The organism is Microbacterium sp. BH-3-3-3 (assembly GCF_001792815.1).
Taxonomy (GTDB): Bacteria; Actinomycetota; Actinomycetes; order Actinomycetales; family Microbacteriaceae; genus Microbacterium.
This window is the reverse complement of the sequence record NZ_CP017674.1, coordinates 2,281,569-2,338,813: the sequence shown is the minus strand read 5'-3', so window position 1 is coordinate 2,338,813 and position 57,245 is coordinate 2,281,569. Positions and strand designations below refer to the sequence as shown.

The 57,245-nt window shown below is 72.9% G+C and carries 49 protein-coding genes (2 of these 49 cut by a window edge); 19 read left to right on the top strand and 30 right to left on the bottom strand.

Annotated elements, in window-relative coordinates:
• A protein-coding gene (locus BJP65_RS10795; RefSeq protein WP_055832852.1) for a carbamoyl phosphate synthase large subunit crosses the window boundary here: on the top strand, positions 1-368 show its 3' end. It extends 856 nt beyond the left edge of the window; only the last 368 of its 1,224 coding nucleotides appear in the window; its start codon lies off the left edge, out of view; the stop codon is at positions 366-368.
• A 79-nt stretch (positions 369-447) separates the two neighbouring features.
• Here BJP65_RS10795 and BJP65_RS10790 read toward each other — a convergent pair whose 3' ends face one another.
• The 6 genes from BJP65_RS10790 to BJP65_RS10765 all read right to left on the bottom strand — a co-directional run bounded on the left by BJP65_RS10790 (position 448) and on the right by BJP65_RS10765 (position 6,986).
• Complete coding sequence (locus tag BJP65_RS10790) at positions 448-1,629, bottom strand: zinc-dependent alcohol dehydrogenase (RefSeq protein WP_070409144.1); 1,182 nt, start codon at positions 1,627-1,629, stop codon at positions 448-450.
• Between the two features lie 90 nt (positions 1,630-1,719).
• Positions 1,720-2,439 (bottom strand): glycosyltransferase family 2 protein, encoded by a 720-nt coding sequence (locus tag BJP65_RS10785; RefSeq protein WP_070409143.1) that lies wholly within the window; start codon positions 2,437-2,439, stop codon positions 1,720-1,722.
• Positions 2,436-3,818 carry a PIG-L family deacetylase gene (locus BJP65_RS10780; protein WP_083285815.1) on the bottom strand — a complete coding sequence of 461 codons (1,383 nt, stop codon included), beginning with the start codon at positions 3,816-3,818 and terminating at the stop codon, positions 2,436-2,438. Before BJP65_RS10780 ends, BJP65_RS10785 begins: the two co-directional genes overlap by 4 nt.
• The gene (locus tag BJP65_RS10775) at positions 3,812-4,861 is read right to left on the bottom strand and encodes an acyl-CoA dehydrogenase (RefSeq protein ID WP_258027462.1); all 1,050 of its coding nucleotides are present in this window, start codon (positions 4,859-4,861) and stop codon (positions 3,812-3,814) included. Before BJP65_RS10775 ends, BJP65_RS10780 begins: the two co-directional genes overlap by 7 nt.
• An 84-nt stretch (positions 4,862-4,945) precedes the next feature.
• The gene (locus tag BJP65_RS10770; RefSeq protein ID WP_070409142.1) at positions 4,946-6,112 is read right to left on the bottom strand and encodes an alpha/beta fold hydrolase; all 1,167 of its coding nucleotides are present in this window, start codon (positions 6,110-6,112) and stop codon (positions 4,946-4,948) included.
• A gap of 34 nt (positions 6,113-6,146) precedes the next feature.
• A complete protein-coding gene (locus BJP65_RS10765; RefSeq protein WP_070409141.1) occupies positions 6,147-6,986 on the bottom strand; it encodes a helix-turn-helix transcriptional regulator in 840 nt (279 codons plus the stop codon).
• 160 nt (positions 6,987-7,146) lie between these two features.
• On the opposite strand from BJP65_RS10765, the gene BJP65_RS10760 reads away from it, so the two are divergent.
• Entirely contained in the window at positions 7,147-8,088 is a 942-nt protein-coding gene (locus BJP65_RS10760; RefSeq protein ID WP_070409140.1) for an SDR family oxidoreductase, read from the top strand.
• Positions 8,089-8,239: 151 nt separating this feature from the next.
• Positions 8,240-9,808: a molybdopterin-dependent oxidoreductase gene (locus BJP65_RS10755; RefSeq protein WP_070409139.1), complete on the top strand. Its 1,569-nt coding sequence runs from the start codon at positions 8,240-8,242 to the stop codon at positions 9,806-9,808.
• A gap of 80 nt (positions 9,809-9,888) precedes the next feature.
• Here BJP65_RS10755 and rocD read toward each other — a convergent pair whose 3' ends face one another.
• The 3 genes from rocD to BJP65_RS10740 form a co-directional block, all read right to left on the bottom strand.
• The gene (gene rocD, locus BJP65_RS10750) at positions 9,889-11,103 is read right to left on the bottom strand and encodes an ornithine--oxo-acid transaminase (RefSeq protein ID WP_070409138.1); all 1,215 of its coding nucleotides are present in this window, start codon (positions 11,101-11,103) and stop codon (positions 9,889-9,891) included.
• Complete coding sequence (gene ddaH, locus BJP65_RS10745) at positions 11,100-11,996, bottom strand: dimethylargininase (RefSeq protein WP_181015918.1); 897 nt, start codon at positions 11,994-11,996, stop codon at positions 11,100-11,102. Before ddaH ends, rocD begins: the two co-directional genes overlap by 4 nt.
• Positions 11,997-12,266: 270 nt before the next feature.
• Positions 12,267-13,241 (bottom strand): carbohydrate kinase family protein, encoded by a 975-nt coding sequence (locus BJP65_RS10740; RefSeq protein ID WP_070409137.1) that lies wholly within the window; start codon positions 13,239-13,241, stop codon positions 12,267-12,269.
• Positions 13,242-13,445: 204 nt separating this feature from the next.
• On the opposite strand from BJP65_RS10740, the gene BJP65_RS10735 reads away from it, so the two are divergent.
• From BJP65_RS10735 to BJP65_RS10695, 9 genes are read left to right on the top strand one after another with little or no spacing between them, the layout of a single operon-like run.
• Entirely contained in the window at positions 13,446-14,459 is a 1,014-nt protein-coding gene (locus BJP65_RS10735) for a sugar ABC transporter substrate-binding protein (RefSeq protein ID WP_198424671.1), read from the top strand.
• A complete protein-coding gene (locus tag BJP65_RS10730; protein ID WP_219811344.1) occupies positions 14,456-16,000 on the top strand; it encodes a sugar ABC transporter ATP-binding protein in 1,545 nt (514 codons plus the stop codon). The genes BJP65_RS10735 and BJP65_RS10730 overlap by 4 nt, the downstream gene beginning before the upstream one ends.
• Complete coding sequence (locus BJP65_RS10725) at positions 15,997-16,998, top strand: ABC transporter permease (protein ID WP_070409136.1); 1,002 nt, start codon at positions 15,997-15,999, stop codon at positions 16,996-16,998. The genes BJP65_RS10730 and BJP65_RS10725 overlap by 4 nt, the downstream gene beginning before the upstream one ends.
• Positions 16,995-18,104 (top strand): ABC transporter permease, encoded by a 1,110-nt coding sequence (locus BJP65_RS10720; RefSeq protein WP_070409135.1) that lies wholly within the window; start codon positions 16,995-16,997, stop codon positions 18,102-18,104. Before BJP65_RS10725 ends, BJP65_RS10720 begins: the two co-directional genes overlap by 4 nt.
• The gene (locus BJP65_RS10715) at positions 18,101-19,756 is read left to right on the top strand and encodes an FGGY-family carbohydrate kinase (protein WP_070409134.1); all 1,656 of its coding nucleotides are present in this window, start codon (positions 18,101-18,103) and stop codon (positions 19,754-19,756) included. The genes BJP65_RS10720 and BJP65_RS10715 overlap by 4 nt, the downstream gene beginning before the upstream one ends.
• On the top strand, positions 19,753-20,721 hold the full coding sequence (locus tag BJP65_RS10710) for an NAD(P)-dependent oxidoreductase (protein WP_070409133.1): 969 nt from the start codon (positions 19,753-19,755) through the stop codon (positions 20,719-20,721). The genes BJP65_RS10715 and BJP65_RS10710 overlap by 4 nt, the downstream gene beginning before the upstream one ends.
• Positions 20,718-21,422, top strand: a complete 705-nt coding sequence (gene mtnC / locus BJP65_RS10705) for an acireductone synthase (protein ID WP_055832842.1) — start codon at positions 20,718-20,720, stop codon at positions 21,420-21,422. The genes BJP65_RS10710 and mtnC overlap by 4 nt, the downstream gene beginning before the upstream one ends.
• On the top strand, positions 21,419-22,051 hold the full coding sequence (gene mtnB / locus BJP65_RS10700; protein ID WP_070409132.1) for a methylthioribulose 1-phosphate dehydratase: 633 nt from the start codon (positions 21,419-21,421) through the stop codon (positions 22,049-22,051). Before mtnC ends, mtnB begins: the two co-directional genes overlap by 4 nt.
• 43 nt (positions 22,052-22,094) lie before the next feature.
• Positions 22,095-22,676, top strand: a complete 582-nt coding sequence (locus tag BJP65_RS10695; RefSeq protein ID WP_070409131.1) for an acireductone dioxygenase — start codon at positions 22,095-22,097, stop codon at positions 22,674-22,676.
• A 145-nt stretch (positions 22,677-22,821) separates the two neighbouring features.
• Here BJP65_RS10695 and BJP65_RS10690 read toward each other — a convergent pair whose 3' ends face one another.
• Positions 22,822-24,336, bottom strand: a complete 1,515-nt coding sequence (locus BJP65_RS10690) for an alpha-N-arabinofuranosidase (RefSeq protein WP_070409130.1) — start codon at positions 24,334-24,336, stop codon at positions 22,822-22,824.
• A gap of 528 nt (positions 24,337-24,864) precedes the next feature.
• Positions 24,865-28,686 carry a proline dehydrogenase family protein gene (locus tag BJP65_RS10685; RefSeq protein WP_070409129.1) on the bottom strand — a complete coding sequence of 1,274 codons (3,822 nt, stop codon included), beginning with the start codon at positions 28,684-28,686 and terminating at the stop codon, positions 24,865-24,867.
• A gap of 189 nt (positions 28,687-28,875) precedes the next feature.
• Here BJP65_RS10685 and BJP65_RS10680 point away from each other — a divergent pair, with 189 nt between their 5' ends.
• A complete protein-coding gene (locus BJP65_RS10680) occupies positions 28,876-29,853 on the top strand; it encodes an acetylxylan esterase (RefSeq protein ID WP_070409128.1) in 978 nt (325 codons plus the stop codon).
• A 41-nt stretch (positions 29,854-29,894) separates the two neighbouring features.
• On the opposite strand, the gene BJP65_RS10675 is transcribed toward BJP65_RS10680, so the two are convergent.
• Positions 29,895-30,455: an acyl-CoA thioesterase gene (locus BJP65_RS10675; RefSeq protein WP_070409127.1), complete on the bottom strand. Its 561-nt coding sequence runs from the start codon at positions 30,453-30,455 to the stop codon at positions 29,895-29,897.
• Positions 30,456-30,596: 141 nt separating this feature from the next.
• Here BJP65_RS10675 and BJP65_RS10670 point away from each other — a divergent pair, with 141 nt between their 5' ends.
• Positions 30,597-31,103, top strand: coding sequence for a GNAT family N-acetyltransferase (locus tag BJP65_RS10670; protein ID WP_070409126.1), 507 nt, complete (start codon positions 30,597-30,599; stop codon positions 31,101-31,103).
• A 1-nt stretch (position 31,104) separates the two neighbouring features.
• Entirely contained in the window at positions 31,105-31,881 is a 777-nt protein-coding gene (gene cofE, locus BJP65_RS10665) for a coenzyme F420-0:L-glutamate ligase (protein ID WP_070409125.1), read from the top strand.
• A 159-nt stretch (positions 31,882-32,040) separates the two neighbouring features.
• Here the strand turns inward: cofE and BJP65_RS10660 are convergent, their stop codons facing one another.
• The 3 genes from BJP65_RS10660 to BJP65_RS10650 are packed head-to-tail and all read right to left on the bottom strand — an operon-like array spanning position 32,041 to position 35,606.
• Positions 32,041-33,837 (bottom strand): cytochrome b/b6 domain-containing protein, encoded by a 1,797-nt coding sequence (locus tag BJP65_RS10660; RefSeq protein ID WP_083285813.1) that lies wholly within the window; start codon positions 33,835-33,837, stop codon positions 32,041-32,043.
• Positions 33,838-33,864: 27 nt separating this feature from the next.
• On the bottom strand, positions 33,865-34,830 hold the full coding sequence (locus BJP65_RS10655; protein WP_070409124.1) for an electron transfer flavoprotein subunit alpha/FixB family protein: 966 nt from the start codon (positions 34,828-34,830) through the stop codon (positions 33,865-33,867).
• Positions 34,830-35,606, bottom strand: a complete 777-nt coding sequence (locus BJP65_RS10650) for an electron transfer flavoprotein subunit beta/FixA family protein (RefSeq protein ID WP_070409123.1) — start codon at positions 35,604-35,606, stop codon at positions 34,830-34,832. Before BJP65_RS10650 ends, BJP65_RS10655 begins: the two co-directional genes overlap by 1 nt.
• Before the next feature lie 174 nt (positions 35,607-35,780).
• Between BJP65_RS10650 and BJP65_RS10645 the strand changes: the two genes are divergently transcribed.
• The gene (locus BJP65_RS10645; RefSeq protein WP_070409122.1) at positions 35,781-36,308 is read left to right on the top strand and encodes a MarR family winged helix-turn-helix transcriptional regulator; all 528 of its coding nucleotides are present in this window, start codon (positions 35,781-35,783) and stop codon (positions 36,306-36,308) included.
• Positions 36,309-36,396: 88 nt separating this feature from the next.
• On the opposite strand, the gene BJP65_RS10640 is transcribed toward BJP65_RS10645, so the two are convergent.
• The 3 genes from BJP65_RS10640 to BJP65_RS10630 form a co-directional block, all read right to left on the bottom strand.
• A complete protein-coding gene (locus BJP65_RS10640) occupies positions 36,397-37,185 on the bottom strand; it encodes an enoyl-CoA hydratase-related protein (protein WP_055940711.1) in 789 nt (262 codons plus the stop codon).
• A gap of 80 nt (positions 37,186-37,265) precedes the next feature.
• Complete coding sequence (locus BJP65_RS10635) at positions 37,266-38,444, bottom strand: acyl-CoA dehydrogenase family protein (protein ID WP_070409121.1); 1,179 nt, start codon at positions 38,442-38,444, stop codon at positions 37,266-37,268.
• Between the two features lie 81 nt (positions 38,445-38,525).
• A complete protein-coding gene (locus BJP65_RS10630; protein WP_070409120.1) occupies positions 38,526-39,245 on the bottom strand; it encodes a VIT family protein in 720 nt (239 codons plus the stop codon).
• 164 nt (positions 39,246-39,409) lie between these two features.
• Between BJP65_RS10630 and BJP65_RS10625 the strand changes: the two genes are divergently transcribed.
• Positions 39,410-42,907 carry a choice-of-anchor I family protein gene (locus tag BJP65_RS10625; protein ID WP_070409119.1) on the top strand — a complete coding sequence of 1,166 codons (3,498 nt, stop codon included), beginning with the start codon at positions 39,410-39,412 and terminating at the stop codon, positions 42,905-42,907.
• A 106-nt stretch (positions 42,908-43,013) separates the two neighbouring features.
• Here the strand turns inward: BJP65_RS10625 and BJP65_RS10620 are convergent, their stop codons facing one another.
• The 6 genes from BJP65_RS10620 to BJP65_RS10595 all read right to left on the bottom strand — a co-directional run bounded on the left by BJP65_RS10620 (position 43,014) and on the right by BJP65_RS10595 (position 49,563).
• The gene (locus tag BJP65_RS10620) at positions 43,014-43,730 is read right to left on the bottom strand and encodes a Type 1 glutamine amidotransferase-like domain-containing protein (protein WP_083285812.1); all 717 of its coding nucleotides are present in this window, start codon (positions 43,728-43,730) and stop codon (positions 43,014-43,016) included.
• A gap of 132 nt (positions 43,731-43,862) precedes the next feature.
• Entirely contained in the window at positions 43,863-45,041 is a 1,179-nt protein-coding gene (locus BJP65_RS10615; protein WP_070409118.1) for a thiolase family protein, read from the bottom strand.
• Positions 45,041-46,225, bottom strand: a complete 1,185-nt coding sequence (locus BJP65_RS10610; protein WP_070409117.1) for a bifunctional 2-methylcitrate synthase/citrate synthase — start codon at positions 46,223-46,225, stop codon at positions 45,041-45,043. Before BJP65_RS10610 ends, BJP65_RS10615 begins: the two co-directional genes overlap by 1 nt.
• A 209-nt stretch (positions 46,226-46,434) precedes the next feature.
• On the bottom strand, positions 46,435-47,334 hold the full coding sequence (gene prpB / locus BJP65_RS10605; protein WP_070409116.1) for a methylisocitrate lyase: 900 nt from the start codon (positions 47,332-47,334) through the stop codon (positions 46,435-46,437).
• A gap of 76 nt (positions 47,335-47,410) precedes the next feature.
• Positions 47,411-48,937 carry an MmgE/PrpD family protein gene (locus BJP65_RS10600; RefSeq protein WP_070409115.1) on the bottom strand — a complete coding sequence of 509 codons (1,527 nt, stop codon included), beginning with the start codon at positions 48,935-48,937 and terminating at the stop codon, positions 47,411-47,413.
• The gene (locus tag BJP65_RS10595; protein WP_070409114.1) at positions 48,934-49,563 is read right to left on the bottom strand and encodes a GntR family transcriptional regulator; all 630 of its coding nucleotides are present in this window, start codon (positions 49,561-49,563) and stop codon (positions 48,934-48,936) included. The genes BJP65_RS10600 and BJP65_RS10595 overlap by 4 nt, the downstream gene beginning before the upstream one ends.
• 213 nt (positions 49,564-49,776) lie before the next feature.
• Here BJP65_RS10595 and BJP65_RS10590 point away from each other — a divergent pair, with 213 nt between their 5' ends.
• Entirely contained in the window at positions 49,777-50,091 is a 315-nt protein-coding gene (locus tag BJP65_RS10590; protein WP_055832815.1) for a YbjQ family protein, read from the top strand.
• A gap of 85 nt (positions 50,092-50,176) precedes the next feature.
• Here the strand turns inward: BJP65_RS10590 and BJP65_RS10585 are convergent, their stop codons facing one another.
• The gene (locus BJP65_RS10585; RefSeq protein WP_055832814.1) at positions 50,177-50,764 is read right to left on the bottom strand and encodes a TetR/AcrR family transcriptional regulator; all 588 of its coding nucleotides are present in this window, start codon (positions 50,762-50,764) and stop codon (positions 50,177-50,179) included.
• A gap of 100 nt (positions 50,765-50,864) precedes the next feature.
• Here BJP65_RS10585 and BJP65_RS10580 point away from each other — a divergent pair, with 100 nt between their 5' ends.
• Positions 50,865-51,839, top strand: a complete 975-nt coding sequence (locus tag BJP65_RS10580; protein WP_070409113.1) for a zinc-binding dehydrogenase — start codon at positions 50,865-50,867, stop codon at positions 51,837-51,839.
• A gap of 510 nt (positions 51,840-52,349) precedes the next feature.
• Here BJP65_RS10580 and BJP65_RS10575 read toward each other — a convergent pair.
• From BJP65_RS10575 to BJP65_RS10555, 5 genes are all read right to left on the bottom strand, one after another.
• A complete protein-coding gene (locus tag BJP65_RS10575) occupies positions 52,350-52,829 on the bottom strand; it encodes an NUDIX domain-containing protein (RefSeq protein ID WP_070409112.1) in 480 nt (159 codons plus the stop codon).
• Complete coding sequence (locus BJP65_RS10570; RefSeq protein WP_070409111.1) at positions 52,829-54,541, bottom strand: DUF4407 domain-containing protein; 1,713 nt, start codon at positions 54,539-54,541, stop codon at positions 52,829-52,831. Before BJP65_RS10570 ends, BJP65_RS10575 begins: the two co-directional genes overlap by 1 nt.
• A gap of 113 nt (positions 54,542-54,654) precedes the next feature.
• Positions 54,655-55,668, bottom strand: coding sequence for an aldo/keto reductase family protein (locus BJP65_RS10565; protein WP_070409110.1), 1,014 nt, complete (start codon positions 55,666-55,668; stop codon positions 54,655-54,657).
• 74 nt (positions 55,669-55,742) lie between these two features.
• Positions 55,743-56,375, bottom strand: a complete 633-nt coding sequence (locus BJP65_RS10560) for a response regulator transcription factor (protein WP_258027461.1) — start codon at positions 56,373-56,375, stop codon at positions 55,743-55,745.
• On the bottom strand, positions 56,372-57,245 hold the 3' portion of the coding sequence (locus BJP65_RS10555; RefSeq protein ID WP_181015917.1) for a sensor histidine kinase. 377 nt of this gene lie beyond the right edge of the window; 874 of the gene's 1,251 nt are visible here — the last part of the coding sequence; its start codon lies off the right edge, out of view; it ends in the stop codon at positions 56,372-56,374. Before BJP65_RS10555 ends, BJP65_RS10560 begins: the two co-directional genes overlap by 4 nt.

The following is a 57,245-nucleotide window of genomic DNA, read 5'->3' as shown; positions in this document are numbered from 1 at the left end:
TCGAGGCCGCCGACGTGTCGAAGGCGATCGAGGGCCGGCTCGACGAGCCCGTCGTCGCCATCGCCGGCACCGAGCGGCAGATCACCCTCGCGGTTCTCGCCGACGCCTTCACCGAGCCGCTGTCGCACCTATCGAAGACGCTGCACGACCTGCTGCACGTGCGCGACGTGGGCGCGGGCTGGTGGGACGGTGCCGCGATGCTGTGGAGCCCCGCGACCATCGTGCACGGCGCGAAGATCTCGCACGGCGACCGCAAAGAGATCCTCGCCGCCCTCGGCGACGACATCGTGTGGAACGGCGAGCCGATCGAGGGCATGTCCGACGCCGACGCCTCGGCCCTCGAGGCCGTGCACGCCGGCCGCGCCTGACGCGCGTGAGTCGCCGAGGTTCGTCGCTTCCGGCATCCGCCGGGCGACGAACCTCGGCGACTCACGCCACGGGTGCGGGTCAGGAGCCGGGGCGCAGGACGACTTTGATGCAGCCGTCTTCCTTCTTCTGGAACGTCTCGTACAGGCCGGGGGCGTCTTCGAGCGGCGCGTGGTGCGTCACCAGGTCCATCACGCCGAGCGGGTCGGCGGAGTCCTCGACCAGGGGCAGCAGGTCGTCGATCCACCGCTTGACGTTGCACTGGCCCATGCGGAAGGTGATCTGCTTGTCGAACATCGTCTTCATCGGCAGCACGTCGGCCTCACCGGCGTACACGCCGCTGAGTGAGACGGTGCCGCCGCGACGCACGAGGTCGATCGAGGCGTAGACCGCGGCGAGACGATCGAGACCCGCCTTGTCCATGAGCGTGCGCGCCAGGGGGTCCGGCAGCAGGCCGATGGCGCTCTGCGCCAGCTTGATGCCGCCGTTGCCATGGGCCTCCATGCCCACGGCATCCACGACACCGTCGACTCCGCGCCCCTCGGTGAGGTCGACGAGCTCGTCGACCACCGTGTCGGTGAGGTCGTAGGTGAGCACGCCGTGGCGTTCGGCCATGGCGCGGCGGTCGGCCTCGGGCTCGATCGCGAGCACGCGGTAGCCGAGGTGCACGCCGATGCGGGCGGCGAACTGGCCGACGGGGCCGAGGCCCATCACCGCGAGCGTGCCCCCCTCGGGGACGTCGGCGTACTTCACACCCTGCCAGGCGGTGGGCACGATGTCGCTGAGGAAGAGGTAGCGGTCGTCGGGCAGGTCGTCGCCGACGCGGATGTGGTTGTAGTCGGCGAGCGGCACGCGCAGGTACTCGGCCTGTCCGCCCGGCACCTGGCCGTAGAGCTTGGTGTAGCCGAAGAGCGCGGCACCGCTGCCGTACTCGCGCACCTGGGTGGTCTCGCACTGCGACTGCAGTCCGCGGCGGCACATGAAGCAGTGCCCGCACGAGATGTTGAACGGCACGACGATGCGGTCGCCGACGGCGAGGTTCGTCACGGCCGACCCCACCTCGACCACGACGCCCATCGGCTCGTGTCCGAGCACGTCGCCCTTGTCGATGAACGGTCCGAAGAGCTCGTACAGGTGCAGGTCGGAGCCGCAGATCGCCGTCGAGGTGATCTTCACGATCGCGTCGGTGGGTTCGAGGATCTGCGGGTCGGGGACCTCCTCGACGCTCACGCTGCGCTTGCCCTGCCAGGTCAGTGCCTTCATCGTTGTGCCTTCCGTCGATTCCGGGGGACGCCCAGTCTGCGGCCTCGTGTCTCGCGCGACCGAGGTGGTTGACGAACCCCGGCGGATGGGTCACGCGCCCGGTGCCGCCAGCGGTGGAGCGTCGACCCACGCGTGCACCCGCCGCAGGAACGCGGCGTATCCCGCGGGCGTGCGACCGGTGAAGCGACCCGAGGTCTCGACCTCGTGGGCGTCGCTCACCCGCACGACCGCACCCACGGCCCGCGCCGCCTGCACGAACGCCACGTCTTCGTGCTCGACGAGATCGCGGATGCCGCCCGCCGCGGCGTACACGCTCGCCCGCACCCCGAGATTGGCCCCGTGGACGTTGCCCGCGGGCTCGCCCCGGCGATGGGTCGAGCGCCAGTACGCCGCGTGTCGGGCGCTGAGGTCGGCGAAGTCGGGGCGCACCGTTCCCAGCACCAGGTCGGCGCCGTCGCGCATCAGATCGAGCTGGTGGGTGATCCATTCGCGCGGCACGACGGTGTCTGCATCGGTCATCGCGATCCAGGTGTCGTCGGCGCGCACGTCGACGGAGGCCACCGCGTGCGCCGCGCCCACCCGGCGCGCGGTGCCGACGCTGCGCGCGTCGATCGCGATCGTGTCGACCGCCCATCGCCGCACCTGCAGGGCGGTGGTGTCGCGGCACGCGTCGAGCACCACGACGACCCTCGCGACCAGGTCGGTCTCGCGATCCCGCGCGTGCGCCACCGCCCGGGCCACCGACGCGAGGCAGCGTCCGATCAGCGCCTCCTCGTCGTGCGCGGGGATGACCACCGTCACCGCTCTCACGACACGAGTCCCGCCTCGGTCGCCACCGACGACGCCCCCGGGCGTCCGAATACCTCGAGCACGAAGTCCTCCTCCTCGTGCCGCACGAGACGGACGAGGTCGGACCGGGCGGCGAGCGCGTCGTGCACGCTGTCTCCGCTGCGCGGGTACTCGGCGACCGGATGCCGCCAATGGCAGACGACGAGGTGGCCGTCGGCGGTCAGCGAGGCGACGCTCGCCGTGAGCCCGCGGTCGAGGTCGCCGGCACCCCAGTAGTACGCCACCTCCGACAGCACGACGAGGTCGAACCGACCCTCGGGCCATTCGGCGGGGAGCTTCGCCCGACGCAGTTCGACGTCGTCGCGCGGACCGAGTCGTTCTCGCGCCCGGTCGAGGGCGGCCGGGGCGAGGTCGACCGCGAGGACGTGGTCGCACCGGTCGGCGAGCGCGGCCGTCAGCGCGCCCGTGGAGCAGCCGGCCTCGAACGCCGAGCGGTACCGGCGGCGCGGCAGCGCGGCGAGCAGCACGGAGCGCTTGCGCTCCTCGTACCAGCGCGAGTCGAAGCCCCACGGGTCGTCGTGCCGGGCGTACATGTCGTCGAAGTATTCCTGGCCGACGGTGGCCGCGGTGGGGTGCGGGTCGAGCGTTCCCGCGTCGGGTGCGACGAACACCTCCACCTCTCGCGCGAAGTGCGCGCGCATGCGGTCGTGCACCATCGGCTCATCGCCGGGAGCGGCCGACAGCGGGAGCAGCTGACTGGCGTGGGCGTCGACGGCGCGGGTCTTGGCATCCCGAGCCGCGGCGTCGAGGTCCAGACGCTCCGCGCGCGGCCAGGGCACGTCTCCCGGGCCGCCCCAGTGCCAGAGCCAGATCGGAAAGGCGCGCGAGCGCACGCCCCGAGCCGCCGAGACCTGCTCGACGATCTCTCCGACGACGCGGTGGTCGCGGTGCCCGTCGCCGCGCCACGGGGACAGCACCAGCACGCGCTCATCGCCCGCGCGGTCGAGGGCGTCGTGCAGCGCGGCGGCGATGACCTCCCGGTGTTCGTCGGTGCCGCCGTCGGGAAGACCGAGGAAGAGCGGGTCGGTCGAGAGACCGACGATGTCCGACGCCTCGAGCAGCTCCCGGCGGCGGCGCAGCGCGAGGGTGGCCGGGGTGTGCGTGGGCGATTCGGGATGGGAGCCCTCTCCGTCGGTCACGACGACGAGGTCGATCGCGATGCCGCGGGCGGCGGCCGTGGCGAGCAGGCCTGCGGCACCGAGGCTCTCGTCGTCGGGGTGCGCGGCCATCACGATCACCCGGTCCACGTCGAGGTCGAGCGGGGCGAGGCGGCGCTCGGCGAGCGCCGCGGTCCAGACGCTCTCGGCGGTGCCGGGGTCGCGGTGGTCGAAGCTCACCATCGCCCGCCCTCCGTCGCCACGTCGCCGCCGATCCGGGCGAGGTCGCGCTCGGCGTGGTGTTGACGCACGTAGACCTGCAGGTCGGCGACGCGCCGCGCGTGTCTCTCGTCGGCGACGAGCGGCGACGGGCCCAGCGCGTGCGCGGCCTCGGTGAGGGTCACCTCGACCGCGTCGGCGACCACGGCTCGCGCGCGGGCGGCCCGCAGACCCTCGGATGCCGAGCCCCCCGCGCCGAAGACCGTCGCCGTCTCCACCAGCACGGCGCGCGCCGCCCACAGGGCCACGTCGGCCCGGCCGAGGTGCGCGCGGGCGAGCTGATCGGCACGCTCGCCGCGGGCGGCCGCGGCGAGCGCCGTGCGCAGCGGCATCGCCCCACCCCACCAGCAGGCGGCGACCCCGACGCCGCCGTGCGCGAAGCCGGGGCGACGCAGGTACCACCCGGGCTCCCCTACCGGCACGGCGACCGCGGCGTCGACGTCGATCGGGGCGCTGACCACCCGGTCGAGCCCGCGCGCGTGCCAGGGTCCCGGTCGCGCGGTCACGGCCGAGTCGCGCAGGTCGAGGGCGAACAGCTGGCGACGTTCGTCGTCGACCCAGGCCGTGACGAGCGCGTGGTCGAGGTCGGCGGCGAGCGAGCACCAGGGCTTGGTCCCGTGCAGCGTCCAGGTACCGTCATCCTGCCGCGCCTCGAGCCGGGCCCCCGGCCCTTCGGCGGCGAACACGCCCCACGAGCCGCTCGCGTCGAGATCGAGGGCGATGCCGGCCGCGGCCGCTTCGTCGAGGATGCCGAGCGCATCGAGGTGCGGCTCCAGCACGCGCGCCGCGGCGATGTCGCGCGCGGCGACCGAGGCGAGCAGCTCCCACGACGCGGCGAGCGACCGCGGCCGCGGCACGGCGACGACCCAGGCGAGCGTTGCGGCGAGGTCGGTGCCGAGGTCGTCCACGGCATCCGCGCCCCGCAGCGCGGAGCGCACGTCGTCGAGGTCGGTGGAGTCCTCGGGAACCAGCAGGGGGAAGGGGGGATGGTCGCCGTCGTCGGTCACCCTGACAGCATTCGTCCGGGAGCGACATTCGGGCAGATCCTTGACACCGCGTCTCGTCCCGGGCAGTGCACGGGGCGCCGCGGATCAGCGCTTCAGCACCCGCCGGCGCACCAGCGCATCGAAGCGGGCCAGTCCCACGAGCATCCCGGGGAACGACGCCGACAGTCCCTTTCGCGGCAGGCGATCCAGGGCCGCCTCGTCTCCGGGAAGGCGGTCCTGCTGCCCGCGCACCAGCCGACGCGTCGCGTTGAGAAGCGCCAGGGGGTGGGTGTCGAGGGCGCTGTGCCCGTTGTGGATGCGCACGAGCACGGCATCCGGAGCCGACGCGACCACGCGCTCGGCGATGGGCGGCGGGGTGCGCAGGTCGCGGTCGCCCGAGAGCACCACGAGGGGCCAGTCGAAGGTGCGCACCGCCTCGACCAGGTCGTAGGGCTCCCCCGCGAAGGCCGGGTAGCGGTGCGCGAGGGGCAGGTACGTCAGAGCCGGGTCGAGCGGGTGCCCGTCGGGGGTGCCGGCGTAGTGCAGCTCCCGGAAGGCGATGGTGCCCACGAGGTCGAAGTCGTAGATGCCGGGGATCCGCGCGATCGAGCGACCGCGGGTGGCGTAGGCGCCCAGCGCCCGCCAGGCGAACCCCGGTTCGTGGCGCACGAGCGGGTGCACGAGATCGGTGCCGCCGAGTTCGTACGCCGCGCGCACGATGTCGAGCACAACCCGCTCGTCGACACCGTCGGCCACGAGGCGTTTCACACCGCGGGCCATGTCGTCGTCGGCGTCCCAGAACAGCTCTCGCAGGCGCGCGCGCTCGAGGCCGATGTCGTGTGTCGACTGCAGGGCCGAGTCGAGCAGCATCGAGGCCACGCGCTGCGGATGCCGCGCCCCGAACGTCATCGCCAGATAACTGCCGTACGAGGAGCCGACGATCGCGGCCCGGTCGATGCCCTCGGCGTCGAGGACCGCGGCCAGATCGTCGAGCACGGCGGTCACGCGCATCGCCTCGGGCGGAAGGGGGCGCCCGTCGAGATCGCTGCGCGAGCGGCCGATTCCGCGGTGCTCGACCATGATCAGGTCGAGCCCGCCGCGGGCGGCCCAGCGCCGCAGCCCCGCGTACGGCAGCACCGACGCGAGGCCCGGTCCCCCCGGGACGACGACGACGGGCGTGGCACCGCGCGGACCGGAGCGGACGTAGGTCAGGTCGAACGCCGGCGCCTCGTCGGTGGCGGGGCGCCGGAGGGATCGCACACTCTCGCGCATGCCTGCACGCTACCCGCGCTCGCGACGGCGCGCGTCAGGCGGGGACCGCGGGTCCGAGCACCGCGAGCAGACGGAGCTTGTCGGCGCTCTCGCTGCCGGGGACGGCCGTGTAGACCAGCAGCGAGTGCCCCGTCTCGGGGTCGAGCAGCGTCTGGCAGTGCAGGTCGAGGGCGCCGACGCGGGGGTGGACGAAATGTTTGGTCTGCGCCGGACGCACCCCCACCTCGTGCGCCGCCCACAGCGTGCGGAATTCCGCGCTGCGCGCGAGCAGGTCGTCGCAGAGCTCGGCGGCGCGCGACTGCGGACCGCGACGGCCGATCACCTCGCGCAGCCCCGCCGCGAAGACGCGCCCGAGAAAGGCGTGGTCCTCGGGCGCGTACAGCTCTCGGGTCGAGGGGTCGGTGAACCAGCGGTAGCCGATGCTGCGCTCGCGCCCCCGGCGCAGCGCGGCGTCGCCCATCACGGCGGCCCCCAGCGGGGATTGGCGCAGGGTCTCGCCCAGCTCGGTGACGATATCGGCGGGGGTGTCGTCGAGGCGATCCAGGATGCGGAGCATGCCGGGGCTGACGTGCTCGCCGACGCCACTGCGGTCGCCGGGCGCATGCCCGGCGAGATGGAAGAGGTGGTCGCGCTCGAGGCGAGTGAGGTGCAGTCCCTGGGCGATCGAGGCGAGCATTTGCGGCGACGGCTGCGGGCCGCGTTCGCGCTCGAGGCGCGCGTAGTAGTCGGTGGACATGTGACTGAGCGCCGCCGCCTCCTCGCGGCGGAGCCCAGGGGTACGCCGCCGTTGACCCCGCGGCAGACCGACGTCTTCGGGTTGGAGGGCCTCGCGACGCGTGCGGAGGAAATCGGCGAGCGCCGAGCGGTCCATCATGTCGACCTGTCTACCGCGCCCGCGGCGCCGGAGCCAGGCACCGCCGGTCCCCCTCTCACCGGGGCGGCGACGGGTGGCCGCGCGATCAGGGGATCGACGGGCCCTGGATACGTCGCGGCGGCGGCGAGACGCTGGAGACCCCTTCGAACGAGGAGACACCATGCCCCGCACCGACATCGACATCCCGCTGCCCTCGCTGACCGGGCGACGCGCGATCCTCACCGGCGGCAGCGACGGGATGGGCATCGTCATCGCCGAACGCCTCACCGCCGCGGGTGCCGAGGTGGTGCTGCCCGTGCGCAACCGCGCGAAGGGCGAGCGTGCCGTCGAGACGATCCGCGACCGTGTACCCGGGGCCCGCCTCGAGCTGCGCGACCTCGACCTCTCGTCGCTGACGAGCGTGGCCGCTCTCGGCGACGAGCTGAACGCCGAGGGGCGGCCCGTTCACCTGCTGATCAACAACGCCGGGGTGATGACACCGCCCGCGCGGCAGAGCACCGCCGACGGCTTCGAGCTGCAGTGGGGCACGAACCACCTGGGGCACGTCGCCCTCATCGGCCGGCTGCTTCCCCTGCTGCGCGCGGGCCGCGCTCGGGTCGTGACCCAGGTGAGCATCGCCGCGGCGCGCGGCCGGATCCACTGGGACGACCTGAACAGCGCACAGCGCTACGACGGGCAGCGTGCCTACGCGCAGTCCAAGATCGCCGCGGGACTGTTCGCCCTCGAGCTCGATCGCCGGAGCCGCCGCGAGGGCTGGGGAGTGCGCAGCGTGCTCGCGCACCCCGGGGTCGCCCCCACCAATCTGCTCGCCGCGCGCCCCGAGCTCGGGCGCGCCACCGACACTCCCCCGGTCCGTGTCATCCGGTGGCTCTCCGCCCGCGGGGTGCTCCTCGGCACCGTCCGGTCGGCGGCGCAACCGGCTCTGCTCGCCGCCACGACCCCGGAGCCGCCGCTCGACGCGCTGTACGGCCCCCGCGGACCGGGCCACCTGGGCGGGGCGCCCGCGGCCCACGCCCTCTACCGTCCGCTGCGCGACGCCGCCGAGGCCGCGCGCGTCTGGGACGCGTCGCTCCCGCTGGCCGGGGTGACGCTCGAGGGGTGAAGTCTCGTCGCCACCTCGGCGTCGTTCCCGCTGGCCGGGGTGACGCTCGGGGGCGAGATCTCGGCGCCGACCCCATCGGGACGGATGCCGGTTGGCTGTGAGTTCGGGCGACGACGGCGCCGCGGTCGTCCACGCTCCTTAAGCTCCGTTCGTGACCCCCACGCGCTCTCGAGCCCAGGATGTCCCGGCCGCCGTCGCCGGGATCTCGGCCGCCGTCCTCGGTGCCGGGCTCGGCGAGCTCGCTGCCGCCGTCATCGCCCCCGCGGCGAGCCCGTTCGCGGTGATCGGCGGCGGAATGATCGACATCGCACCCTCGTGGGCGAAAGACCTGGCCATCAGCCTGTTCGGCACGGGCGACAAGCTGGCGCTGCTCGTCGGCATCGCGGTGCTGCTGCTCGTGGTCGCCGGCGCCGCGGGGGTCGTGGAGCACCGCAAGGCGCCCTGGGGCCGGGTCGTGTTCGGGGCGCTCGGCGTCGTGGGCGCGATCGTGGCGATGACGCGCGCCGACGCGGGGACGCTCTCGCCGGTGCCGTCGCTCGTCGCCGGGGCGGCGGCCGCGGTGGTCGCCGCCCTGCTCGTCGCCCGCCTGCGCCGGCCCCCGGTCGCCGCCGCTCCGGCGACCGGGGAGGCCCCCGCCGCCGCGCCTGCGGACGGCCCCACCCGCCGGGGCGTCCTCGCCCTCTCGGGCGTCGCCGTCCTGGCCGGCGCCCTCGCCGCCCTCGGCTCCGTCGCCCTGAGCGGCGGCGCACGGGCCGTGACCGCCGTACGCAGCGCGCTGCGCCTTCCGACACCCGTGACCACCACCGCAGTGCCCGCCGCCGCGGAACTCGGTATCGACGGGCTCGCTCCCGTCCTCACCCCCTCGGCCGACTTCTACCGCATCGACACCGCCCTCGTCGTCCCCCAGGTCGATCCCGCGACCTGGTCGCTGCGCGTCCACGGTCTCGTCGAGCAAGAGGTCGTGCTGCGGTGGGACGACCTGGTCGCGCTCCCCCAGAAAGAGACCGTCGCCACCCTCGTCTGCGTATCGAACGGAGTGGGCGGCTCGCTCATCGGCACGGCGCGGTGGCTGGGTGTCCCGCTTCGCGACATCCTCGCGCGGGCTCGGCCCACCGCCGAGGCCGACATGGTGCTCTCGCGCTCCATCGACGGGTTCACGGCATCCTCTCCGATCGAAGCGCTAACCGACGAGCGCGACGCTCTGCTGGCCATCGGCATGAACGGCGAACCGTTGCCCATCGAGCACGGTTTCCCGGTGCGCATGGTGGTGCCCGGCCTGTACGGCTACGTGTCGGCGACCAAGTGGGTCACCGAGCTCGAGGTCACGCGATACGCCGACGACGAGGGGTATTGGACCTCGCGCGGCTGGTCGGCGCGCGGCCCGGTGAAGCTCGCGTCGCGCATCGACGTGCCGCGGGCCGGGGCGCGCGTCCCGGTGGGCGACGCCGTCATCGCCGGTGTCGCCTGGCAGACGCACGTCGGCGTCGCGGGCGTCGAGGTGCAGATCGATGACGGCGCCTGGCAGCCGGCGACACTGGCGACGGCCATCTCGTCCGACACCTGGGTGCAGTGGAGCCTGCCGTGGAACGCCACCGGCGGCGATCACACCGTGCGGTGCCGCGCCATCTCGGCCGACGGGCAGACGCAGACCCCAAACGTCGCCGCCCCGGCCCCCGACGGCGCGACCGGCTGGGACGAGCTCACGGTCTCGGTCACCTGACCCCCTCTCGACCGCGTGAGTCGCCAGGATGCGCCGCTCCCGGGTGGGCCCGGGCGACGAATCCCGGCGACTCGCGCGTGTTACGAGAGAACGTGCCGGAGCTGTTCGACCGCCCAGTCGAGCTCGGTCGCGCGGATCGTCAGCGGCGGAGCGATGCGGATCGTCTGCCCGTGCGTGTCCTTCACGAGCACACCACGGGCGAGCAGCTTCTCGGCGATCTCGCGCCCGGTGCCCGCGGCGGGGTCGATGTCGACACCGGCCCAAAGGCCCGCGATGCGGACGTCCGTCACGCCGTGGCCGACGAGCGTGTCGAGGCGACCGGCGAGGTGCTCGCCGAGCGCCGCCGCGCGCGTCTGGAACTCACCGGATGCCAGGATCTCGACGACACGCAGTCCCACGGCCGCGGCCAGCGGGTTGCCGCCGAACGTCGATCCGTGCTCGCCGGCGCGGATGACACCGAGCACGTCCCCGTTCGCGACGACCGCCGACAGGGGCAGGATGCCGCCGCCGAGCGCCTTGCCGAGCAGGTAGACGTCGGGTACGACGCCCTCGCGGTCGCACGCGAAGGTCGTCCCCACCCGGCCGAGACCCGACTGGATCTCATCGGCGATGAAGAGCACATCGTTCGCGGTGCAGATCTCGCGCACCCGTCGCAGGAACCCCTCGGGCGGGATGACGACGCCGGCCTCGCCCTGGATGGGCTCGAGGAGGACCGCCGCGGTGTTCTCGTCGATCGCCGCCGCGATGGCCTCCGCGTCGCCGTACGGCACGTGCACGAAGCCCGGCGCATAGGGACCGAAGTCGTCGTGCGCCGTGGGGTCGTCGCTGAAGCCGACGATCGTGGTCGTGCGGCCGTGGAAATTGCCGTTCGCGACGATGATCGTCGCGGCATCCGGTGCGATGCCCTTGGTGCGGTAGCCCCAGGCGCGCGCGACCTTGATGCCGGTCTCGACGGCCTCGGCCCCGGTGTTCATCGGCAGCACGAGGTCTTTGCCGCAGAGCTGCGCGAGCGCCGTGGCGAAGGGACCCAGACGGTCGTTGTGGTACGCGCGACTGGTCAGGGTGAGACGTTCGAGCTGCTCGCGCGCCGCCGCGAGGATCGCGGGGTGACCGTGGCCGAAGTTCAGAGCCGAGTAGGCCGAGAGCAGGTCGAGGTAGCGCTTGCCCTCGACGTCGGTGACCCACACGCCCTCGGCGCGCGAGACGACGACGGGGAGCGGGTGGTAGTTGTGCGCGAGGTGCGCGCCCTCTTCGGCGATCAGGTGCGCGCCGAGGTCGTCGACGGCGGTGCTCATCGGGATCCGCCTCGCAGCTCCAGCGTGCAGCACTTGATGCCGCCACCACCGAGCAGCAGCTCGGAGAGGTCGACCTTCACGGGCGTGTAGCCGCGCTCGCGCAGCTGGGCCTCGAAGCCCACGGCGCGGGGCGAGATGATGACGTTCTTGCCGTCGCTGGCCGAGTTGAGGCCGAACACCGAGCCGTCGGCATCCGAGACCCGGATCGCGTCGGGGTAGCGCTCGCGCAGGATCGCCTGGCTCTTCTCGTCGAAGGCGTTCGGCAGGTAGGCGATGTTGGCCTTCTCGGCGCCCCCCGGTCCTTCCACGGGGTCCAGCACCGCGATCGCGGTGTCGAGGTGGTAGAACCGCGGGTCGGTGAGCGTCAGCGACACGACCTCGCGCGAGAACACCTCGCCCACCTCGCGGTGGCTGTCACCGGTCGAGCGGAAGCCCGTCCCGGCGAGGATGGTGTCGCCCACGAGCAGGAAGTCGCCCTCGCCCTCGTTGACCTCGACGGGCTCGGCGACCTCGAAGCCGTTCGCGGCGAACCAGTCGATGAAGGCGGGGGCCTCGGCGGCGCGCTCGCGGAAGCGGAACTTGGGGCCGTAGGCGACGCCGTCGATGACGAAGCCGCCGTTGGCGGTGTAGACCATGTCGGGCAGTCCCTCGACGGGGTCGATCAGCTCGATCTCGTGCCCGAGCGACACGTAGGTGTCGTACAGCGCCTGCCACTGCGTCAGGGCCAGGTTGGTGTCTGTGGGCCGCGAGGGCTCCATCCACGGGTTGATGCTGTAGCTCACCGTGAAGTGCTCGGGCCGGCACATCAGATAGCGACGGCGCTGCTGCACGCGCTCGGTTCCGGCCGCGGAGGCGGCGGTCGAGTCGGTGGCGGCGGTGGGGGTAGCGGACATCTCTGCTCCTCGGAGAAAAGGTGCGGCGGACGCTGTCCTGGGGCCTGGTGGCCCTTCAACTCGACGACGCCGGGGCGCCGTGCGGGGAAAGGTCGATCCGAGCACGCCGCGGCCATTCTCGCACGCGGGCGCGTAAGGGCGCGAGCGGCGCTGCGCGGGGGCGTGGCCACACGCTCCGCGATGTGCAGAACCTCCGCGGCATCCGACGCCGGACGACGGAGGTTGCGCGCATCGCGGAGGACGCGCCCCCGCGAACACCTCGGATGCCGCCTACACCGCGCCGCGTACACCCTCGGCCCGCAGCCGCGCGACGTCGGTCACGGAGTGCAGGCCCGCGTCGGACCCGAGGCCCGTCGCCACCAGGCTGCCGCACGCCAGCCCTCGCTCGGCGGCCTCGACGACGTCGGCGCCGTCGACCAGCCCCCAGATGAACCCCGCGCTGAACGCATCGCCGCAGCCCGTCGTGTCGACCACGTCGACCGCGTATGCCGCGAGACGCATATCGCGCCGCTCGCGCGTGCTGATGCTGACCCCCGCGGCGCCGCGCGTGATCACGACGGTGGTGACACCGGCATCCAGGTAGAACGAGATCGCCTCGTCGAGCGTCGTCGCTCCCGCGAACGACAGCGCGTCCTCTTCGCTGGGGAAGAGGTAGTCGACGAACGGCAGACACGGCAGCACGGCGTCCCGATCGGCGGGAGCGCCGGTGGGGATGAAGTCCATCGTCGTCACGACACCGGCCGCACGCGCACGGCGGAGCAGCTCGACGCTCGGCGCCCCATCGATGCCGGGCAGCAGGCACGTGCCGCCCAGGTGCAGCACGGCGACCTCGTCGAGGTCGACTGCCGCCAGGTCGTCGGCGCGGATCGCGGCGTTCGACCCGATGACGTGCAGCGCCGGTCGGCTGCCGTCGCGGCGGATCGGCAGCATCGTCGCCGAGGTGGGGTGCGCGGACCGCACCGCCAGGGCGTCGACGTCGACGCCCTCGGCGGCCATCGTCGAACGCAGGAACACGCCCAGCGCGTCGTCGCCGACCGCCCCCACCGTGGCCACGGGCACGCCCAGGCGCGCGAGGTCGACGGCGGTCGCGGCGGCGGTGCCCGCCACGGTGAGGCGGATCTCGTCGAGCAGGGCGAGTCCCTGACCGGCAGGGATGGCGTCGACGTAGCGACCGAGCACGTCGGCGACGTGGAGGCCCACGGTCAGGACGCGACGGCCGCCGAGCGCACGGGTGGACTGCGACATGGGTCTCCTCGGTGTCGGGAACGGCCGAAGCCTACTGACGCGGTCACCGGTGACGACTTCATTTCACCGTGTGACGCCCGAGTCGAACGTTGTCTCGCCCCCTCCCTACGCTTCGAGAGTCCGCTCCCCGGCGGCACCCCCACACAGCATCAGCGGCGACGCGCACCCCGACGCGAGCGCCCTCCGGCCCACAGGAGCCCCACCGTGAGAAAGTCCCTCCTCGCCCTTCCGGCGCTCGTCGTCGCGGCGGGCATCGCCCTCAGCGGCTGTTCGACCGTCTCGTCCGACGGCGCGGCCCCCAACGGCGAGGGCGTCGACGCCAGCCAGCCGCTCGCGGGCAAGACCATCGGCATCGCGGTCGTCGGAACGCAGCACTTCTGGGACCGTGAGGCCTTCCAGGGCGCGGTCGACGAGGTCACCAAGCTCGGCGGCACGCCGCTGACCACCGACGGCAACCGCGACAACACCCTGCACGCGCAGAACCACGACATCTTCCTCGCGCAGAACGTCGACGCGGTCATCACGATCCTCGGCGACGCCTCGGTCGACCCGAAGCTGCAGCAGCTGCACGACGCCGGCATCCCCGTCTTCGGGGTGGACCACGCCTCGGAGTACGCCGTCAACAACGCGCAGTCCGACAACCAGGTCGGCGGCGAGGCCCTCGGCAAGATCACCGGCGACGCACTCGGCGGCCAGGGCAACGTCGCCGTGTTCAACGCGTTCGGCCAGAGCCTGTCGTTCTGCGGCGAGCGCTACGACGCGTGGAAGAACGAGCTCTCGACGGACTACCCCGGCGTCAAGCTCATCGAGCCCGAGCTCGCCGAGCAGTTCGCCAACGCGCCCGACGACGCGCGTCAGCAGACGCTCGCGCTTCTCGAGAAGTACCCGGTCGGAACGATCCAGGGCATCCACGTGGCGTGCTGGGACCAGCCCGCCATCGGCGTGGTGCAGGCCATCGAGGACTCCGGCCGTACCGACGTGAAGGTCACGGCCTTCGACGCCGGCCCCGACACCCTCGAGATCATGAGCGAGCCGAACAGCCCGTTCGTCGGCAACATCGCACAGCTTCCGCGAAAGATCGCCACGATCTCGGCCGACAACGTCGGCAAGTACTTCCTGGGCGAGACGGTCGACAAGGTCAGCTACGTCGACACGATCCCCGTCGCCGGTCCCGACGAGGCGAAGAAGGTCTCGAAGGAGCTGGGCTACACCCAGTGATCGAAAGCTCCTCCCCCCTCGTGACGCCGGTGCTCCGCATGACCGGCGTCACGAAGGCGTTCGCGGGCGTCCCGGCTCTCCGGGGCGCCTCGATCGACGTGCGCCCGGGCGAGGTGCACGGCCTCGTCGGCGAGAACGGCGCGGGCAAGTCCACGCTCATCAAGATCCTCGCGGGGCTGTACGAGCGCGACGGTGGCACCGTCGTCATCGACGGCACCGAGACCGAGCGGCTCACCCCCTCCGACGCGCACGCCGCCGGCATCCGGTTCGTGCACCAGGAGCTGCAGCTCGTCCCCGACATGACGGTGGCCGAGAACGTGTGGCTCGGCAACGAGCGGAGCGCGGGCGGGGTGCTCCGCGGCCGCGCGATGCGGGCGCGGGTGACCGAGGTGCTGCACGACGTGCTCGGCATCGACCTCTCCCCCACCCGGCTCGTGCGCGACCTCGGGCCCGCCGAACGCAAGCTCGTGCAGGTGGCCCGCGCGCTCGTCGACGACAACGCGCGCGTCATCGTCTTCGACGAGCCGACCGCCCCGCTCGCGAGCGCCGAGGCCGAGCAGCTGCTCGGCATCATCGGGCGCCTGCGCGAACGCGGCATCTCGAGCCTCTACATCTCGCACTACCTCGGCGAGGTCACGCGCATCTGCGACCGCGTGACCGTGCTGCGCGGCGGCCTCGACGTGGGCCGCCTCGATGCGGTCGGCCCCGACAGCGGTCGCGAGATGATCCGCCTGATGATCGGGCGCGAGATCGACGACCTCTACCCCGCCCGCCGTCCGCCGGTGACCGCGCCGGCCGTGCTGAGCGCCCGCGGCCTCGGTGTCGGCACCGTGGTGCACGGCGTCGACCTCGACGCGCGTCCGGGCGAGATCGTCGGGGTCACCGGGCTTCTCGGCTCCGGCGCCTCGGAGCTCGGCGAGGCCCTCGTGGGCCTGCACCGCCACACCGGCGAGCTGCGCCTCGGCGAGCGCCGGTTCCGCCCGTCGAGCCCGGCCGCCGCCCTCGAGGCCGGCGTCGTGCTCGTGCCCCGCGACCGCCGTCACGACGGTGTCGTGCTCGACTTCTCGGTGCAGCAGAACCTCACGCTCTCCACGCTCTCGACCGATGCCCGCGCGGGGCTCCTCGACGCCCCCGCCGCCCGCGCGCGCGCCGACGAGCTGTCGGAGCGCCTCGACATCCGCCCCCGCGACACGACCGCCCAGACGCGGCTGCTCAGCGGCGGCAACCAGCAGAAGGTCGTGCTGGGCCGCAGCCTCGCCGCCGGCGCGCGCGTCATCGTGCTCGACGAGCCCACCGTCGGCGTCGACATCGGCGCCAAGCAGGAGATCTACCGCCTGTTGGCCGAGCTCGCGGCATCCGGGACCGCGGTGGTGGTCGTCTCGACCGACCCCGCCGAAGTGCTCGGACTCGCCGACCGCATCGTGGTGCTCGAGCGCGGACGCGTCGCCCACGAGGTGTCGACCGACGGTCTCACCCTCGAACACCTCAGCGCCCTCGTCACCGGCAGCGGTGGCGAACGATCGGAAGGGGATGCCGCGTGAGCGCCCTCGCCGTCGAGCGCCCCGCGCTCGCTCCCCGCGTCCGGAGCCTGCTGGCCCGGCGCGGTCCCCTGCTCGTCGTCCTCGCGATGACGGTGTACCTCGCCGTGACGGCGAAGGGCTTCCTCGGCCTCGCCAACGTCACCGCGAGCCTCACCCAGGCGGCCCCGGTCGCGCTGGTCGCCATGGGGCTCGCGATCGTCGTCATCGGCGGCGGCGACGACGTCGTGGTGGGCGGCATCGACCTGTCGATCCCCGCCACCGCGGCGCTGGCGACCGCGATCGTCAGCGATCAGCTGACCTCGTACGGCACACCGTTCGCGGTCGCCTTCGCCCTCGGCATCCTGGTCACGACCCTGTTCGGCGTGCTGAACGCGATCCTCGTCGGCTGGGTGGGACTGTCGTCGATCCTGGCGACGCTGGCCGTGTACGTCGCGGTCGTGGGCATCACGCGCGTGGTCAGCGGCAACCGCCGCATCGACGTCACCGACCCTCTCGTCGTCGCGGTGCGCGATACCCGGATCGTCGGCATCCCCCTCGCCGCCGTGCTCATGCTGATCGTGGCCGCGGTGCTCGTGTTCGTGCTGGCCCGCACGCCCTACGGCCTGCGCCTGCAGGCGGTCGGCGGCAACCGGGATGCCGCGACCTTCGCCGGCATCCCCGCTCAGCGCTACATCATGTCGACGTTCGTCATCGCGGGCGTCGTGGCGGGGCTCAGCTCGCTGCTGCTCGTCGCGCGCGGCTCGGGCAGCAGTCCGGGGATCGACGAGCGCCTCATGGTCGACATGGTGCTGGCGACCTTCCTCGGCGCCGCCTTCACCCGCCGCGGCACGGTCACCGTGTTCGGCTCGGTGCTGGGTGCCCTGTTCGTGGCGCTGCTGTCGAACGGCCTGATCCTCTCGCGGGTCGCCAACGCGTGGGTCGACGGGTTCAAGGGCGTGCTGATCCTGCTCGTCGTGGCCGCGGCCGCGGCGCGCAAGAACGAGGAGTCCCGCGCATGAGCACGACCGCCCCCCGCGCCCGGTGGTCGGGCGTCGCCGGCTCGGCCGCCGCGACCGTCACCCGCTACGGCTTCGTCGCCGCGTTCGCGGTGCTCATCGTGTTCTTCTCGTTCGCGAGCGACGCGTTCCTGCGCCCGAGCAACCTGCTCAACGTGCTCGACGGCGTCGCGATCCTGCTGCTGGTCGCCCTGGCCCTCACCGTCGTGGTGTCGTCGGGCGGAATCGACCTCTCGGCCGCGGTCGCCGTGGACTTCGGCGCGTGGTTCGCGATCGTGTCGATGATGTCGTTCGGGATGCCGTGGCCCGTGGCCGTGCTGCTCGGACTCCTCGGCGGCGCGCTCATCGGCGCGCTCAACGCCTTCCTCATCGTGGGGCTCGGGGTCACCCCCTTCCTCGCCACCCTCGGCACCTTCTTCATCGGCCGCAGCGCCCAGCAGATCGGCACCAACGGCGGGGCCAGCGTCAGCTTCCGCGCCGCCCCCGAGGGCTTCACCTTCCTCGGCTCGGGCGACGTGCTGGGCATCGGCATCCCGGTCATCATCGCCGCCGTCGCGGCGGTGGGCGTCGGCGTCCTGCTGCACCGCACCCCCGCGGGCGTGCGCATCCAGGCGATGGGCCTGCAAGACCGCGCGGCGGTCGTCGCGGGGCTGCGCACCCGCCGCATCCGCGTACTCGTGTACGTCGGCGCGGGCGTGCTGTGCGCGGCGGGCGGCATCCTGCTGAGCGCGTCGCTGCGCCTGTACACCCCGCTCGCCGGGTTCAGCTACCTGCTCGACGCCATCGCCGCGGTGTTCATCGGCGCCTCGATGCACCCGCGGTCGCGGCCCAACGTCTCCGGCACCGTCGTGGGAGTGCTGTTCCTCGGCGTGCTCGCGAACGGCCTCGACCTGCTCGGCCTCGACTTCAACGTCAAGGCCGCCGTGCAGGGCGTGGTGCTGCTCGTCGCCCTCGTGCTGGCGTACACCGTCGCGCAGCGCGCGCGGGCCGCGGCGGAGCGCCGGCCCGCCCCGGCGACCCCCTCCGGCACCGTGGGCTCGGCCCCGGCCGGCGAGCGCACCACGATGCCGCCGTCGACCACCGACACCACCTCGGGCGGCACGGCGTGACCCCCGCCGTCCTCGGCATCGACGCCGGCACCACCGCGGTCAAGGCCGTGCTGTACTCGCTCGAGGGCGAGACGCTCGCCGCCGGCCACCGGGCCGTGAGCGTCGTGCGCACCCCCGACGGCGGAGCCGAGAGCGACATCGACGCGGTCTGGGACGCCGTCGTCGGCGCCGTCCGCCAGGCCCTTTCGCTCGCGCGGAGCGCCCAGCCCGATGTCGTCGCGATCGGCGTCACGGGCCAGGGCGACGGCGCCTGGCTGGTCGACGACGAGGGACGCCCGGTGCGCCCCGCGGCCCTGTGGCTCGACGGCCGAGGCGCCGACCGCGTCGCGGCCTGGCAGCGCGACGGGCGCGACGCCGCCGTCGTCGCCGCAACCGGCTCGGCCAGCTTCCCCGGCACCCTGCCCGTGCTGCTCGACGGCTTCGCCGAGACCGAGCCCGAGACGCTCGCCCGCGCGGCCCACCACCTCAACTGCAAGGACGCGGTGCGCCACCGCCTCACCGGCGAGGTCGCCACCGATCCCTCCGAGGCCTCGCGCACCTACCTCGACCCGGCGACTCTGGCGTACTCCGACGAGATGATCGACGCGCTCGGTCACCGCCGGTTCGCGCACCTCCTCGCCCCGGTGCGCGCCCCGCACGAGGTCGCCGGACCGCTCACCGACGCGGCCGCCGCCGAGCTCGGCCTCACCGCCGGGGTCCCGGTGGCCGTGGGGCTCGTCGACTCCGCCGCGTGCCCGGTGGGCCTGGGCGCCCTCGACGATCAAGACGGCTGGGTCGTGCTCGGCACCACCGCCACCGTGGCCGTCAACCGGGCCGATCGGGCCGCCGCCGACAGCGGGATCGGCATCCTTCTTCCCACCGGCCGCGGCACCCAGGTGATCGAGGCCCTGTCGTCGATGGTCGGCACCCCCAACCTCGACTGGGTGCGGGACTCGCTCGGGCTGTCGGATCGCGGATGGAGCGAGCTGGAACGCCTCGCGCGCACCGCGACCGATGGCAGCGGTGGCGTCGTCTACCTGCCCTACGGATCTCCGAGCGGCGAGCGCGCCCCCTTCGTCGACGCCGCGGCCTCGGCGTCGTGGGTGGGCATGAGCGTCACGACCACCCCGGCGCAGCTGCTGCGCAGCGTCTTCGAGGGACTCGCGTTCACCGTGGCCGAGAGCCTCGACCTGCTGGATGCCGGTGACCGGGTGCCCGTGTGCGGCGGCGGCGCGCGCAGCGACCTGCTCTGCCAGTTGCTCGCCGACGCGTCGGGACGCACCATCGTGCGCACCGCCGACCCCGAGATCGGCGCGCGCGGAGCCGCGACCGTCGCCCTGGTGGCGGCCGGGCTCGCCGACGACCTGGCGGCCGCGGTGCGGGTGTTCCCCGCCGACACGGTCGAGTTCACCCCCCACCTCTCGCTCGCCCTGGGGGCTGCGCGCGACGTGTTCGCGCGCGTGCGCGCGGCGCTGCGGCCGGAGTGGCCCGCGCTGCGCGTGCTGGGTCGGCTGTCGCCCCCGGCGGAGACGGCCGCGTCCGATCCCGCACGCGAGGGCACGCGCCCCGCCACCGACCCCGCCGAGACCGAGCGCATCGACGCCGCGGCCCCCGCCGCCCACCTCGACGCGTCCCGCCTCGAATCCCCCACCCCCGAGAGGACACCCGCGTGACCCGCATCGTCATCACGGCCCCCTTCGACCCGCGCACCGCCGCCGAGATCGCGGGCGACGTGCTCGTGGCATCCGAGGCCGAAACCGGCCAGTCGCTCGGCGCCCGCGCCGCCGCCGACCCCGCCTTCGCCGCCGCCCTGGCCGACGCCGACGTGGTGATCGCCGAGCTCGACCGCATCGACGACGCGGCCCTCGCGGCCGCCCCCCGCCTCGCGCTCGTCGTCGCGTGCCGCGCGAACCCCGCCAACGTCGATCTGGCCGCGTGCGCCGCGCACGGGGTCGAGGTGCGCACGACCCCGGGCCGCAACGCCGACGTCACCGCAGACTTCACCCTCGCGCTGCTGCTCGCGACGGTGCGCCACGTGCCCGCCGCCTCGGCGTGGCTGCGCGAGGGCCACTGGAGCGCCGACGACGTGTTCGAGCCCTACGCGCGCTTCCGCGGGATCGGGCTGTCTGGCCGTCGGCTCGGCGTCGTCGGCGGCGGAGCGGTCGGCCGCCGCGTCGTCCGGCGCGCCCAGGGCTTCGGCCTGCGCATCGCCGTGTACGACCCGTTCCTCGCCCCCGGCGCCCTCGGAGACGACGTGCAGCACGTCGAGCTCGACGACCTGCTCGCCGAGAGCGACATCGTCACCCTGCACGTTCCGCTGACCCCCGAGACGACGGGGCTGCTGGGGGCGCGCGAGTTGGCGCTCCTGCGCTCCGACGCCTACCTGATCAACGCCGGGCGCGCCGCCCTCGTCGATCGTGACGCTCTGCTCGCGGTGCTCCGCGACCGACGCATCGCCGGCGCCGGGTTCGACGTGTTCCACGACGAGCCCCTCGCATCCGACGACGAGCTGCTGAGCCTGCCGAACGTCACCCTCACCCCGCACATCGCCGGGGCCTCCGACGACGTCGTCGTCGAGCACTCCCGCCTGGCGGCCGCGGCCGTGGCATCGTTCTTCTCCCGGAAAGAGACCTCATGACCGTCACCCCCACCGCCGACGTCGTCGTGCTCGACATCGAGGGCACGACCTCGGCCGCCGGCTTCATCCTCGGCGACCTCTACGACTACGCCCGCCCGCGCCTCGACGAGGTGCTCGGCCGCGACGACGACACCGTCCGCGCCGCCCGCGCCGACGCGATCGTCGAGACGGGCCTGGATGCCGATGCCTCCGACGCCGAGATCGCCGAGGCGCTGCGCGGACTCATGGCGAAAGACGTCAAGTCGACGCCCCTGAAGACCCTCCAGGGCATCATCTGGGCCGAGGGCTTCGCCGCGGGCGAGATCCACTCGCAGTTCTTCGACGACGTGCCGCCACGCCTGCACGCGTGGCACGAGGATGGCATCCGTCTCGCCGTGTACTCCTCGGGCTCGATCGCCTCGCAGGTGCCGTGGTTCCGCCACGCCCCGCAGGGCGACCTCACCCCCCTCGTCGAGGACTTCTTCGACACCGTGAAGGCCGGCCCGAAGAAGGAGCGCGCGTCGTTCGATGCCATCGCCGCAGCGCTCGACGTCTCGCCCGAGCGCGCCCTGTTCCTCACCGACCACCCCGACGAGGTGACCGCCGCCCTCGCCGCGGGCTGGCAGGTCGTCGCCCTCGACCGCGCGGGCGAGCCGTGGGCCGGCGCCGACTTCGCCGCCCCCGCCGTGGCGTCCTTCGACGAGATCGAGGTCACCCGATGAGCCTTCCCGCCGCCGACCGCGTGCAGGCCGCCGGGGCCGCCCTCGCCGCCGAGGCCTCGCGCTTCTCGGGCTACGGCTGGATGCGCGGGACCTCGGGCAACCTCTCGGTCGTCGTCGACCGCGACCCGCTCGTGCTCGCCGTCACCGCCTCGGGCCTCGACAAGTCGCTGCTCACCGACGCCGACGTCGTGCTCATCGACGCCGCCGGTCACGCCATCGACGCCGACGACCCCCGTCCCCCGTCGGCCGAGTCGGGCCTGCACGCGCACATCGCCGCCCGCACGGGCGCGAACGCCGTGTTCCACGTGCACGCGTTCGACGCCGTCGTCGCCGGGCACCGGTGGCCGAGCGGCGTCGAGATCCGCGACATGGAGATGCTCAAGGGCATCGGCCACCTCGCCGACGACGAGACGGTCACCATCCCCGTCATCCGCAACCATCAGGACATGACCGTCGAGGCCGGCTGGTTCGACGAGGTCTACCGACCCGCCACGGCCTCGGTGCCCGAGGTCCCCGCCCTGATCGTCGCGAACCACGGCATGTACGCCTGGGGTGCCGATGTGGCTGCGGCCCGTCGCCACCTCGAGATCACCGAGTGGCTCTTGCGCTTCGCCGTCGCGACGCGCTGAGCTTCGGCATCCCTCTTCCCCACCCCCAACGAAAGGAGCGGCCATGACCCTGCTGACCGTCTGGAAAGCGACCGACCCGAGCACGCCCGTGCTCGAGACCACCGAAGAGAGCGAGATCCGCGAGGCCCTCGCCGAGCTCGGCGCCCGTTTCTCGCGCTGGGAGGTCAAGGACGTGCCCACCGGCGCCTCGCAGGACGAGGTGCTCGCGCTGTACGCCGACGACATCGGCGAGGTGAAGGAGCGCGAGGGCTACACCCTCGTCGACGTCGTCGCCCTCGACCCCGCGCAAGACGACTACGACGAGGTCAAGACGCCGTTCCGCGAGAAGTTCCTGTCGGAGCACGCGCACGACGACGACGAGGACCGCTACTTCGCCAAGGGTGCCGGTGTGTTCTACCTGCACGCGAACGAGAAGGTGCACGCGGTGTACTGCGAGGCGGGCGACCTCATCTCGGTGCCGGCGAACACCACGCACTGGTTCGACATGGGCACCTCGCCCCACTACGTGAGCGTGCGCTTCTTCCACGACGACGACGGCTGGGTCGGCCACTTCACCGGCAGCCCGATCGCGGAGTCGTTCGCGTCGTTCGACCAGCTGGCGGAGCGTCGCGCGCAGCTCGCCTGACACCCCCGCGCGGTCCCGGGTCTCCGATCCCGTCGGAGGGACCGGCCCCGAACGCCCGCCCCGTCATCCGTTCCTCGGATGCCGCGGGGCGGGCGTTCCGCGTTCCCGCGGTCGTCCCGCGTCGGCCCGCACGCGCGCCCGGCGATCAGCGTGCCTGCAGCGCCACAGCCGCCCAGGCGATCGGCGGCAGGGTCACGTGCAGCAGGCCATCGACGATGCGCGCGCCCTCCAGCGCGCGCGGCTGCACGCGCTCGGGGTCGTCGAGCGTGTTGCGGGCGGAGGGGTCGTCGTCGGCGAGCAGGTGCGTCTCGACGATCTCGACCTCTCCCAGACCGGTGATGTCGATCACCAGGTCGACGGCGTCGTGCCGCCCGCGGTGCACGACGAAGATCGCCGTGGCTCCCGTCTCGGCGTCGTGGGTGGACACGGCATCGACCCCCGAGACAGTGCCGTGCCTCGCCGTGTCGATCACGGGGGCGTCGATCCGCAGGCGCACCGCGACGCCCCGCGCGAGACGCGAGGTGATCGCGAAGGGGAAGAACGTCGTCTGACGCCAGGTCGGTCCGCCCGGTTCGGTCATGATCGGGGCGATCACGTTCACCAGCTGGGCGAGAGATGCGGATGCCACGCGATCGGCGTGCTTCAGGAGCGAGATCAGGAGGCTGCCGAACACCACGGCATCCACCACCGAGTACACGTCCTCGAGCAGCCGCGGGGCGACCGGCCAGTCGTCGATCGCGGTCGGCTTCACCGAGTCGACGCGGTCGATGTACCAGACGTTCCACTCGTCGAACGAGATGTCGATGCGCTTGTCGGAACCCTTCACGGCGCCGACGTGGTCGGCGGTGGCGACGACCTTCTCGATGAAGCTGTCCATGTCGACCGCCGAGGCGAGGAACGAGTCGATGTCGCCGTGGTGCTCCTGGTAGTACGCGTGGCACGAGATCATGTCGACGTCGTCGTAGGTGTGCTGCAGCACGACCCGCTCCCACTCGCCGAAGGTGAGCATCTGCGCCCCCGACGATCCGCACACGACGAGCTCGATCGACGGGTCGAGCTGGCGCATGCCCTTCGCCGTCTGCGCGGCGATCTTTCCGTAGTCGTCGGCTGAGCGGTGCCCCAGCTGCCACGGCCCGTCCATCTCGTTGCCCAGGCACCAGACGCGCACTCCGAGGGGGGCGGCGCGTCCATTGTCGATGCGCTGCTGCGACAGGGTCGTGCCGCCGGGCACGTTGCAGTATTCGAGCAGGTCGATCGCCTCGAGGGTGCCGCGCGTGCCGAGGTTGACCGCCAGCATCAGATCGCTGCCGGCCTTGTCGAGCCAGTCCGAGAACTCGTGCAGGCCGATCTCGTTCGTCTCGGTCGAGTGCCACGCGAGGTCGAGGCGGCGCGGGCGCTGTGCGCGCGGTCCGACGCTGTCCTCCCAGCGGAAGCCCGAGACGAAGTTGCCACCGGGGTAGCGGATGGTCGACACACCGAGCTCGCGCACGAGTTCCAGCACATCGCCGCGGAAGCCCTGCTCGTCGGCCCGCGGGTGACCGGGCTCGTAGATCCCGTCGTAGACGTGACGGCCGAGGTGCTCGACGAAGCCCCCGAACAGGCGGCGGCGCACGGCCCCGATCGCGAAGCGGGGGTCGACGGTGAGTCGGGCAGCGGTCATCGGTGCTCCTCGGGGTTCGCTGCGACGTTACCCCCGCGGGCACGGTCGGCTAAACGTTTTCGAAACCGGTGCCCCAACGACGTGTGAAGGTCACAGTCTCGGTGGTTCCGCCGTCGTCTGCCGGAACCCCGTACACCCGAGCGTGCCGGTCAACGGTCACCCAGTTGTCACTCGCATCGAGAGCGTGGTCCTCATACCGGACAAACACTTCCACGGAGTGAGCACCGAGACCATCCGCCCACTCGATTACGGTTACGACCGAGTCGGCGTCAGTAATGTCCCATTCGTCTACGCGCCACGCCGACCCTGCTTCCAACGGCTCATTCCAAGCGCGCACTCTGTACTCGACCTCCTCGTCTGGAAGTGTTCCGACTGCATGAAACGGATCAACTATCTGGCACTGCATACGAAGAGGTTATGCCTCACGCTTCACGCTCACGAGAGGCGGCCGAGCATGCCGACGCGCTCAATCGGCGGTGCGGTGACCCCAGCCCAAGCCAAAGTCCCAGCCCAAGCCCCGGCCCCGCCTCAGATGACCTCGGCGCTCCACGCGTCGCGCCGGCCGAAGCGGAACGCCCCGATCGACACTGACTGCTCGCGCAGGAACGGCAGCAGTTCCAGGCGCCCGGCCGTGGTCACCTCGTCGGGGTAGACCGTCAGCGACACGTCGCCCGCGACCGTCTCGGCGACGGCCGCCCGCAGCGTCGACACGGTCGCGGCGGGACCGACGAGTCGCACGCGGGCGAGCCGCGGGGCGGCGATCAGGTCGGTGGCCTCGGTCTCGGCGGCCTCCGGGGTGCCCCCCGCCAACCGCTGCAACCACTCCGCGTCGCTCTCGACCGAGACGGCGACGTTGCTCTCGCTGAGCAGGTGGCGCACCGCCGCGGGAAGGCCGACGGGTGAGCTGAGGGTGAACGTCGAGCCCGAGCGCACCGCCGCGACGAGGACGCGCAGCACCGCCTGCCACGTGGCGTCGGCGGTGGCGCGGATGGCGACGTCGGCCGGGCGGTACCGCCAGAGGTTGCGCTCGACGCCGAGGCGCGAGACGTCCTTCACGCGACCGAACTCGCGGTCCCAGGCGACGGCGTCCGAGAGCGCTCCGCGCCGCAGCCAGTCGAAGGCCTCGTACGACAGGGTCGGCTGGGCCGCTTCGATGAGCCCGGTGATGCGACTGTCGAGCCCGCGCAGGTGCAGGGTCGACGATGCGGCCCCGCCCGACGACGGCCGCCACGACCCCAGCGTCACGAGGCGGTGCGGTCCGCCCGACATCGCGCCGGTGCCCACCGCGGCTTCACCCCAGCCGCCGAGGGGCTCGCGCTGCACGACGGCGCCCGAGGTCGGACGGTTCACGCGCAGCACGGCCGCCTCGGCCGTATCGAGCCAGAGTTCGAGGTCGGCCGCGTCGCGGGTGTGGAGCCCGGCGATGAAGCCCGAGCCGATCGCGTTCTGCATCTCGATCGCGCGGGTGACGGTCGGCGCGTGCAGGATGCCGAGCACCGGGGCCGCGATCGCGGCACGGGTGAGGTGCGACCCGGCGGTGACACCGGTGCGCACGCCCGGCGTCCAGAAGCGTCCGGCCGTCTCGGGTCCGAGGTCGAGTTCGCGCGGCTGCACCAGCCACCGTTCGCCGTCGCCGAGCACGGTCAGCGCACGGCGCACCTCGCCCGTGGGCTCTTCGACGAGCGGGCCGACGTCGGACAACGGATCGACCGCCGGCCCGACGCGCAGCGACGAGACGGCATCCTTCAGCTGGTCGGTGAAGCGCGACGAACGGGCCACGGCGCCCACGAGGATCACCAGCGAGGCGGCGGTGGCCGCTTGGCCCGCGCGCGCGAAGGCGCTGCCCACGATGTCGGCGACGGCCTCGTCGAGATCGGCCGACGGCGCGACGATCACGGCATTGCGTCCGGCGGTGAACGCCTGCACCGGCAGGGCCGGGCGCCACGCGGCGAAGCGCTCGGCGGTCGAGCGGGCACCGGCCAGCAGCACGCGGTCGACACCGGGGTGCACGATCAGCGCGCGCCCCGAGGCGTCTTCGTTGAGGTCGACGAACGCCAGCAGGTCGCGCGGAACACCGGCTGCCCACAGGGCCTCGGCCACGACGGCGCCGCTGCGACGCGCCCGCGGCGACGGGGTGAGCAGCACCCCCGAGCCGGCGGCCAGCGCGGCGAGCGTCTCGGCGGCGCAGAGCCCCACGGGGGCGTTCCACCGCGGGGCGACGACGGTGACCCGACCGGGGACGAACACCGCTCCCGGTACCCGGTCGAGTTCCTTCACCGTCGAGGCGTAGTACCCGGCCGCGTCGACCGCCTGGCTCACTTCGACATCGGCCTCGGCGACGAGGGCCCCGCCCTCCGACGCCAGCACCTCGATGAGCTCGGCGCGGCGTTCCTCGAGCGCGCGCGCCGCCGACAGCAGCACGGCGGAGCGGTCCGCCGCCGCGAGAACTCCCCAGGGCTCGGCGGCGGTGCGCACGCGCTCGATCACGGCGTCGAGGCCGGGTTCGTCGTCGATGCGTCCCGCCGCGGCGGTGGCGTCTCCGGCGGTCGACCCGTCGGCGCGACCGAGGGCGGCGAGCGCCCAGGCACGGTCGTCGGGCACGGTGGGGTCGGTGTCGGCGACGTTGCGGAAACCGGGCGCGCCGCCCGCGAGCTCGGCGCTCTCGCGCGCCGAGAAGACGGCGGTGTCGACGAACGCCTGCCCGCCGAAGAGCATCTGCTGCACGTCGGGGCCGAGGGCGGAGGTGTCTCCGGATGCCGCGGCCTCCCGCGCGATACCGAGCACCGCCTGCGTGAGTCCGGGCTCGGCGGCGGCGTCGTCGGCGCGCTCGCGCAGGATCGCGGGGTCGGGCGCGAGGTCGCGGTGCGGTGCGCGCCCCGCGGGTGCCGGAGCGTCGGCGGCGGCGAGGGCGCGACGTGCGCGGGCCGCCACGGCCGCGGTCTCGGGCACGACCGCGTCGGGCCGTGACACGTCGTCGAGGGGGGCCGTGTCGGCTCCGTCGGAAGGGTCCCGCTCGGCGGACGAATCCGCCGCGACGGCGTCGCCCGCGTCGTCGGGGTCTTCCGCGCGCTCCGCTCCCGCGGCCGGGCGCGGGGCGGCGGGCGCCGCGACGGGCAGCGCGGGAGCGCTCGCCACGACGCGCGCGTATGCCGAGGCCAGGCGGGCAGCGACCGCGTCGAGGTCGTCGGGGTGCACGGCTGCGGCCGCGACGACGTGCGCGGCGTCGGGGAACCACGACGCCGAGGCGGGCAGCACCAGGGTCGGCTCGACCCCCGCGTCCGAGGCGACGGCGAGAACCAGGGCGGCACGTTCGGGATCGGCGGTCGCGAACTCGACGGTGAGACCCTCGCGGCCGCGGGCACTCACCGCGTCACGGAGCGCTCGCACGGCGAGGGCGTCGATGTCGTCGCGTCCGGTCGCGGCCGGGGCGGCCCACCCGTGTCGGGCCGCGGCCACGGCATCCGGGGTCTGCGAGGGCGCATCGCTCAGCCGCACCGTCAGGCGGGCACCGCCGTCGGCGACGCGCACGCGCGCCCACGCCGCCAGCTCACGCACCGCGTCGAGGCTCTCGACGACGGCGACCGGCAGCGCGATCCCCGCCGTGAGATCCCGCAGGCGGGGCTCCTCGAGCACGCGGGTCAGCACCGCGACGGTGAGGTCGAGATCGTCTCGGCCCTCGACCACGAGCGTCAGGTGGGTGCCGGTCGACGCGGCATCCAGGTACAGCGGCAGGAGTCGCTCGGCGGCGTGCTCGACGTCGGCGTCGAACGCCCAGGGCGAGAGCCCCGCCACCGCGTCGGCCACCGCGAGCGAGAGCCGTTCGACGTCGTCGCGGGCGGCGAGGGCCCGGATGCCGTCGAGTCGGCGCCGCGCCGAGGCCTCGCCGAGCACGGCGGGACCGACGAGCCGCACGTCGACCGCGGCGTCGGGGGTACGGAGGGCGCCGATGCCGGCACCGAGGCGTTCGGGGCGGACGTCGAGCGCGAGGCCCGCGACGAGATCGCGCAGGGCGCGGCGGGCGAGGGGAACCGCGGGCGTCGGCAGAACGGGCGCCACCGCCCCGCCCAGCTGGATCGCTCCCCGCACGAACCAGGGCAGGGTCGCGGGCACGTCTTCGGCGAGGCGGTGCAGCGCCGCGGCCGCGGCCGTCGTGCTCTCGGGGCGCAGCACGCCGTCGGCCACCGCGGCGGTGAACTCCGCGGCCTCGGCGTCGAGCGGCATCTCGCCACGGCGGGTCGGCGCGGCGGGGGCGGGGTGGCGCGGCACGAAGGTCGCCGCGCGCGCGGCTGCCCGGGCGGGAACGTCGGAGGAGAGCGCAAAACCGGTGGCGCGCGGGTCTTTCGTGCTCATGCGGCCAGCCTAGGGATCGCGCGCGTGGCATCCCGACGGCCCGCCGCGCAACCCGCGGATCGGCGCGGAGCGCGGGTCGCGGCCCGCCGGTCGCGGCGCACGGTTCGTTGCGCGGCCGGTCGCGGCGCGGGTCGCGGCGCCGCCGGTTCGCTACTGTCGGGTCACCCCTTCACCGACGAAAGACCACGCATGGCTCAGACCTTCACCGACCTGCCGCTCGAGCTGCTGCGCGAGTACCGCCCGGCGCTCACCGCACCCGCCGACCTCGACGCGTTCTGGGGCGAGACTCTCGCTGCGGCCCGCGAGGCCGCCGGCCCCACGGTCCTGACCCCGGTCGACGGCCCCGTGCGCGCCCTGAGCGTGCACGACCTGACGTTCACCGGCTTCGGCGGCGACGAGATCCGCGGCTGGGTCGTGCGCCCGCACGGCGACGAGGTGCTGCCCGCCGTCATCGAGTACATCGGCTACGGCGGGGGGCGCGGCCTCCCCGGTGAGCGCACGAACTGGGCCGCCGCCGGGTACGTCCACGTCATCATGGACACCCGCGGCCAGGGATCGGCCTGGAGCGTGGGCGAGACCCCCGATCCCCACGGCTCGGCCGCCGCGTTCCCGGGCGTGATGACCCGCGGCATCCGCGATCCCCGCGACTACTACTACCGCCGCCTCTGCACCGACGCCGTGCGTCTGGTCGACGAGGTCGGGCGGATGCCGGGGGTCGACGCCTCGCGCATCGCGGTGACCGGAGTGAGCCAGGGCGGTGGACTCTCGATCGCCGCCGCCGCCCTCGCCGGCGACGCCGTGGCCGCGGTGCTTCCCGACGTGCCGTTCCTGTGCGACTTCCCGAACGCGATCGTGCGCACGCCGTCGGCCCCCTTCACCGAGATCACGAGGTTCCTCTCGGTGCACCGCGACGACGCCGCCCGCGTGCTCGAGACCCTGTCGTACGTCGACGGCGCCATCCTCGCCCGGCGCATCACGGCGCCGGCGCTCTTCTCGGTCGCGTTGATGGACGACGTCGTGCTGCCCTCGGGCGTGTTCGCGGCGTTCCACGCCCTGGCATCCGACGACGCGGCGATCGAGGTGTACCCGTACAACGGGCACGAGGGCGGCGGGTACCGCCACTGGATGCGGCAGGTCGCCTGGCTCGACGCGCGCTTCGCGCGCTGAGCGAGGCCGGGTCGGGCCGGACCGGGGAACCGGCCCCGACGTCACTCCCAGACGCTGGGCGCCGGACGCTTCGTCGACGGCAGCGATGAGCCGTCGGCCCACTCGTGCACCCACGCCTCGATGTCGGGCAGCCCCTCGGGCCGGCCGACCGCGGCGAAGAGCTCGTCGTGCGGCACCGTTCCGCCGGTGCGTCGCAGGATGCGGGCGCGGATGATCGCGCGCGCGTAGATCTCGCCCTTCACGAGCGCGCGGTGCTCGAGGTAGACCGCGCGGTCGTCGTGGCCGATCAGACGCGTCTCGAGGTCGAAGCGCTGCCAGAGCTCGAGCGAGCGGCGGAACGTGATCGTCTCGGCCGCCACCACGGCGTACCAGCCCTGCGCGGTCATCGCCGAGACGAGGCCCGCGCGGGTCAGCAGGTCCCACCGTCCGAGGTCGAACAGCGACAGATATCGACCGTTGTTCAGGTGCCGCAGCAGGTCGATGTCGGTGGGCAGCACGCGGATGCGCAGCCGCGTCACCGTGTTCGGATCGAGGGGTCCCTCACGCCCCAGGCGACGGCGGGCACGGACAAGCACGAGAAGGGTGCGCCAGAGGACGTTCACGAGGGGCGAGCATAGCGATTCGACGACGAACCGGCGATTGCTTTGTCGATTCACCACAGCACGTGCGGCGTGCCCCTCCGGCATCCGCGGCGCGTCCTCGCCCGATTTCCCGCGCGCCGAGCCCCCGCGTAGAGTCGCGCCATGACTGCGGAATCCCGAACCGACATCGTCGTCCGTCCGGTGCGAGACGTGGATGCCGAGGCCCTGGGCCGCGTGCACGCCACCTGCTGGCACGAGACCTACGATCACCTGATCAGCACCGCCGCCCTCGAAGCGGTCTCCCCCCGTCGCATGGCCGAGCTCTGGACCCACTGGGCTTCGCAGGGCGACGACTACCGCATGCACGCCGCCCTCGTCGACGGCGAGATCGTCGGCTTCGTCGGCTCGGGTCCCGCCCGCGACGACGACGCCCCGCGCGAGCGCGAGCTGTACTTCATCTACCTGCTCGACGCCTTCCACGGCACCGGGATCGGCCAGCAGCTTTTCGACGCCGCCATCGACGACGGCGAAGGCGTGTACCTGTGGGTCGACGACGACAATCCGCGCGCGCACCGTTTCTACACCCGCAACGGGTTCTCACTCGACGGCGCTTCGCAGGTGCAGCCGTTCCTCGGTGAGGAGCTCACCGAGGTGCGCTTCGTCCGCTGACGTGTTGCAGATCTGGGCCCTCGACGGCATTCGTGAGATCACCCCGGGCGACGACCTCGTCGGGGTGATCCTCGATGCCGTGACCTCGACGCCCGGCGACGAGACGGCCCTGCGCGACGGCGACATCGTCGTGGTCACGAGCAAGATCGTGTCGAAGGCCGAGGGCCGCATCATCCACGCGTCGGATCGCGAAGACGCGATCACGCGCGAGACCGTGCGTCTCGTGGCCTCGCGCACCTCGCCGGCGGGACACGTGACGCGCATCGTCGAGAACCCGCTGGGCATCGTGTCGGCCGCGGCCGGCGTCGATGCGAGCAACACCCCCGAGGGCACGGTGCTGCTGCTGCCGGTCGACCCCGACGCCTCGGCGCGGGCGCTGGCGACCGGGCTGCGCACCGCCACCGGTGCCCACGTCGGCGTGATCATCACCGACACGCTCGGCCGCGCATGGCGCGAGGGTCAGACCGACCACGCGATCGGGGCGGGTGGCATCCATGTCTTCGAGGATCTCCGCGGAACCACCGATGCCGAGGGCCGCCCGCTCGTGGTGACCCTGCCGTGCGTCGCCGACGAGCTCGCGGCCGCCACCGACCTGGTCAAGGGCAAGGCCGCCCGCCGCCCCGTGGCCATCGTGCGGGGTCGCGCCGACCTGGTCGGCGACCTCGACCTGCCCGGTGCCCGCTCGATCGTGCGCGACCCGGCGCGTGACATGTTCCGCCAGGGCGCCGACGAGGCGTACGCCGAGGGCTTCGCCGCGGGTCGAGCGACGGCACGCTGAGCGCCCGCTCGTGCGCCCACCGCGCGCCGCCGCCCGGCGGCGGGGACGGGCGAGGGGCGGGCGTCTCGAGACCGCAGTTGATCGTCGAAGACGCACCCGTTCGTCGACGAACACATACGTCCTGGGCGATCGCGTGCGGTCTCGGCACCCCACCCCGGATCAGCGCTGCTTGACGTCGCCGAACAGGCGGGCGATCGGCACGAGCACGCGCGGGCGGGCGGCCACCCATCCGGCGGCCATCACCAGCAGGGATGCCGCGAAGATCAGCAGACCGGTCGGATCGCTGGTGTACTCGCCGGGGTCGACCGATCCGCGGGCGGCGTACATGTGATTCAGGTTGCGCAGGGCGCCGGTGGCCAGCACGAGGCCAACGTGCACGACGATGAACGCCACGAAGAACAGCATCACCGGGAAGTGGATCTTGCGCGCCCACTCCACCGGGTAGAGCCGGTTGAGGCGCTCGGCGTCCTTCGGCCATACGCCCGACAGCCGCACACCGCTGATGATGGCCAGGGGCGCGGCGACGAACGTGATCGCGAAGTACGACAGCTGCTGCAGGCTGTTGTAGTTGACCCAGCCGTTCTCGGTCGGCCAGTCGAGCGACACGTACTGCAGGGCCGCCGACAGGGCGTGGGGGAAGACCTCCCACGAGGTGGGGACGATGCGCATCCATTGCCCCGTGGCGAACAGCAGCACCACGAAGATCAGGCCGTTCGCGATCCACAGGATGTCGACCGCCTGATGGAACCACAGGCCCAGGCTGATGCGGCGCCGCTTGTTCTTGCGCGGTGACCAGAACGCCGCGGGGCGCTTCTCGCGGCGCACCTGCCAGCCGGTGCGGATGATGAACAGCAGGAAGAAGCTGTTGAGGAAGTGCGACCAGTTCAGCCACACCGGCAGACCGACGGGCGCCCCCTCGGGCAGCGGGTGCTCGCCCGGGAACGCCGCGAGGAACTCCCGCCCCGGCTCGAGCGCCAGGACGAAGCGGGCGAGCAGCACCACGATGGCCGCGAGCGCGAGCGCGAACACGCCCAGCACGGCGGCCGATCCGAGCCACTGCACCGCCGTGTACGGACCGAGCCGTTTCGGTTCGGCGCCTTTCGACGGGCGCACGGATGCCGCAGCCCCCGGCCAGACGGTTCGGGGCACGGTCAGCGGCGGTCGAGGCGCGGCGGGGGTGGCGGCATCCGGGGACGGCATCGCCGCGTCGGCGGTAGCGGACGCGGGCGCCTGGTCGGCGGACGGGGTCGGCGTCGAGGGGGAATCGGAGCGCGATTGCTCCGCGGGCACCGCTGCGGCGGGCGGGGTCGGCGTCGAGACGGAACCGGAGCGCGATTGCTCCGCGGGCACCGCCGCCGCGGGCGATGGCTCCGACGGCGCGGACGACGGGTGCACGGATGCCGGCGGCCAGGGCTCGCCGCCCGGCTCGCGCGGCAGTCCCCGGCGCACGTCCGACGCGGCGTCACCCGGCGCTGCTTCACCCGACGCTGCTTCACCTGACGCCTCGGCGACGGTGTCGTCACCCGCACCGGTCGACCCGGACGGAGGGACCGTCTCGGCCGCCACGGCGTCCGCGCGCGGACGCGCTTCGGCGACGGTGGGCTCCGCCGCGGTCTCGGGCGTGATGTCGGTCGGCGCCGGGGCGAGAGCCGGCGGCCAGGGCTCGCCGCCCGGCTCCCGCGGCAGACCCCGCCGCACCTCGGGCGCGCTCGCACGCGGGGCATCCGGAACCACGGGGCCGCCGGTGGCGGGGGGCGCGGCGGGGAGCGCCACGCCGCGCTGTGCCTCCGGCGGGTGCGACGCGACCTGCTCGGGCTCGACCGACCCGGCGCCTCGCGGTGCCGCCGACTCGTCGGCGGAGTCCTGCCCGGGCGCGCCGGACGCCGCGGGCGGCCAGGGCTCCCCGCCGGGGATGCGCGGCAGCCCGCGACGCGGGGTGGGTGGTGTGGACGCCATCTACTTCGTGGGGCTACTTCTCGCGGGCTACTTCTTGCGCGCGGCGAGCGCGCTGAGGAGTTGCGGGACGACGGTGAACAGATCTCCGACGATACCGAAGTCGGCGATGGCGAAGATGGGCGCGTCGGGATCTTTGTCGATCGCGACGATCGTGCGCGCGGTCTGCATGCCCGCGCGGTGCTGGATCGCCCCCGAAATTCCGAGGGCGACGTACAGCCGCGGTGACACCGACACCCCCGTCTGCCCGACCTGCGCCGCCGCCGGCACATATCCCGCGTCGACGGCCGCGCGCGAGGCGCCGACGGCCGCTCCGAGCGCGTCGGCGAGCTGCTCGACGAGAGCGAAGTCCTCGCGCGAGCCCACCCCGCGTCCGCCCGCGACGACGGCCGCGGCTCCGCGCAGTTCGGGGCGCGACGAGGGCGCGGCGGTCTCGGCGAAGCGCTCGACCCGGGCCGCCGGGGCACCGGATGCCGTCACCTCGAGCCGGTCGACGACGAGGGGCTGCGCGTCGAGGCGCCCGTCGACGGCGCCGGGGCGCAGCGTCGCGACGAGGGGGCCGAAGGTCGGAGCGCCCTCGACGGTGAAGCCGCCGCCGAAGGCCGAGTGCCGCGTGACGACGCCGAGGTCGTCGCGGCCCAGCCCCACGATGTCGGCCGCGAGCGGGAGCCGCAGGCGCGCCGCCAGTCGCGCGACGGCATCGCGCGTCTCGACGGCGTTCGAGGCCAGCACGAGGTCGACGTCTTCGCGCGCCACCGCCGCCGCCAACGCGTCGACGACCGGCACGGTGAGGGCGTCGGCGTCGGTGGCGGCGGTGAGCACGCGTACGGCCCCGAGCCCGGCCGCCTCGGCGGCAGCGCCCTCGAGTACCGCCTCGGGGGCGGCGATCAGGGCGAGGGGATCCCCCACCGCGGCCGCCGCCGCCAGCAGTCCCGGCGCCGACGCGGCCAGCGCGCCCGCGGGAAGCACCTCCAGAAGAACCAACGCCGCACCCATCACGCCACGCCCTCGGCCACGAGGAACGCGGCGAGTTTCTCGCCCGCATCGCCCTCGTCGACGATTTTCGTGCCCGCCGCACGCGGCGGACGTTCGGCGACCGACAGCATGATGTACCGCGGCACGGCGGGGTTCTCGGCCGCGACGCCCAGCGCTCCGGCATCGAGGGTCTCGTACGGCTTCTTCTTCGCCGCCATGATGCCCTTGAACGTGGTGAAACGCCCCTCGGGGAGCGCCTCGGTGATCGAGACGACCGCCGGCAACGCCGCCGACACCCGCATCGTCCCCGCGTCGCTCACGCGATCACCGGCCACCGCGGCCTCCGACACGTCGAGGCTCGACAGGGCGGTCAGCTGCGGCACCCCGAGTATCTCGGCGATCATCGCGGGAACGACCGCTCCGCCGCCGTCGGTCGACAGGTTGCCCGCGATGACGAGGTCGAACCCGGTGCGTCGGATCGCGGCGGCCAGCACCTCGGCGGTCAGCAGCAGGTCGGCGCCGCGCAGGGTGTCGTCGACCACGTGCACGGCCGACGTCGCCCCCATCGCGAGGGCCTTCCGCACGGTCGCGGTCGCCGAGGCGGGCGCCATCGTCAGCACCACCACCTCGGTCCCCTCGTGCGCGTCGGCGTAGGTGAGGGCGGCCTCGACGGCGCGTTCACCGATCTCGTCGAGCACCGGCGCCGACGCTCCCCGGTCGGTCAGACCGGTTTCGAGGTCGAGACGACGCTCTCCCCAGGTGTCGGGTACTTCCTTGATCGCGACCACGATCTTCATCGACGCGGCTCCTTCGGTCGGGGGACGGATGCCGCGGCCTCGCCGCGGTCGGAAAGTGGCGGCGGGGAATGCACGGCCCTCGCGCCTGCCGAGAGGACGAGAACCCGCCGCGCGGCGCACCGCCGCCCGGCGCGGGCCGCGCGCGAGGGGTACCGTGAAGCGCGAGGAGGACCGATGACGCGACGACTGCCCGCCGACCCGATCGCCGAGGCCAAGCGCCAGTGGCTGGCGCACGGGTGGGACGACGCCGCCGACGGCATGACGGTCGTGACCTCGGTGATCCGTGCGCACCAGTTGCTGATGGCATCCATCGACCGGGCGCTGAAGCCCTTCGACCTGTCGTTCTCGCGGTTCGAGCTGCTGCGGCTGCTCGCCTTCACCCGCGAGGGACGGATGCCGATGGCCAGCGCCATCGCGCGTCTGCAGGTGCATCCGACGAGCGTGACGAACACGGTCGAGCGACTCGCGCGCGACGGATACGTGACCCGCGAACCGCACCCGACCGACGGCCGGGCCGCGCTGCTGTCCCTCACCGAGGCCGGTCGGCGGCGCGTCGACGAGGCGACCGACGCGCTGAACGCGGTGTTCGCCGACCTGGGGCTCGAGGACGACGACGCGACGGCGCTGGTGCGGATCATCGCGCGCTTCCGCAAGGGTGCCGGCGACTTCGCCGACCCCGCGCCCGTGCCCGACCCGCTCTGAATCTCGCCGAGGCCCCGTGCCGCGGTCGTCCCGCGCGGCAGCAGCACGCGGTGGACGCCCGCCGCGAGATCCCGCCGCGCCACGCCGTTCATCGGTGGGTGAACGACGGAGCCCGCTTCTCGCGGAACGCCGCCATCCCCTCTTTCTGGTCGGCGGTGTCGAAGAGGGCGGCGAACGCCCGTCCCTCGAAGCGCAGCCCCTCGGCGAGAGTCGACTCCATCGCCACGTCGAGGGCGGCCTTCGCCGCGTACAGGGCGGGCAGCGGCTTCTCGGCGATCGCCGTCGCGACCGCCTCGGCCTCGGTGAGCAGGTCGGCGGCCGGCACCACGCGCGACACCAGTCCCGCGCGTTCGGCCTCGGCGGCGTCGATCATGCGGCCCGTCAGCACGAGTTCGGCGGCCTTGTAGTAGCCGAGCGCCCGCACGAGCCGCTGCGTTCCGCCCATGCCCGGAATGACCCCCAACTGCACCTCGGGCTGACCGAACCTCGCGCGATCGGAGGCCAGGATCACGTCGCACATGAGCGCGAGCTCGCACCCGCCGCCCAGGGCGTACCCCGACACCGCGGCGATGACCGGGGTGCGGACGGCGGCGAACCGACTCCACGCTCCGAAGTGGTCGGTGAGCGTCATGTCGAGTCCCGACATCTGCTCCATCTCTTTGATGTCGGCGCCCGCGGCGAAGGCCTTCTCGCTGCCGGTGACGACGATCGCGCCGATACCCGTGTCGGCGTCGAAGGTTTCAGCGGCGGCGACCACGTCGCGCATCGTCTGGGTGTTCAGGGCGTTGAGCGCCTCGGGGCGGTCGAGCGTGATCCATCCCACGCGACCTCGCCGCTCGACTCGGATCGTCTCGTACCCGGCATCCTGCTCCGTCATGTCACTCCCGTCGTGTCGGCGCGGACGACCCCGCACCGGCATGCTCGCACGCTCCCCCGACATCGGGCGAGCCTCTGGCGTCAGGCGGCCAGCACGCTCCGGCCGACGATCAGACGCATGATCTCGTTGGTGCCCTCGAGGATCTGGTGCACGCGCAGGTCGCGCACGACCTTCTCGATCCCGTACTCCTGCAGATAGCCGTAGCCGCCGTGCAGTTGCAGGGCCTCGTTCGCGACACGGAAGCCCACGTCGGTCGCGAAGCGCTTCGCCATCGCGCAGCGGGTCGCGGCATCGGGGGTCTTCGCGTCGAGGGCCCGCGCCGCGTCGCGCACGAGCAGCCGCGCGGCCTCGAGCTCGGTGGCCATGTCGGCGACGGCGAACACCACCGACTGCTTCTCGGCGAGCGCCTCGCCGAACGTGAAGCGCTCGTGCACGTACGCGACGGAGCGGTCGAGGGCCCAGCGGGCGCCACCGATCGAGCAGGTCGCGATGTTGAGTCGCCCGCCGTTCAGCGCGGTCATGGCGATCGAGAACCCCCGGCCCTCGCCCCCGAGCAGGTTCTCGGCCGGCACGCGCACCTCGTCGAGGATCACGGGACGGGTGGGCTGGGCGTTCCAGCCCATCTTCTTCTCGTTCGCGCCGAACGACAGGCCCTCGGCGTCGGCGGGCACGAGGAACGCGCTGATCCCGCGCGCCCCCGGCTCGCCCGTGCGAGCCATGACGACGTAGACCGAGGCCTCGCCGGCACCCGAGATGAACTGCTTGACGCCCGTGAGCACGTAGGTGTCGCCGTGACGGATGGCCGAGGTGGTGATCGCCGCGGCGTCGGATCCCGCGCCCGGCTCGGTGAGGCAGTACGCACCCAGGTCGTCCATGGCGACGAGGCCGGGGAGCCACTGCGCTCGCTGCGCCTCGTCGCCGTGGGCGTCGATCATCCACGCGACCATGTTGTGGATCGTGATGTAGGCCGTCACCGTCGGGTCGCCGTAGGCCAGCTCCTCGAAGATCGCCACGGCGTCGGCCCGCGACAGCCCGGCGCCGCCCACGTCTTCGTTGACGTAGACGCCGCCGAGACCCAGCTCTCCCGCGCGACGCAGCACGTCGCGGGGGAAGTGCTTCTCGGCATCCCATTCGAGGGTGTGCGGGGCGAACTCCGTCGCGGCGAAGTCGCGGACGGCGTCGAGGATGGCGGTGCGCTCTTCTGCCGACAGCGCGCCCGCGGGTGCGGCGGCGAGCGCGGGAGCAGGGGTGGTGTCCATGCGGCTCTCCTTCGTGGAGCGACGGCGTCGTCGCCTTCCTCAGATTACCTGGACGTCCTTGTAATTGATAGGGGGGTCGACTTACGCGGCCAGGCCGCCGAACAGCGAGCCGACGACGTACGTCGCCCCGAGCGCGAGCGCCCCGCCGACCACCATCCGCACCACCGCGCGCCCCCGGCGGGCCCCGCCGATCCAGGCGGCGACGTACCCGGTGACGGCCAGCGCGAGCAGGACCGCCGCGAACGTCGCCGCCACGCGCCCCTCGACCGGGAGGAGCAGGATCGTCAGCAACGGCAGCAACGCCCCGACCGTGAAGGCCACCGCCGAGGCGAACGCCGCCGTCCACGGGCTCACCACGTCGTCGGCGTCGATGTTCAGCTCGACCGAGAGGTGGGCCTTCAGGGCATCGGATGCCGTGAGCTCGGTCGCCACCCGCGTCGCCGTCTCGGTCGACAGTCCCCGGGCTTCGTACAGTCCCACGAGCTCGGTGAACTCGGCATCCGGGGCCTCCGCCAGTTCGCGGCGCTCCTTCTCGATGAGCGCGTGCTCGCTGTCGCGCTGACTCGAGACCGAGACGTACTCGCCGAGCGCCATCGACACCGCCCCACCGACCAGCGCCGCCATGCCCGCCACGAGCACGGGAGCGACCTCGCTCGTCGCCCCGGCCACGCCCACGACGACGGCCGCGGTCGACACGATGCCGTCGTTGGCCCCGAGCACCCCGGCACGCAGGCCGTTGAGTCGCTGCGCGAGGCCCTGACGGTGCGGTTCGTCGGGATGGGCACCGGACGGCGTGGTCATGCGCTCAGGCTAGACCGGCTCGGCCGCAACGGGAGCGCCGCGTCGCCGTTCGCCCCGCGTTCACCCGCGGGACACCGCCCCCGGGCAGACTCGGCCCGTTCGCCGCCCCCGCGGCGTGCCCGTGCCGCCCCACCGCACGCCACCCCTGCCCCGAGGACACAGCCATGCCTTCGCCCTTCCTTCGCCGTACCGTCGCGCTGACCGCGACCGCGGCGGCCGTGTGCGCGCTCGCCCTGTCGAGCGTCACCGCGGCGTCCGCCGCCATCGTCGCCGATCCGGTGCGCGACTCCCCCGCCGACAGCGCGGTGAGCCTGCGCCCGATCGGCACCTACGAGACCGGGGTGTTCGACCAGTCGGCCGCCGAGATCGTGCACGCGTACAAGAACCGCCTGTTCGTCGTCAACGCCCAGGCCGGGGCCGTCGACGTGCTCGACAGCAGCACCCCGACCGCCCCCACCAAGCTGTACTCGATCACCGGGACCGGCGTCGCCAACTCGCTCGCCGTACGCGCCGACGGACTCGGCGTGATCGCCCTCGAGAACGTCGACAAGACGGCTCCGGGTCGCCTGGTGTTCTTCGACGCCGACGCCGCCGAGCCCACCGTGCTCGGCGAGGTCACCGTCGGAGCCCTCCCCGACATGGTCACCCTCTCGGCCGACGGCACGGTCGCCGTCGTCGCCAACGAGGGCGAGCCCGCCGACGACTTCACGGTCGACCCCGAGGGGTCGGTCGGCATCGTCACCCTGCCCGCCGAGAAGGCGGCCCCGAGCCAGGATGCCGTGCGCACGGCCGGCTTCGGAGCCTTCGAGCAGGGCGGGTCGATGACCCTCGACCCCGCCGTCCGCGTCTTCGGCCCCGACGTCGCCGCCCCCGATCAGGGCGACACCCCGCTCGACGCGAACCGCGTGAGCCGCAACCTCGAGCCCGAGTACGTCGCCCTCGCCGGCGGCACCGCCTACGTCGCCCTGCAAGAGGCCAACGCCGTCGCGACCGTCGACCTGGCGTCGGCCTCGGTCACCGGCATCCGCCCCCTCGGGTTCAAGGACTACGGCGTCGAGGCCCTCGACGCGAGCGACCGCGACCCCGAGGACGCGCCGACCTATACGCAGAAGACCTACCCCGGCCTGTTCGGCATGTACATGCCCGACGGCATCCAGGCCTACGAGGCGAATGGCGAGACGTACCTCGTCACCGCCAACGAGGGCGACGGCCGCGAGTGGGGCGCGTACAACGACACCGCCCGGGTGAAGGACCTCGGCGACGACGGCCTCGCCCCCGTCTGCGCCGACAGCCCGCTCGCCGGCTCGCTCGACGACGCCGACCTGGGCCGCCTCAACGTCGCCACCGACATGGGGCTGAACGCCGACGGCACCTGCTACTCCGAGCTGTACACGTTCGGCGGCCGCGGCTTCTCGGTGTGGACCACCGAGGGCACCCAGGTGTTCGACTCGGGCTCCGACTTCGAGCGGATCACGCACGACGCCAACCCGGAGTTCTTCAACTCGAATCACTCCGAGTCGAACCTCGAGGGCCGCAGCGACGACAAGGGCCCCGAGCCCGAGAACCTCGCCATCGGTCAGGTCGACGGACGCACGTACGCCTTCATCGGCCTCGAGCGCGTGGGCGGCGTGATGACCTACGACATCACCGACCCCGCCGCCGCGAGCTACGCCGGATACGTCAACAACCGCGACTTCTCGGTGTCGGTCGAAGACCAGCTGACCGGAGACGCGACCGCCGACCGCGCGCTGCTCTCGAACGCCGGCGACCTCGGCCCCGAGGGCATCGACTTCATCCCCGCCGACGCCTCGCCCACCGGTCGCCCCCTCGTCGCCGTCGGCAACGAGGTGTCGGGGACGACGACGCTGTTCGCGGTCGAGAACCCGAACGTGAAGGACATCGACATCCTCACGATCAACGACTTCCACGGTCGTCTGGAGGCAGGGTCCCAGGGCGAGGCCGGCGCCGCGGTCATCGCCGGAGCGGTGAAGGCCGCCGAGGCCGCGAACCCGAACACCGTGTTCGTCTCGGCCGGTGACAACATCGGAGCCTCGACGTTCACCTCGCTCATGCAGGACGACTCCCCCACGGTCGACACCCTCGTCGCCTCCGGCCTCGACGTCTCGGCCGTCGGCAACCACGAGTTCGACCGCGGCTTCGCCGACCTGACCGACCGGGTGCTGCCCGAGTACGGCGGCGGCGAGTTCGGGCTCGGCGCGAACGTCTACAAGAAGGGTACGAAGGAGCCCGTGCTCGACGAGTACGCGATCAAGGTCGTCGACGGCGTGCGCGTGGCCTTCATCGGCACCGTCACCCCCGACACCGCCACCATGGTCGACCCGGCCGGCGTCGCCGACCTGGAGTTCGGCGACCAGCTCGAGGCCGCCGACCGCGTCGCCGACGAGATCACGGCCGCGGGCTCCGCCGACGTCATCGTGCTGCTCACCCACTCGGGCGCCGCGGTGTCGGACGACTGCGCCGCCATCGCGGCCGACCAGGCCGGCTTCGGCAACCTGGCCGTGAACGCCTCGCCCGAGATCGACGCGATCGTCTCGGCGCACACGCACCAGACGTACGCCTGCGACCTGCCCGTGGCCGGAACCGACCGCACGCGTCCGGTGATCCAGGCGTCCGAGTACGGCAAGGCGATGGGTCAGCTCTCGCTGAGCTGGGACACGCGCACCGGCTCACTGGCATCCGTCACCGGCACGACCTTCCCCCTCGAGGGCGCGTTCGCCCCGGATGCCGCGATCGAGGCGCGCGTGGCCGAGTACGTCGCGCAGGCCGACGTCATCGGCGCGAAGCCCGTCGGCGAGATCAGCGGCGACATCCTGCGCGGCGGCACCCCGTCGGGCAGCGACCGCGGCGTGGAGTCGTCGATGGGCAACTCCGTCGCCGACGTGTACCTCTGGGCGACGTCGCAGAACCCCGCCTTCGCCGGCACGAAGGCGCAGATCGCCCTGATGAACCCGGGCGGCCTCCGCGCCGACCTGCTCAAGGGCGACGACGGCGTGGTCACCTACAAGGAAGCGGCACTGGTCCAGCCCTTCGCCAACACGCTCGTGACGGTGACGCTGACGGGTGCGCAGATCCGCGACGTCCTCAACGAGCAGTGGAAGGCCGAGGGCGACCGCCCCAAGTTGCACCTGGGCGTGTCCGACGGCTTCACCTACGAGTACACGCAGGATGCCGCGAACCCCCGCGTGGGCTCGGTCGTCTCGATGGCGTACGAAGGCACGGCGATCGCCGACGGTGACACGTTCACCGTGGTGACGAACTCGTTCCTCGCGAACGGCGGCGACGGCTTCCCGACCTTCGCGGCCGGCACCGACCGCACCGACACCGGTCAGATCGACCTCGACGCGACGCTCGCGTACTTCGCCGCGACGCCGCTGGTCGACCCCGCGCCGCTCGGTCGCGCGATGGTCGCCTCGGGCGAGAACCCGGGCGGCGGTGACCCCGGCCAGCCCGGTGCCGAGCCGACTCCCGCGCCCGGCCAGCCGGCACCCGGTCAGCCCGCGCCGGGCCAGCCGTCGGGCGACCGCCCCGGCAGCGACCTCGCGAACACCGGCGCACAGGCACCGTGGGGACTCGCCCTCGCCGGCGGATTCCTCGTGGTGGCCGGCGGCCTGGCCTTCGCCCTGCGGCGGCGCACCGTCTGACGCACGGACGTCGGAACGGCCCTCACCCTCACGGGTGGGGGCCGTTTTGGTCAGGGCTTGTCGACGCGGGGATCCCCCGACCCGGCGCTCGATAGGCCGACGAGCATCAGGCAGAACGCAGGGCGACGCGAACGCCGGGGGACGCCGCGGTGACGTGCCAGACGTGCCCCGAACCCGACACGGTGCTCGCGCCGTCGGCATCCACGATGAGCGCCGTGTGCTCGTCGATCGCCACGCCCTCCGTCACGAGTTCCGCATCGACCGCGGCAACGAGACGCGACAGGGTTCCCCACTGCGCCGCGTGCACGTCGACGGCGAACCGCACCAGGCCGAGACCGTCGCGGATCTCGAGTTCGTCGAGCTCCTCACCCGCATCTTCGGACGCCACCTCGATGCCGCCCAGCCGGTAGCCGCCCACGAGCGCCGGTCCCGCCGCGATCGCCGCGCCCGCCGAGAACCCGGCGTAGGGCATGCCGTCGCGCACGCTGCCCGCCACGGCAACCCGGATCGGCGCGAGAGCGTCGAGGTACGCGGGCGTGAGGCCCCCGCCCACGAACACCGCATCGGCCCTCGACACCTCGGCGTCGAAGGTCCCACCCTCGACGATCGCCGCGACGCGCAGCTCGGCGGCCGCCGCCCCCGCCGCCTCGAGCACCGCCGCGAAGCGAGCGACCGAGGAGTCGTCGTCGGCCTCGAGCACGAGCAGCACGGCGATCACGGGAGGGCGGTCATCGGCCCGCGCCCGGGCCTCGACGACGAAGGGACGCAACAGCGCGCCGCAGCGTGCGACGTCGCGCCCGCCGCCGAGAAGGTGAACGCTCATGCGCCCCAGTATCGCGGCCCCGAGGCGCCGCCGGAGCGCGCACAACCGCGGACGACACAGCCGACACGCCGATCACCCCACCCCCACGACGGCGCGCCGCCAGCCGGCCCCGCCGTTGTGCACGCCGGGACGTCAGTACCGCCGCAGCAGCGCCGCCAGCGCCTGGCCGCCGCCGATGCACATCGTCACGACCGCGTACTCGAGGTCGCGGCGCTGCAGATCGAGGGCCGCCCGCACCGTCAAGATGGCGCCCGTCGCGCCCACCGGGTGACCCAGGGCGATCGCGCCGCCGTACGGGTTGACCTTCTCGGGGTCGAGTCCGGCGTCGCGGATCACGGCGACCGCTTGAGCGGCGAAGGCCTCGTTCAACTCGATCACGTCGACGTCGCCGGGGGTGAGCCCGGTCTGCTCCCACAGCCGCTGCAGCGCGAGCACGGGGGCGTAGCCCATGATCTCGGGGTCGACGCCCGCGGTCGTCACGGCCTCCAGGGTCACCAGCCCCGTCAGGCCGCGCTCGCGCACGTCGTCCTCGCGCATGAGCACGGTCGCGGCGGCGCCGTCGTTGATGCCCGATGAGTTGCCCGCCGTCACCGACCCGTCCTTCTCGAATGCCGGGCGGAGCCCCGCGAGCGCCTCCCTCGTGGTGCCGGGTCGCGGATGCTCGTCGACCGAGACCTCGACCGGCCGCTTCCCGCCGGTGGTCACGGGCACGATCTCCTCGGCGAAGGCCGCGCGCGCGGCATCCGTCGCCGCCCTGCGCTGGCTCTCGACCGCGAAGGCGTCCTGCTCCTCGCGCGAGACGGAGTACCGGGATGCCACGACCTCGGCCGTCGTTCCCATGTGCCGGCCGCTGAAGGGGTCGGTGAGGATCGCGAGCGTGCCGTCGAGCAGTGTGCGGTCGCCGAGGCGGGCGTTGCCGCGGGCCCCGTACTCGAGGAAGGGGGTGCGCGACATGCTCTCGTCGCCGCCGGCCACCGCGACGTCGATGCCACCCCAGCGCAGCTCCTGCGCGGCCGACCAGATCGCCTGCAGACCCGAACCGCAGAGGCGGTTCACCGTGAACGCGGGGACGCGGGTCGGCAGCCCCGCCGCGAGGGCGACGCGGCGAGCGTTGTAGGCGTCGGGGCCGTTCTGGGCGATGCAGCCCATCACGACCTCGTCGACGGCGTCCTCGTCGACGCCCGCTCGCCGGAGGGCCTCGGTCACGGCCACGGCGCCGAGCTCGAAGGCATCGACGCCCGACAGCGCCCCGCCGAAGGAGCCGATCGGCGTGCGCGCCCCCGACACGACGACGATGCGCGGTGCGGTCATCAGCCCGCCGCCTCTTCGGGGCGCTCCTGAGCGTCGATCACGGCCGCGTCGGGGACGTACCCCGCGATGTGACGCTCATCGGGGCCGACGTACTCCGAAAGGGGCCGGATGAGGGCGTTCGACGCCTGCTGCTCGCGGATGTGCGCCGTCCAGCCGGTGATGCGCGCGGCCACGAACAGGGGCGTGAAGGTGAGCGTGTCGAAGCCCAACAGCGCATACGCCGGACCCGAGGGGTAGTCGAGGTTGGGGTAGATGCCCTTCCGCTCCACGAACTGGCTCTCGAGCGCGTCGTACAGCGCGGCGACGTCGGGGCGGTCGTAGTGGGCGACGAGCGTGTCCAGCGCGGCCTTCATCGTGGGCACACGCGAGTCGCCGCGCTTGTACACGCGGTGACCGAAGCCCATGATCTTGCGCTTCTCGGCCAGGGCGGTGTCGAGCCAGGGGCCGACGTTCTCGGCCGAACCGATCTCGTCGAACACGTGCAGCACGGCCTCGTTGGCGCCGCCGTGCAGCGGCCCCTTGAGCGCGCCGATCGCCCCGACGACGGCGGAGTAGAGGTCGCTGAGCGTCGACGCGATCACGCGCGCGGTGAACGTCGAGGCGTTGAAGGAGTGCTCGGCGTACAGGATCATCGAGCGATTGAAGGCGTCGACGACGACGGGGTCGGACTCCTCGCCGAACGTCATCCACAGGAAGTTGGCCGAGTAGTCCAGGTCGTCGCGGGGCTCGATGAGCTCCTCGCCCCGCCGGCGGCGCTGACCGTACGCGACCACGGCGGGCAGCTGCGCCCACAGGCGGATGCTGCGTTCGAGGTTCTCTTCGGGGGTGCCCACGGCATCCATCACGTTCGCGATGCCCGCGGTCTCGCGCGCGCCGATCACGCTCACGGCCGTCCGCACCTCATCCATCGGGTGCGCCGAGGTGGGCAGCAGGTCGATCGCGGCGCGGACCTCGTCGGGCAGCGCCCGGTGCTGACGCTCGGTCCGGCGCAGGGCGTCGAGCTGCGCGGCATCCGGAAGCTCACCGTTCCACAGCAGGTACGCCACCGCCTCGAACGGCTGCGTCGCGGCGAGCTCCTGCACGGGGTACCCGCGGTACAGCAGGCTGTTGGTGTCGGGGTTGACCTTGCTGATGGCGGTCTCGTCGACCGTGACGCCGGCGAGGCCCTTCTTGATGTCGGTCATCGTCTCTCCCTCGAGTCGTGCTCGGTTCTACTCTGTCTCACCCCGGCCGCCTACCGGCAACCCACCCGTGTCCCACTTGGTGCAGAAAACAGGCGCTGAACCTGCACGGAGTGGGACGCCCCGCCGTTGCGAACCCACCCGTGTCCCACTTGGTGCAGAAAACAGGCGCATAACCTGCACGGAGTGGGACACGCTGGTCTGCCGCCGCCTCAGCGCTCGACGGTGAAGTCGAACACGTCGGCGTCGAAACGCGTGTAGCCCTCGTAGTCGATGAGGTCGTACAGGTCGGCGCGGTGCTGCATCTCACCGAGATGCTCGCGCAGGTGCCCCTCGGATGCCAGGGCATCCAGGCCCCGACCGGCGGCGCCCATCGCGAGGCGCAGCAGCGACACCGGCCAGATGACCAGGTTCACCCCGGCGTCCTGCAGCTGGGCGGTGGAGAACAGCTCGCTCTTGCCGAACTCGGTCATGTTGGCCAGGATCGGCACGTCCAGCGCGGTGCGCATCGCCTCGAACTCGCCGAGATCGCGCATCGCCTCGGGGAAGATCGCGTCGGCGCCGGCGTCGACCAGGGCCTTCGCGCGGTTGATCGCGGCATCCAGCCCCTCGACGGCCCGCACGTCGGTGCGCGCCATGATGAGGAAGTCCGGGTCGCGCCGGGCATCGACGGCCGCGCGGATGCGCTTGATCGCGGTGTCGGCATCCACGACGCTCTTCCCGTCGAGGTGCCCGCAGCGCTTCGGATTCACCTGGTCCTCGATGTGCGTGCCGGCCAGCCCCGCGTCTTCGAGCGTCTGGATCGTGCGGGCGACGTTCATCGGCTCGCCGAACCCGGTGTCGGCGTCGATGATCGCCGGCAGCTCCGTCATGCGCGCGATCTGCTGCCCGCGTCCGGCGACCTCGGTGAGGGTCGTCAGGCCGATGTCGGGCAGGCCCAGGTCGGCCGAGATGACGGCCCCCGAGATGTACACGCCGTCGAAGCCCTTGCGCTCGATGAGCCGAGCCGACAGCGGGTTGAAGGCTCCCGGCATCCGCACGAGCTCTCCGGATGCCAGCTTGTCGCGCAGCGCGCGGCGCTTCTGCTGGGGGGTGGTCTGGGAGTACAGCATCAGCGGCTCCGCTTCGTGGAGTGGATCTCGCGCACCGGCGGCTCCGGCTTCTCGGGAGCGCACCCGCCCCCGCGCATCAGAACAGCCCCTTCGGGGCGGGGGCCAGGGCCAGCACGCCGGGCTTCGCCACGATCGTGAGCTGCATGACCTCGGCCGGAGTCAGTTCGGGCAGACGCTGCACGAGCTCGAGGAAGCGCTCGATCTCCTCCGGCTGCAGCACCGGTTCGGCGAGCGTGCGGAACTTGCGGATGTAGTCCTCACGCGCGAACGGACGGGCGCCGAGCGGGTGGGCGTCGGCGACGGCGATCTCGTCCTGCACCGTCGAACCGTCGTTCAGTGTGATGACCACGCGGCCGCCGAACGCCTTCTCGTTCGGATCCTCCGAGTGGTAGCGGCGCGTCCATTCGGCATCCTCGGCCGTGGTGACCTTGTGCCAGAGGGCCACCGTGTCGTCCCGGCCCGCGCGCTCCGGCGCATAGGAGTCGACGTGGTGCCACGCGCCGTCCTGCAGGGCGACGGCGAAGATGTACGGGATCGAGTGGTCGAGCGTCTCGCGCGACGCGGTCGGGTCGTACTTCTGCGGGTCGTTCGCCCCCGAGCCGATCACGTAGTGCGTGTGGTGGCTGGTGTGCAGCACGATGGATGCCACGTTCGCGGGGTCGCGGAGGTCGGGCCGCTCCGTGCCCAGGCGGCGGGCCAGGTCGATCCAGGCCTGCGCCTGGTACTCGGCCGAGTGCTCCTTCGTGTACGAGTCGAGGATGCCGCGCTTGCTCTCGCCCTCGCCGGGCAGCGGTACGTCGTACGAGGCCTGGGGGCCGTCGAGCATCCACGCGATGACGCCGTCCTCGCCCTCGTAGATGGGCGAGGGACTGGTCTCGCCGCGCATCGCCCGGTCGACGGCCTCGATCGCCATCTTCCCCGCGAAGGCGGGGGCGTGCGCCTTCCACGTCGAGATCTCGCCCTTGCGCGACTGGCGCGTGGCGGTGGTGGTGTGCAGGGCCTGACCGATGGCCTGGTAGATCGTCTCCTGATCCAGGTCGAGCAGGGTGCCGATACCGGCGGCGGCGGCAGGGCCGAGGTGGGCGACGTGGTCGATCTTGTGCTTGTGCAGCGAGATCGCGCGCACGAGGTCGATCTGGATCTCGTACGCCGTGGCCAGGGCGCGCACCACGGCGGCGCCGTCACGTCCGGTGTGCTGCGCGACGGCGAGCACGGGCGGGATGTTGTCGCCCGGGTGCGAGTAGTCGGCGGCGAGGAAGGTGTCGTGGTAGTCGAGCTCGCGCACGGCCACCCCGTTGGCCCACGCGGCCCACTCGGGGCTGGAGCGGCGTTCGAGCGCGCAGCCGAACACCGTGGCGCCGGATCCGCCGATCGACACGGCGTGATCGAGTGCCTGCTGGCGCGCGGCGCTGACCGGCTGCCGCGTGATCGACGCGGCGGCGACGGCGGCGTTGTCGATGAGGCGGTTCACGATCATGTCGATCACGTCGTCGTCGACCGCGACGGCGTCGGTGGCGACCCGGGCGAGCGCCCAGGCGAGCTGTCCCTCGCGAGCGAGGTTCTCGTCGCTGCGGTGTACGCGCACGTGGTGGGTGATCGTCATGAGGGGTCCTCCGTGAGGGCTTCGAGGATGGTGGTGAGGGCGTTGTGCAGGTGCACGTGGGTGGCGTGGGCGGCGAGTTCGGGATCGCCGGCGCCGATCGCTCGCGCGATCAGTTCATGCTCCCCGGCGGAGGCCGAGAGACGGAGGGGGTTGTCGCGGGCCATGCGCCGCACGCGCACGAGGTGGGTGCGGACGCTGCGGAGGGCCGCGGAGAGGTAGGGGTTGGCGACGGCGTCGTCGATCTGGGCGTCGAAGCGCGCGATGAGGGAGTAGTACGCGTCGGCATCGGCGGTGTCGACGGCGGCGAACTCGCCCGCGAGCGCCGTGAAGAGGCGACCGTCGCCCCGAGCCGTGGCGCTGCGCGCCGCCTGGGTCTCGAGGGCGCGGCGGAGTTCGAACAGCGCCCGGATGTCGTCGGCGTCGATCCCGGCCACGACGGTGACGCGCGGCGAGGCCTGGGCGACGAGACCATCGGATGCCAGCCGACGTAATGCCTCGCGCAGGGGGGTGCGACTGACACCGAGGCGGGTGGACTGCTCCACCTCGCCGAGGACGGTTCCGGGGGCGAGAGCGCCCGTCTGGATCTCGTCGAGGAGGGTCGCGTAGGCCCGTTCTCCTGCTCGCATACCGCACCCCCTCGTCGTGTATACATTACGCGCCGTTTGGACGGATGGCCAGCCGACAGGAGCCCCCTGGGTATACACACGGCGTCGCCAGCGGGCGGCATCGCGGCCGCCCTCTCGCACACCGCCGCACCGCTCGGCATCCGCTCGACTCACCGTCCGCGGGGCGCGGATCCGCACTGGCGCCCCCGCCCGCCGCGCTGCCACACTGGGCGCATGCTCGTCACAACCATGAACGATGTCCCCGGCCGCCAGATCGTCGAGGTGTACGGCGAGGTGACCGGCCTCACCGTGCGCGCCCGCAACATCGGCGTGCAGTTCGGCGCCGGCCTCAAGTCGATCTTCGGCGGCGAGCTCGAGGGCCTCACGAAGCAGCTGCAGCAGAGCCGCGACGAGGCCAAGCAGCGCCTCGTCGAGCAGGCGCAGGCCCTGGGCGCCGACGCGGTCATCGCGATGCGATTCGACACGAGCGAGGTCGCGCAGAACTTCCAAGAGGTCGTCGCCTACGGCACGGCCGTGAAGCTGGCCTGATCCCGCCGCACCCGTCGCGCTCCTTACGCGCGAGGTGCCGGATTGTGTCGCTGAGGTGGTCGCGCGAGCGACGATCTTCGGCGACTCACGCGCTTCGCTGCCACGACTCCAGGGTCGTCGGAATGGATGCCAGGGTCGCCAGCGACGCGTCGCGGTCGGCGCGCGCGAGGGTGAGCCCGGCCACCACGAGCGAGGCGCAGACCGCGGCGAGGGCGTCCACGGCATCCGGGGCCAGATCCGGGCGACGATCGGCGACCGCCGCGCGGATGGCGGTGCGCATCTCGGCGGCGTAGTCCGACACGAGGGTGCGCACCTCGGCGTCGTCGGTGGCGAGCGGCGACGACCCGGCGTTGAGCAGCAGGCAGCCGAGTCGAGCGCGCGGGGTGTCGGCCTCGATTGCCGCGCACATCTCGTCGACGTACGCCTCGAGGGCACCGGGGTCTCCCCCGCCCAGGGGGCGCAGACGCGTGCGCACGACGTCGTCGAGGTAGCCCGCGAGCACGGCATCGAACAAACCGCGTTTGCTGCCGAAGGCGTGGTAGATGCTCGAGCGGGTGAGGCCGGTCGCCTCCTCGAGCTCGGCGATGCCCGCCTCGGCGTACCCGCGCCGCCAGAACACGTCGCGCGCGGCGTCGATCACGACGGAGCGCTCGAAGCTCGGCATCCTGCCCATGGGTGTCCTTCTCTCGCGCCGCTCACGAACTCCCGGGTTGCGGTCTCAGACCCGAGGTCTATATTAGACCGGTCGTTACAAAATAACCACAGGAGGAATCATGCGCGCAGTCATCCACCACGAGTTCGGCGAGCCGGCCGACGTCGTCGGCGTCGAAGAGGTCGAGAACCCGACCCCCGGCCCCGGCCAGGTGCGCCTGCGCGTGCTCCTGTCGCCCATCCACAACCACGACCTGTGGACCATCCGCGGCACCTACGGCTTCAAGCCCGAGCTGCCCGCGCGCGCCGGCACCGAAGCCGTCGGCGTGATCGAAGAGCTCGGCGAGGGCGTCGAGGGCCTGACCGTCGGTCAGCGCGTCGCCACCGGCGGCACCTTCGGCGTGTGGGCCGAGCAGGTCGTCGCCCAGGCCGCCGGGCTCATCCCCGTCGCCGAGGGGCTGTCCGACGAGGTCGCCTCGCAGCTCGTGTCGATGCCCTTCAGCGCCATCAGCCTGCTGCACTCGCTCGACCTGAAGCCCGGCGACTGGATCGTGCAGAACACCGCCAACGGCGCCGTCGGCCGCATGGTCGCGCAGATCGCCCGGGCGCGCGGCGTCAACGTCGTCGGTCTGGTGCGTCGCCAGAGCGCCGTCGACGAGCTCGCCGCGCAGGGCATCGACAACGTCGTGTCGACCGACACCGACGACTGGCGCGACAAGGCCCTCGCCCTCGTCGGCGACGGCAGGGTCGTGGCGGGCGTCGACTCCGTCGGCGGATCCGCCGCGGGTCAGGTGCTGTCACTGCTCAGCGAGAACGGCACCCTCGTGATCTTCGGCTCGATGGGCGCGGGCACGCTCGAGCTCGGCGCCGGCGACCTCATCTTCCGTCAGGCCACCGTGAAGGGCTTCTGGGGCAGCGTCGTCAGCAAGACGATGGATGCCGAGACCCGCGGCGCCCTGTTCGGCGAACTGTCACGCTACCTCGCCGACGGCACCCTCACCCTCCCCGTCGCCGCCACCTTCGGCCTCGACGACATCGTCGAAGCCGTCACCGCGAGCGACGCCCCGCGCGTGGGCAAGGTGCTGCTGCGCCCGTGACCCGGTAGCGCCGCGGTGCCCGCCCTCGCGGGGGCACCGCGGCGCGCCCGCCGCGCGTGCTCGCCCCGCGCCCGCCCTCGCGCCGCCCGAACCCGACGTCGAGTGTCCAGGACACGCCGCACCGCGCACCGGGGGCGCGGCGTGTCGTGGACAGTCAACGGTTCTTGCCCGCCCGGGCTCCGGCGGTGTACCCCGCGCCTGTGCCCGAACCCGCGCCCACGCCCGCGTTGCCCCCAACCCGACATTGAGTGTCCAGGACACGCCGCACCACGCACCGGAGACACGGCGTGTCTTGGACACTCAACGGTTCTTGCTCGCCCGGGCGGCGGCGAGACGCCCCACGCCCCACGCCCCACGCCCGCGCCCAAGTACGCGGCCGAGCCCGCGCCCGCCCCCACGCCGCCCAAACCCGACGTTTGAGTGTCCAGAACACGCCGCACCGCGCACCGAGGACGCGGCGTGTCCTGGACACTCAACGGTTCTTGCCCGCACACGCGACGGCGAGACGCCTCACGCGCCGCGCGAAGCCTCCAGCGCCGCGGCCAGCGCGTCGATCGCGGGGCGTTGGCCCTTCACGAGGGCGTCGCGGGCGGCATCCAGGCCCATCCATTCGACGCGGTCGACCTCGGGGAAAGCCGCCGTTTTTCCCGAGCGCGGTGGCCAGACCATCTCGAAGGTGCCGAACGTGAAGCCGGATGCCGTGAACCCGGCGCCGTCGCCCGCGAACACGACGACCTTCTTGCCCGACGAGTACGCGAACGTGCCGAGCTCGGCCCACGGCGTCTCGGGCGGTTCGACACCGAGCTCCTCGCGGAACTCACGGTGGGCGGCATCCAGAGCGCCCTCGGTCTCGGGGTCGAACTCCCCCTTGGGGATCGACCACGCGCCCGCGTCCTTCTTCGCCCAGAAGGGCCCGCCCATGTGCGCGACGAGCACCTCGGGCGCCGGGGTCAGCCGGTACAGCAGCAGCCCCGCGCTCCAGACGACCATCAGGCCGTCGCCACCGGCACGCGGGCGGCCTCGTCGGCGATCACGTCGGCCCGTTTGCGGAACGTACGGGCGGTGACGCGGTCGAGGGCGATCTGCCCGCGCATCTTCTCGGCCTTCTCGTACAGCGACGGGCCGCCGAAGCCGGTGAGTACCTTCACGAGCACGGGGAGCAGCTCGATCATGAAGAACAGCGCCGCGATCAGGTAATGCGCCCAGCGCAGGGCGGGCTCGCGGTCCGACAGGCGCTCGAGGGCCGTGATCTGGCTGAGCAGTCCGACGGCGCCCGCGTTGCCGTCGGCGATCGACGACGCGCGCGCGTTGTACGCGGCCAACGCCGACTCGTACTGGGTGCGGGCGGCGGGCAGCTGGTCTTCGGCTTGCTGCTTGTTCTGGTCGGCCGACGACGCTGCGGCCTCGGCGCCCGAGGTGTTGGCGGCGGCGAGGGTGGACTGCGCCTGCTGCAGCTGCGTCGACAGCGCGTCGTACGACGACTGCGCCTGGGCGAGCTGGGCTTGGGCGGCCTCGGAGCTCGCGCCGGCGCCGGCGAGACCGGTGCAGCCGGGCACGGTGCCCGCGCCCTGGCCGGTGAGCTCGCACTGGTACACCGCGCGCGCCTGGTCGATGACGCTCTGCTGAGCGACGAGCTGCTGGGTGAGCTGGTCGACGGTCTGCTGCGCCGCGGCCGACTCGGCCGACGTCGACGAGGTTCCGCTGACGATACCGGTGGCCGCCTGGTTCTCGAGGGCCGACACCTGGGCGCTCGCGGCGTCGAGGGCCTGCTTCTCGGGACCGCTGGTCACGGCATCCTGATCGGTCAAGGCCTGGGTGACGTTGGTGGAGTTCACCTCGCGGGCGATGTCGTTCTGGAACACCTGCAGCACGAGCGGCTCGGCGACGACGATGCCGATAAGCGCCGCCATGATGATGCGGGGGAACGCGAGGCCGAGCAGGCGGAAGACGTTCCTCGTCGAGCGCATCGTCGAGGTGAGGAAGCGGTCGAGGTTGTAGATGATGAGGCCCCAGATCAGGGCCAGCGGGATCGCGAGGAAGATGCTGACGCGCACCCCGGTGAGCAGGGCGAACATCATCGACAGCGACGAGACGAGCGCCGTTCCCGCGAGCACCAGGAACATCTGCACGAAGCGCGGCACCTCTTCGGGAACCTCGTCGAGCACGTCGTTGTCGGCCCCGCCCAGCACCGCCATCCGCCGCACGAGCGACAGGCGCGGGCGCCGCGGGTCGTGTCGGCGCAGGCGCGGCGGGCGGGGATCGGATGCCACCGGGGCGGCGACGGCATCGGGCTCGCCGTTCGCGGAAGGCTCGCCGTGCGCTGCGGGCTCGCCGTGCGCTGCGGGCTCGCCGTGCGCTGCGGGCTCGTCGTGCGCGGAGGTCACCGCGTCAGCCTCGCGATCGAGCACGACCGTCTCGTCGGCGCCGGCGTCTGCGGCCGGGAGCGGGGTGGTCTCGCTCTCGGCGCCCGCGCGATCCGCTTCACGCGGCTCGGCGGGGCGGCGCTCGATCGGGAGCGTCGGGTCGTCGTCGGCGGGTGGGGCTCCCCACGGCTCGGACGTGTGGTCGTGCGGCGCGGGACGGGCCGCCGCGGTCTGCGCGGCGAGGATGTCGTCGAGGTACTGCGCGCGTTCCTCGTCCGTCGTGAACTCGATGCGACCGTCGGAGCCGAAGCGGCCGGGTCGTGGATCGGAAAAGGACATTCGATGAGGGTAAGACGCGTTCCTGTCGATCAGATGAGCGAGGACCGGGGGCGCGCGACCCCGGAATGAGTCGGGCGGGCCGGACGCGAACGTCCGACCCGCCCGAACGGTCGTCAGACCAGTCGTTGCTTCGGCGAGACCTCGTACGTGTTCTCGGGGTCGGAGAACACCTCGTCGCCGAGCGCCGCGTCGATGGCGGCGAGCGTGTCGGCATCGAGGGTGACGCCCGACGCCTTGACCGTGTCGGCGAGCTGCTCGGGACGGGAGGCTCCCACCAGGGCCGCGGCGATGTTGGGGTTCTGCAGCACCCACGCGATCGCGAGCTGCGGCATGGCGAGCCCGGCCTCGTCGGCGATGGGCGTGAGGCGCTGCACGGCCTCGAGCGTGTCGTCGTTCAAGAAGCGCTTGATGAAGGTGGCGCCGCTCTTCTCGTCGGTGGCGCGCGAGCCCTCGGGCGCCGGCTGGCCCGGCAGGTACTTGCCGCTCAGCACGCCCTGCGCCATGGGCGACCAGACGATCTGCGAGATGCCGAGCTCTTCGCTGGCGGGAACCACCTTGCCCTCGATGACGCGCCACAGCATGGAGTACTGCGGCTGGTTCGAGATGAGCTGGATGCCGAGCTGCTTCGCCAGCGCGTGTCCCTCGCGCAGCTGCTCGGCGGTCCACTCGGACACACCGATGTAGAGGGCCTTACCCTGCCGCACCACGTCGGCGAAGGCCTGGAAGGTCTCTTCGAGCGGGGTCTCGTAGTCGAACCGGTGGGCCTGGTACAGGTCGACGTAGTCGGTGCCGAGGCGCTTCAGCGACCCGTTGATGGAGTCCATGATGTGCTTGCGGCTGAGCCCGGTGTCGTTCGGGCCCGCGGGACCGGTGGGGAAGTACACCTTCGTGAAGATCTCGAGCGACTCGCGCCGCTGACCCTCGAGGGCCTTTCCGAGAACCGTCTCGGCCGCTCCGTTGGCGTAGCCGTCGGCGGTGTCGAACGTCGTGATGCCCGCGTCGAGCGCGGCGTGCACCGTCTTGATGGCCGCATCGTCTGCGACCTGCGACCCGTGCGTCACCCAGTTGCCGAGGGTGATCTCCGAGATCTTGAATCCACTGTTTCCGAGATAGCGATAACCGACCATCACTCCACGCTAGCCGCGGCCCCCGACACCGGGGCCCGAATCCCCTGGTGGCGAAATCGGCCGCGCGCACCGCGTCACAGGATGCCGAGCTCCATCGCCCGCGTGACGGCGCGGGTGCGGTCGGCGACGTCGAGCTTGGCGAACGCCTTGAGCAGGTGCGTCTTGACCGTGGCCTCGCCGAGGTGGAGGCGCACACCGATCTCGCGGTTGCTGAGTCCCTGCGCGACGTGGCCGAGCACCTCGACCTCGCGGGCGGTGAGCGCAGGTCTCTCGGCGGGTCGCCCGGTCTGCGCGACGAGCACGCGCGCCACGCTCGGCGCGAGGGCCACCTCGCCGGCGGCCACGGCGCGGATCCCCGCCAGCAACTCCTGCTCGGGCGCGGCTTTCAGCAGGTACCCGGTCGCCCCGGCGGCGATGGCCCGCACGATGACGTCGTCGCTCTCGTAGGTCGTCAGCACGATGATCCGCGCCGTCGGCACGCTCTCGCGCAGCATCGCCGTCGCCTCATCGCCGTCGCGGCGCGGCATCCGCATGTCCATCAGCACCACGTCGGGGCGTTCGCGCTCCACGACGGTCACCGCCTCGATCCCGTCGGCGGCCACGCCCACCACGCACATGTCGTCGGCGGCATCCAGGATGCCGGTGAGCCCGGCCCGCACGATCGGATGATCGTCGACGACCACGACGCGGATCACACGGCCGGTCACGCGCGCACCGCCGCGCGCGGAACGCGAGCCGTGAGCACCGTGGCCCCGGGGCTGCCGTCGATCAGCAGGTCGCCGTCGAGGTGCCCGAGCCGCGCGCGGAGCCCCTCGAGCCCGAACCCCTGCGCCCGGGCGGCGGGGTCGAAGCCGGCGCCGTCGTCGGCGATGCGCAGTTCCACGCCGTCGTCGCGCTCGGTCAGCGTCACCTCGACACGTCGTGCACCCGAGTGCCGGCGGGCGTTCGACAGGCCCTCCTGGGCGCACCGCAGCAGCGCGACCTCGCTCTCGCGGTCGAGGCCCGTGACGGCGTCGGCGCGCAGGTCGATGCGCAGCCCCGATTCGCGGCCGAGGCGATCGACGAGCACCGTCAGGGCGGCGACCAGCCCCTCGCCGTGCGACACGGGCGCCCCGCCCGCGACGAGGGTGCGCGTCTCGGTGAGGGCCTCGCGCGCGGCCTCTTCGACCAGGGCGAGGGTGGAGTCGGCCAGGACGCCCGCCGCGAGCTCCCGGCGCGAGCGCTGAACGAGCAGCACCGTCCCCGCCAGCGTCTGCGCGATGGTGTCGTGGAGTTCGGCGGCCAGACGTCCACGCTCCTCGACGACGCCCGTATCGCGGTGCAGGGCGGCGAGTTCGTCCTGCGCGGCGGTGAGTCGATCGAGCAGGCCCTGGGTCTCGGCTGCGTGCCGGTAGACGGCGGTGAACCACAGACCGAGGCCGATGTTGCCGGCGAACGACGTCGCCTGGATGATCGCGGCGCGCTCCCACGCGCCGCCGTCGCCGCCCCAGGCCAGCGCGACGAGCACGAGCACGCTCGACAGGGCGGTCCAGGCGATCGCCGTGCGCCGGCGCGACGAGATCACCCAGAGCAGGGGG

Bases quoted from the DNA above. Each gene is read 5' to 3' on its own strand.
- BJP65_RS10790 (WP_070409144.1), bottom strand. From the start codon at position 1,629: ATGAAGGCACTGACCTGGCAGGGCAAGCGCAGCGTGAGCGTCGAGGAG.
- BJP65_RS10780 (WP_083285815.1), bottom strand. From the start codon at position 3,818: ATGGTGAGCTTCGACCACCGCGACCCCGGCACCGCCGAGAGCGTCTGG.
- BJP65_RS10770 (WP_070409142.1), bottom strand. From the start codon at position 6,112: ATGCGCGAGAGTGTGCGATCCCTCCGGCGCCCCGCCACCGACGAGGCG.
- BJP65_RS10765 (WP_070409141.1), bottom strand. From the start codon at position 6,986: ATGATGGACCGCTCGGCGCTCGCCGATTTCCTCCGCACGCGTCGCGAG.
- BJP65_RS10760 (WP_070409140.1), top strand. From the start codon at position 7,147: ATGCCCCGCACCGACATCGACATCCCGCTGCCCTCGCTGACCGGGCGA.
- rocD (WP_070409138.1), bottom strand. From the start codon at position 11,103: ATGAGCACCGCCGTCGACGACCTCGGCGCGCACCTGATCGCCGAAGAG.
- ddaH (WP_181015918.1), bottom strand. From the start codon at position 11,996: ATGTCCGCTACCCCCACCGCCGCCACCGACTCGACCGCCGCCTCCGCG.
- BJP65_RS10740 (WP_070409137.1), bottom strand. From the start codon at position 13,241: ATGTCGCAGTCCACCCGTGCGCTCGGCGGCCGTCGCGTCCTGACCGTG.
- BJP65_RS10720 (WP_070409135.1), top strand. From the start codon at position 16,995: ATGAGCACGACCGCCCCCCGCGCCCGGTGGTCGGGCGTCGCCGGCTCG.
- mtnC (WP_055832842.1), top strand. From the start codon at position 20,718: ATGACCGTCACCCCCACCGCCGACGTCGTCGTGCTCGACATCGAGGGC.
- mtnB (WP_070409132.1), top strand. From the start codon at position 21,419: ATGAGCCTTCCCGCCGCCGACCGCGTGCAGGCCGCCGGGGCCGCCCTC.
- BJP65_RS10695 (WP_070409131.1), top strand. From the start codon at position 22,095: ATGACCCTGCTGACCGTCTGGAAAGCGACCGACCCGAGCACGCCCGTG.
- BJP65_RS10690 (WP_070409130.1), bottom strand. From the start codon at position 24,336: ATGACCGCTGCCCGACTCACCGTCGACCCCCGCTTCGCGATCGGGGCC.
- BJP65_RS10685 (WP_070409129.1), bottom strand. From the start codon at position 28,686: ATGAGCACGAAAGACCCGCGCGCCACCGGTTTTGCGCTCTCCTCCGAC.
- BJP65_RS10680 (WP_070409128.1), top strand. From the start codon at position 28,876: ATGGCTCAGACCTTCACCGACCTGCCGCTCGAGCTGCTGCGCGAGTAC.
- BJP65_RS10670 (WP_070409126.1), top strand. From the start codon at position 30,597: ATGACTGCGGAATCCCGAACCGACATCGTCGTCCGTCCGGTGCGAGAC.
- BJP65_RS10660 (WP_083285813.1), bottom strand. From the start codon at position 33,837: ATGGCGTCCACACCACCCACCCCGCGTCGCGGGCTGCCGCGCATCCCC.
- BJP65_RS10655 (WP_070409124.1), bottom strand. From the start codon at position 34,830: ATGGGTGCGGCGTTGGTTCTTCTGGAGGTGCTTCCCGCGGGCGCGCTG.
- BJP65_RS10650 (WP_070409123.1), bottom strand. From the start codon at position 35,606: ATGAAGATCGTGGTCGCGATCAAGGAAGTACCCGACACCTGGGGAGAG.
- BJP65_RS10645 (WP_070409122.1), top strand. From the start codon at position 35,781: ATGACGCGACGACTGCCCGCCGACCCGATCGCCGAGGCCAAGCGCCAG.
- BJP65_RS10640 (WP_055940711.1), bottom strand. From the start codon at position 37,185: ATGACGGAGCAGGATGCCGGGTACGAGACGATCCGAGTCGAGCGGCGA.
- BJP65_RS10635 (WP_070409121.1), bottom strand. From the start codon at position 38,444: ATGGACACCACCCCTGCTCCCGCGCTCGCCGCCGCACCCGCGGGCGCG.
- BJP65_RS10630 (WP_070409120.1), bottom strand. From the start codon at position 39,245: ATGACCACGCCGTCCGGTGCCCATCCCGACGAACCGCACCGTCAGGGC.
- BJP65_RS10625 (WP_070409119.1), top strand. From the start codon at position 39,410: ATGCCTTCGCCCTTCCTTCGCCGTACCGTCGCGCTGACCGCGACCGCG.
- BJP65_RS10620 (WP_083285812.1), bottom strand. From the start codon at position 43,730: ATGAGCGTTCACCTTCTCGGCGGCGGGCGCGACGTCGCACGCTGCGGC.
- BJP65_RS10615 (WP_070409118.1), bottom strand. From the start codon at position 45,041: ATGACCGCACCGCGCATCGTCGTCGTGTCGGGGGCGCGCACGCCGATC.
- BJP65_RS10610 (WP_070409117.1), bottom strand. From the start codon at position 46,225: ATGACCGACATCAAGAAGGGCCTCGCCGGCGTCACGGTCGACGAGACC.
- prpB (WP_070409116.1), bottom strand. From the start codon at position 47,334: ATGCTGTACTCCCAGACCACCCCCCAGCAGAAGCGCCGCGCGCTGCGC.
- BJP65_RS10600 (WP_070409115.1), bottom strand. From the start codon at position 48,937: ATGACGATCACCCACCACGTGCGCGTACACCGCAGCGACGAGAACCTC.
- BJP65_RS10595 (WP_070409114.1), bottom strand. From the start codon at position 49,563: ATGCGAGCAGGAGAACGGGCCTACGCGACCCTCCTCGACGAGATCCAG.
- BJP65_RS10590 (WP_055832815.1), top strand. From the start codon at position 49,777: ATGCTCGTCACAACCATGAACGATGTCCCCGGCCGCCAGATCGTCGAG.
- BJP65_RS10585 (WP_055832814.1), bottom strand. From the start codon at position 50,764: ATGGGCAGGATGCCGAGCTTCGAGCGCTCCGTCGTGATCGACGCCGCG.
- BJP65_RS10580 (WP_070409113.1), top strand. From the start codon at position 50,865: ATGCGCGCAGTCATCCACCACGAGTTCGGCGAGCCGGCCGACGTCGTC.
- BJP65_RS10575 (WP_070409112.1), bottom strand. From the start codon at position 52,829: ATGGTCGTCTGGAGCGCGGGGCTGCTGCTGTACCGGCTGACCCCGGCG.
- BJP65_RS10570 (WP_070409111.1), bottom strand. From the start codon at position 54,541: ATGTCCTTTTCCGATCCACGACCCGGCCGCTTCGGCTCCGACGGTCGC.
- BJP65_RS10565 (WP_070409110.1), bottom strand. From the start codon at position 55,668: ATGGTCGGTTATCGCTATCTCGGAAACAGTGGATTCAAGATCTCGGAG.